Origin of the sequence: Actinomadura livida, from assembly GCF_014648675.1 — a bacterium.
In the GTDB taxonomy this organism is placed as follows: domain Bacteria; phylum Actinomycetota; class Actinomycetes; order Streptosporangiales; family Streptosporangiaceae; genus Spirillospora; species Spirillospora livida.
Map to the genome: position 1 here is coordinate 358,897 of NZ_BMRO01000008.1, position 49,860 is coordinate 408,756.

52 protein-coding genes, 1 tRNA gene and 1 riboswitch are annotated in these 49,860 nt (G+C 71.0%); of the genes, 28 read left to right on the forward strand and 25 right to left on the reverse strand.

The features are described from left to right. Window positions 1-5 precede the first annotated feature (5 nt). The 6 genes from IEZ03_RS21370 to IEZ03_RS21395 form a co-directional block, all read right to left on the reverse strand. Window positions 6-311, reverse strand: coding sequence for a hypothetical protein (locus IEZ03_RS21370; RefSeq protein WP_184880697.1), 306 nt, complete (start codon window positions 309-311; stop codon window positions 6-8). Continuing rightward, entirely contained in the window at window positions 311-592 is a 282-nt protein-coding gene (locus IEZ03_RS21375) for a hypothetical protein (protein ID WP_184880699.1), read from the reverse strand. Before IEZ03_RS21375 ends, IEZ03_RS21370 begins: the two co-directional genes overlap by 1 nt. Next, window positions 592-1,017: a plasmid replication, integration and excision activator gene (locus tag IEZ03_RS21380; protein ID WP_184880701.1), complete on the reverse strand. Its 426-nt coding sequence runs from the start codon at window positions 1,015-1,017 to the stop codon at window positions 592-594. Before IEZ03_RS21380 ends, IEZ03_RS21375 begins: the two co-directional genes overlap by 1 nt. Before the next feature lie 124 nt (window positions 1,018-1,141). Then, complete coding sequence (locus IEZ03_RS21385) at window positions 1,142-1,873, reverse strand: GntR family transcriptional regulator (RefSeq protein WP_184880703.1); 732 nt, start codon at window positions 1,871-1,873, stop codon at window positions 1,142-1,144. 196 nt (window positions 1,874-2,069) lie between these two features. Continuing rightward, entirely contained in the window at window positions 2,070-2,576 is a 507-nt protein-coding gene (locus tag IEZ03_RS21390; protein WP_184880705.1) for an ATP-binding protein, read from the reverse strand. Further along, a complete protein-coding gene (locus IEZ03_RS21395; protein ID WP_184880707.1) occupies window positions 2,573-2,950 on the reverse strand; it encodes a hypothetical protein in 378 nt (125 codons plus the stop codon). Before IEZ03_RS21395 ends, IEZ03_RS21390 begins: the two co-directional genes overlap by 4 nt. Before the next feature lie 592 nt (window positions 2,951-3,542). Between IEZ03_RS21395 and IEZ03_RS21400 the strand changes: the two genes are divergently transcribed. The 3 genes from IEZ03_RS21400 (at window position 3,543) to IEZ03_RS21410 (ending at window position 6,244) form a co-directional block, all read left to right on the forward strand. After that, the gene (locus IEZ03_RS21400) at window positions 3,543-4,856 is read left to right on the forward strand and encodes an NsdA family TPR-like regulatory protein (RefSeq protein ID WP_184880709.1); all 1,314 of its coding nucleotides are present in this window, start codon (window positions 3,543-3,545) and stop codon (window positions 4,854-4,856) included. After that, on the forward strand, window positions 4,853-5,485 hold the full coding sequence (locus tag IEZ03_RS21405; RefSeq protein WP_184880711.1) for a 2'-5' RNA ligase family protein: 633 nt from the start codon (window positions 4,853-4,855) through the stop codon (window positions 5,483-5,485). The genes IEZ03_RS21400 and IEZ03_RS21405 overlap by 4 nt, the downstream gene beginning before the upstream one ends. Before the next feature lie 318 nt (window positions 5,486-5,803). Further along, window positions 5,804-6,244: an STAS domain-containing protein gene (locus IEZ03_RS21410; RefSeq protein WP_184880713.1), complete on the forward strand. Its 441-nt coding sequence runs from the start codon at window positions 5,804-5,806 to the stop codon at window positions 6,242-6,244. A 432-nt stretch (window positions 6,245-6,676) separates the two neighbouring features. On the opposite strand, the gene IEZ03_RS21415 is transcribed toward IEZ03_RS21410, so the two are convergent. Both IEZ03_RS21415 and IEZ03_RS21420 read right to left on the reverse strand, forming a co-directional pair. Next, the gene (locus tag IEZ03_RS21415; protein WP_184880715.1) at window positions 6,677-7,549 is read right to left on the reverse strand and encodes a hypothetical protein; all 873 of its coding nucleotides are present in this window, start codon (window positions 7,547-7,549) and stop codon (window positions 6,677-6,679) included. 161 nt (window positions 7,550-7,710) lie between these two features. After that, a complete protein-coding gene (locus IEZ03_RS21420; RefSeq protein WP_184880717.1) occupies window positions 7,711-8,475 on the reverse strand; it encodes a hypothetical protein in 765 nt (254 codons plus the stop codon). A 587-nt stretch (window positions 8,476-9,062) separates the two neighbouring features. On the opposite strand from IEZ03_RS21420, the gene IEZ03_RS21425 reads away from it, so the two are divergent. Together IEZ03_RS21425 and ispF are read left to right on the forward strand one after the other, a co-directional pair. Beyond that, entirely contained in the window at window positions 9,063-9,545 is a 483-nt protein-coding gene (locus IEZ03_RS21425) for a CarD family transcriptional regulator (RefSeq protein ID WP_067459337.1), read from the forward strand. A 34-nt stretch (window positions 9,546-9,579) separates the two neighbouring features. Beyond that, window positions 9,580-10,056 carry a 2-C-methyl-D-erythritol 2,4-cyclodiphosphate synthase gene (ispF, locus tag IEZ03_RS21430; protein ID WP_229808449.1) on the forward strand — a complete coding sequence of 159 codons (477 nt, stop codon included), beginning with the start codon at window positions 9,580-9,582 and terminating at the stop codon, window positions 10,054-10,056. Between the two features lie 128 nt (window positions 10,057-10,184). Here the strand turns inward: ispF and fahA are convergent, their stop codons facing one another. From fahA to IEZ03_RS21445, 3 genes are read right to left on the reverse strand one after another with little or no spacing between them, the layout of a single operon-like run. Continuing rightward, a complete protein-coding gene (gene fahA / locus IEZ03_RS21435) occupies window positions 10,185-11,402 on the reverse strand; it encodes a fumarylacetoacetase (RefSeq protein ID WP_184880721.1) in 1,218 nt (405 codons plus the stop codon). Next, entirely contained in the window at window positions 11,399-12,274 is an 876-nt protein-coding gene (locus IEZ03_RS21440; RefSeq protein WP_184880723.1) for a hypothetical protein, read from the reverse strand. The genes fahA and IEZ03_RS21440 overlap by 4 nt, the downstream gene beginning before the upstream one ends. Before the next feature lie 58 nt (window positions 12,275-12,332). Beyond that, a complete protein-coding gene (locus IEZ03_RS21445; protein ID WP_184880725.1) occupies window positions 12,333-13,490 on the reverse strand; it encodes a DUF2637 domain-containing protein in 1,158 nt (385 codons plus the stop codon). Between the two features lie 264 nt (window positions 13,491-13,754). Between IEZ03_RS21445 and IEZ03_RS21450 the strand changes: the two genes are divergently transcribed. From IEZ03_RS21450 to rlmB, 6 genes are all read left to right on the forward strand, one after another. Then, the gene (locus IEZ03_RS21450; protein WP_184880727.1) at window positions 13,755-14,495 is read left to right on the forward strand and encodes a DUF6585 family protein; all 741 of its coding nucleotides are present in this window, start codon (window positions 13,755-13,757) and stop codon (window positions 14,493-14,495) included. Between the two features lie 93 nt (window positions 14,496-14,588). Continuing rightward, window positions 14,589-14,963, forward strand: coding sequence for a YciI family protein (locus IEZ03_RS21455; RefSeq protein ID WP_229808450.1), 375 nt, complete (start codon window positions 14,589-14,591; stop codon window positions 14,961-14,963). After that, the gene (locus IEZ03_RS21460; protein ID WP_229808451.1) at window positions 14,960-16,273 is read left to right on the forward strand and encodes an RNA polymerase sigma factor; all 1,314 of its coding nucleotides are present in this window, start codon (window positions 14,960-14,962) and stop codon (window positions 16,271-16,273) included. The genes IEZ03_RS21455 and IEZ03_RS21460 overlap by 4 nt, the downstream gene beginning before the upstream one ends. Then, window positions 16,270-17,106: an alpha/beta fold hydrolase gene (locus IEZ03_RS21465; RefSeq protein WP_184880729.1), complete on the forward strand. Its 837-nt coding sequence runs from the start codon at window positions 16,270-16,272 to the stop codon at window positions 17,104-17,106. The genes IEZ03_RS21460 and IEZ03_RS21465 overlap by 4 nt, the downstream gene beginning before the upstream one ends. Window positions 17,107-17,208: 102 nt before the next feature. Further along, window positions 17,209-18,603 carry a cysteine--tRNA ligase gene (gene cysS, locus IEZ03_RS21470; protein WP_184880731.1) on the forward strand — a complete coding sequence of 465 codons (1,395 nt, stop codon included), beginning with the start codon at window positions 17,209-17,211 and terminating at the stop codon, window positions 18,601-18,603. Between the two features lie 117 nt (window positions 18,604-18,720). Continuing rightward, entirely contained in the window at window positions 18,721-19,653 is a 933-nt protein-coding gene (rlmB, locus tag IEZ03_RS21475) for a 23S rRNA (guanosine(2251)-2'-O)-methyltransferase RlmB (RefSeq protein WP_184880733.1), read from the forward strand. Here the strand turns inward: rlmB and IEZ03_RS21480 are convergent. From IEZ03_RS21480 to IEZ03_RS21490, 3 genes are read right to left on the reverse strand one after another with little or no spacing between them, the layout of a single operon-like run. Further along, on the reverse strand, window positions 19,625-20,797 hold the full coding sequence (locus IEZ03_RS21480; protein WP_184880735.1) for an RNA polymerase sigma factor: 1,173 nt from the start codon (window positions 20,795-20,797) through the stop codon (window positions 19,625-19,627). The two genes, rlmB and IEZ03_RS21480, sit on opposite strands and share 29 nt — an antisense overlap. After that, window positions 20,794-21,144 (reverse strand): YciI family protein, encoded by a 351-nt coding sequence (locus IEZ03_RS21485; RefSeq protein WP_184880737.1) that lies wholly within the window; start codon window positions 21,142-21,144, stop codon window positions 20,794-20,796. The genes IEZ03_RS21480 and IEZ03_RS21485 overlap by 4 nt, the downstream gene beginning before the upstream one ends. After that, window positions 21,141-21,566, reverse strand: coding sequence for a dihydrofolate reductase family protein (locus tag IEZ03_RS21490; RefSeq protein ID WP_229808452.1), 426 nt, complete (start codon window positions 21,564-21,566; stop codon window positions 21,141-21,143). The genes IEZ03_RS21485 and IEZ03_RS21490 overlap by 4 nt, the downstream gene beginning before the upstream one ends. A gap of 257 nt (window positions 21,567-21,823) precedes the next feature. Between IEZ03_RS21490 and IEZ03_RS21495 the strand changes: the two genes are divergently transcribed. Next, window positions 21,824-21,896 (forward strand) — tRNA-Thr (locus tag IEZ03_RS21495). A gap of 134 nt (window positions 21,897-22,030) precedes the next feature. Here IEZ03_RS21495 and IEZ03_RS38875 read toward each other — a convergent pair. From IEZ03_RS38875 to IEZ03_RS21510, 4 genes are all read right to left on the reverse strand, one after another. Beyond that, a complete protein-coding gene (locus IEZ03_RS38875; protein ID WP_373293665.1) occupies window positions 22,031-22,909 on the reverse strand; it encodes an SMI1/KNR4 family protein in 879 nt (292 codons plus the stop codon). Then, window positions 22,867-23,658, reverse strand: a complete 792-nt coding sequence (locus IEZ03_RS21500; protein WP_221480563.1) for a DUF1963 domain-containing protein — start codon at window positions 23,656-23,658, stop codon at window positions 22,867-22,869. Before IEZ03_RS21500 ends, IEZ03_RS38875 begins: the two co-directional genes overlap by 43 nt. 289 nt (window positions 23,659-23,947) lie before the next feature. Beyond that, entirely contained in the window at window positions 23,948-24,469 is a 522-nt protein-coding gene (locus tag IEZ03_RS21505) for an SMI1/KNR4 family protein (RefSeq protein WP_184880741.1), read from the reverse strand. 350 nt (window positions 24,470-24,819) lie between these two features. Further along, a complete protein-coding gene (locus IEZ03_RS21510; RefSeq protein WP_184880742.1) occupies window positions 24,820-25,155 on the reverse strand; it encodes a hypothetical protein in 336 nt (111 codons plus the stop codon). A 157-nt stretch (window positions 25,156-25,312) separates the two neighbouring features. Between IEZ03_RS21510 and IEZ03_RS21515 the strand changes: the two genes are divergently transcribed. Beyond that, a complete protein-coding gene (locus tag IEZ03_RS21515) occupies window positions 25,313-26,554 on the forward strand; it encodes a cytochrome P450 (RefSeq protein WP_246487756.1) in 1,242 nt (413 codons plus the stop codon). A gap of 58 nt (window positions 26,555-26,612) precedes the next feature. Further along, window positions 26,613-26,897: a GlsB/YeaQ/YmgE family stress response membrane protein gene (locus tag IEZ03_RS21520; RefSeq protein ID WP_184880747.1), complete on the forward strand. Its 285-nt coding sequence runs from the start codon at window positions 26,613-26,615 to the stop codon at window positions 26,895-26,897. A 6-nt stretch (window positions 26,898-26,903) separates the two neighbouring features. Here the strand turns inward: IEZ03_RS21520 and IEZ03_RS21525 are convergent, their stop codons facing one another. From IEZ03_RS21525 to IEZ03_RS21535, 3 genes are read right to left on the reverse strand one after another with little or no spacing between them, the layout of a single operon-like run. Further along, a complete protein-coding gene (locus IEZ03_RS21525; RefSeq protein ID WP_184880749.1) occupies window positions 26,904-27,587 on the reverse strand; it encodes a winged helix-turn-helix transcriptional regulator in 684 nt (227 codons plus the stop codon). Window positions 27,588-27,596: 9 nt separating this feature from the next. Then, the gene (locus tag IEZ03_RS21530) at window positions 27,597-28,253 is read right to left on the reverse strand and encodes an alpha/beta fold hydrolase (protein ID WP_184880751.1); all 657 of its coding nucleotides are present in this window, start codon (window positions 28,251-28,253) and stop codon (window positions 27,597-27,599) included. Then, window positions 28,250-29,194 carry an LLM class flavin-dependent oxidoreductase gene (locus IEZ03_RS21535; RefSeq protein ID WP_184880753.1) on the reverse strand — a complete coding sequence of 315 codons (945 nt, stop codon included), beginning with the start codon at window positions 29,192-29,194 and terminating at the stop codon, window positions 28,250-28,252. The genes IEZ03_RS21530 and IEZ03_RS21535 overlap by 4 nt, the downstream gene beginning before the upstream one ends. Before the next feature lie 596 nt (window positions 29,195-29,790). Between IEZ03_RS21535 and IEZ03_RS21540 the strand changes: the two genes are divergently transcribed. From IEZ03_RS21540 to IEZ03_RS21555, 4 genes are all read left to right on the forward strand, one after another. Continuing rightward, complete coding sequence (locus IEZ03_RS21540) at window positions 29,791-30,117, forward strand: DUF485 domain-containing protein (protein ID WP_221480564.1); 327 nt, start codon at window positions 29,791-29,793, stop codon at window positions 30,115-30,117. Further along, window positions 30,114-31,781, forward strand: a complete 1,668-nt coding sequence (locus IEZ03_RS21545; RefSeq protein WP_184880755.1) for a monocarboxylic acid transporter — start codon at window positions 30,114-30,116, stop codon at window positions 31,779-31,781. Before IEZ03_RS21540 ends, IEZ03_RS21545 begins: the two co-directional genes overlap by 4 nt. A 313-nt stretch (window positions 31,782-32,094) precedes the next feature. Beyond that, complete coding sequence (locus IEZ03_RS21550; protein WP_184880757.1) at window positions 32,095-34,431, forward strand: S8 family serine peptidase; 2,337 nt, start codon at window positions 32,095-32,097, stop codon at window positions 34,429-34,431. A gap of 190 nt (window positions 34,432-34,621) precedes the next feature. Next, window positions 34,622-34,912, forward strand: a complete 291-nt coding sequence (locus tag IEZ03_RS21555) for an SHOCT domain-containing protein (protein WP_207945507.1) — start codon at window positions 34,622-34,624, stop codon at window positions 34,910-34,912. Between the two features lie 35 nt (window positions 34,913-34,947). Here the strand turns inward: IEZ03_RS21555 and IEZ03_RS21560 are convergent, their stop codons facing one another. Next, the gene (locus IEZ03_RS21560; protein ID WP_184880760.1) at window positions 34,948-35,592 is read right to left on the reverse strand and encodes a MarR family winged helix-turn-helix transcriptional regulator; all 645 of its coding nucleotides are present in this window, start codon (window positions 35,590-35,592) and stop codon (window positions 34,948-34,950) included. A gap of 332 nt (window positions 35,593-35,924) precedes the next feature. Here IEZ03_RS21560 and IEZ03_RS21565 point away from each other — a divergent pair, with 332 nt between their 5' ends. The 4 genes from IEZ03_RS21565 to IEZ03_RS21580 all read left to right on the forward strand — a co-directional run bounded on the left by IEZ03_RS21565 (window position 35,925) and on the right by IEZ03_RS21580 (window position 40,022). Beyond that, complete coding sequence (locus tag IEZ03_RS21565) at window positions 35,925-36,248, forward strand: DUF3263 domain-containing protein (RefSeq protein WP_207945506.1); 324 nt, start codon at window positions 35,925-35,927, stop codon at window positions 36,246-36,248. A 95-nt stretch (window positions 36,249-36,343) separates the two neighbouring features. Beyond that, window positions 36,344-37,165 carry a trehalose-phosphatase gene (gene otsB / locus IEZ03_RS21570; RefSeq protein WP_229808453.1) on the forward strand — a complete coding sequence of 274 codons (822 nt, stop codon included), beginning with the start codon at window positions 36,344-36,346 and terminating at the stop codon, window positions 37,163-37,165. Window positions 37,166-37,713: 548 nt separating this feature from the next. Beyond that, on the forward strand, window positions 37,714-38,556 hold the full coding sequence (locus IEZ03_RS21575; protein WP_184880765.1) for a hypothetical protein: 843 nt from the start codon (window positions 37,714-37,716) through the stop codon (window positions 38,554-38,556). A gap of 290 nt (window positions 38,557-38,846) precedes the next feature. After that, on the forward strand, window positions 38,847-40,022 hold the full coding sequence (locus IEZ03_RS21580; protein WP_184880767.1) for a hypothetical protein: 1,176 nt from the start codon (window positions 38,847-38,849) through the stop codon (window positions 40,020-40,022). 40 nt (window positions 40,023-40,062) lie between these two features. On the opposite strand, the gene IEZ03_RS21585 is transcribed toward IEZ03_RS21580, so the two are convergent. Both IEZ03_RS21585 and IEZ03_RS21590 read right to left on the reverse strand, forming a co-directional pair. After that, window positions 40,063-40,653, reverse strand: a complete 591-nt coding sequence (locus IEZ03_RS21585; RefSeq protein WP_184880769.1) for a PadR family transcriptional regulator — start codon at window positions 40,651-40,653, stop codon at window positions 40,063-40,065. 70 nt (window positions 40,654-40,723) lie between these two features. Then, window positions 40,724-42,817: a serine/threonine-protein kinase gene (locus tag IEZ03_RS21590; protein WP_229808454.1), complete on the reverse strand. Its 2,094-nt coding sequence runs from the start codon at window positions 42,815-42,817 to the stop codon at window positions 40,724-40,726. 121 nt (window positions 42,818-42,938) lie between these two features. On the opposite strand from IEZ03_RS21590, the gene IEZ03_RS21595 reads away from it, so the two are divergent. Both IEZ03_RS21595 and IEZ03_RS21600 read left to right on the forward strand, forming a co-directional pair. Further along, window positions 42,939-43,490: an RNA polymerase sigma factor gene (locus tag IEZ03_RS21595; protein WP_131986050.1), complete on the forward strand. Its 552-nt coding sequence runs from the start codon at window positions 42,939-42,941 to the stop codon at window positions 43,488-43,490. Between the two features lie 93 nt (window positions 43,491-43,583). Next, window positions 43,584-44,639 (forward strand): sulfotransferase family protein, encoded by a 1,056-nt coding sequence (locus IEZ03_RS21600; RefSeq protein ID WP_184880773.1) that lies wholly within the window; start codon window positions 43,584-43,586, stop codon window positions 44,637-44,639. On the opposite strand, the gene IEZ03_RS21605 is transcribed toward IEZ03_RS21600, so the two are convergent. Further along, window positions 44,622-46,079, reverse strand: a complete 1,458-nt coding sequence (locus IEZ03_RS21605) for an alpha,alpha-trehalose-phosphate synthase (UDP-forming) (RefSeq protein ID WP_184880775.1) — start codon at window positions 46,077-46,079, stop codon at window positions 44,622-44,624. The two genes, IEZ03_RS21600 and IEZ03_RS21605, sit on opposite strands and share 18 nt — an antisense overlap. 110 nt (window positions 46,080-46,189) lie before the next feature. Between IEZ03_RS21605 and IEZ03_RS21610 the strand changes: the two genes are divergently transcribed. From IEZ03_RS21610 to IEZ03_RS21625, 4 genes are all read left to right on the forward strand, one after another. Continuing rightward, on the forward strand, window positions 46,190-47,149 hold the full coding sequence (locus tag IEZ03_RS21610; protein WP_184880777.1) for a cation diffusion facilitator family transporter: 960 nt from the start codon (window positions 46,190-46,192) through the stop codon (window positions 47,147-47,149). A 173-nt stretch (window positions 47,150-47,322) separates the two neighbouring features. After that, window positions 47,323-47,464: riboswitch (SAM riboswitch) on the forward strand. A 15-nt stretch (window positions 47,465-47,479) separates the two neighbouring features. Then, the gene (gene thrC, locus IEZ03_RS21615; protein WP_184880779.1) at window positions 47,480-48,724 is read left to right on the forward strand and encodes a threonine synthase; all 1,245 of its coding nucleotides are present in this window, start codon (window positions 47,480-47,482) and stop codon (window positions 48,722-48,724) included. 10 nt (window positions 48,725-48,734) lie between these two features. Beyond that, complete coding sequence (locus tag IEZ03_RS21620; RefSeq protein WP_132045637.1) at window positions 48,735-49,013, forward strand: MoaD/ThiS family protein; 279 nt, start codon at window positions 48,735-48,737, stop codon at window positions 49,011-49,013. Between the two features lie 328 nt (window positions 49,014-49,341). Then, window positions 49,342-49,860 (forward strand): hypothetical protein (locus tag IEZ03_RS21625; protein WP_189241223.1); only part of this gene is annotated, 519 nt, incomplete at its 3' end.

Consider the following 49,860-nt stretch of genomic DNA (forward strand, 5'->3'; position numbering starts at 1 on the left):
ACTTGTCAGGCCGCCGAGTCGACCGGCGCGCCAGGCACCGAAGCGCCGTTGAGGACGTGGAGCCGTTCCACCTCGGCCGCGTACCGCGCGAACAACTCGGCGAGCTTGTGCGCGACGGCCAGGTCTTCGGCGGTCGGGGCCGTCGGGTTGGTCGGGGTGATGGTCACGTGCGCCTGTGCGTGCGAGATCACGAGCTGGCCACGGTCACGCATGCACAGCAGCGAGACCCGCTCATCCGGACGCAAGGTCACGTCTACCGATGCCGTACCGTCCGGGTCGACATTGACTGTGGTGTAGCTGTAGGCGCCCATCAGGCAGCCACCCCCTTCCCCGCCGACCGGCCCGAGGAGGAAGGACGGCGACCGGAGCGGTACAGCCGCTCGACCTCCACCGCGTACGCCGCCGCCTGCTCAGCCAGCGCCCGCGCGAACTCCACATCCCCGGCGTTGAGTCGCTCGGGAAGGGTGAGGGTGACCAGCACCCGCCCCGCCTTGACCGTGAACAGCGGCGTACGCGCCCGGAACGGTTTGAACTGCACACTCGCCGTCGTGTCGATGGGCAGGGACAGCGCCGACATGCGCCCGCCCGCCATCAGGCAGCGTCCTTGGCCGACGCGGGACGAGCGGCACCCTTACCACCGGGAGCACGGACGGCGCGAGCCCGGAAGGAGTAGGCCACCCGCACACGGGGGTCACCGTTGGGCATCCGGCCGGACTCCTCGATGTACGGCGTCACCGTCAGGCCGTCGAACTCCACCGGCCGGAACGGGCCGAACGCCGGTTCGGGGACCACCGGGCACACCTGCGCGCCGATCTTGACCTTGATCGCAGACGCCTTGTGGTTCGCGTCCGGGTCGGCGTCGTAGACGTCCACGACCCAGACCGGAAGACCGGTCTCCTTGTCGGTCTCCTGTCGCTTGGTCTCGAAGTTGGTCAGCGGTTCCGCCGGACCCGTCGCGTACACCCCGTGGGGGAACACGTCCCCGAAGCTCACTGGAATCCGTCCCTGGATCGCCATGGCGATTGCTCCTGTCGATCGTTCCTTCTGTCGACAACTCGCCTTGTCGAGTTGCCCTATGAAGAGAGTACGTGACAGCGGCCAACTTGCAAGGATCGTAAGACGACTTATCGAGTGATCTGGATCACAACGGGAAGCTGTCTTCCAGAACGTGGAGCGAGCCCGGTAGAACGAGGTCCACGACCAGGACGGCGCGGCCGGACGAGTCCACCACCGAGCCGAGCACCGAGAGCACTGGTTCACCCTCGGCCAAGGAGAGTGACTCTCGCTCTTGATCGGTGGGACGTCGAGCCCTCAGACGCTCATCAACACGGGTCAGCCGTTCCTTGGTGCCCGCCGTCAGCAACTCGCGCACCGGGACGGCCAAAGGTCCCTCTTGGTCCAGGCCCGCCGCCCGTGCGACATCGAGAGGAGCCCACAGCGATACCAACTCACTGGCGATGGACTCATAAAGCCCGACGTATCGCCGCAGGTGGACGGGTGCGGACTCGGCCAGGCCAAGCAGCATGGCCACCGAATTAGGTGCGGGACGACGGTCGACCTCCAGAACCCGGACCGACGCCGATGTCTCCTGCCGATCCAGGACAGCCAGGCCCGGCCGACTGCTGTCTGACGCCCGCGAGGACGGGGGAGCCTTGACGAACGTTCCGCGCCCGTGTTCGCGCTGCAACTCGCCAAGAAGCTGCATTTCATTAAGCGCACGAACCACGGTCGGACGTGAAGCCCCGAACTCCCGACCAAGCATCGCCTCAGACGGAATCGGCTCCCCAACGGGATAAGTCCCGTCCTTGATCCGACGACGGAGCGCCTCCATGATCCGGACATACTTCGGGGCATAAACAGCGTCATCCGACATCAGGACCTACCAACAGCTCGACAATACGAGTAGTACAACCAGGAAACCAGACGTCACCGGCACTGTCACGCCATCACCGGGTCCCGAGCCCCGTCTTGTCGGCCGAGCCGAGTTGGTTGCCGCCCGCCCTGCGTGCGTCGGGGGGACCTACCAGGCCGGGGGTGCCGGTGGGAATGCGCTCGCAGGGCGGGGGCCGCTATGGGGTTGCCGCTGGCGTGGTCGGCCTATCTACGTGCGGCAGGGGACCGACTACCGGGCGGCCAGCATTCCGCGCGGCGGCCATGATGAACGCGTAGTCGATGGCGATGCGCGCCCAAACGATCTTTCCCTCTCGCAGGCTGCACCATCCCCAGCCACCGGACGCGAACGCCTGGACGATGATCAGGCCGCGCCCGCACTCGGTACCATGGCGCGGCATCTGCACCTCGGGGCGCCCGGGATGTCCGTCCCACACGCACAGCTCTATCCCTGCGTCGATCCGGCTCACCCAAGCGCGGATCATGTCGCCTTCACAGAGCGTCGCAGCGTTCCCCGCAAGCTCGGCCATGATCTGACAGGCGTCGGACGCGTAGGCAGTGAGGCCCCACCCGTCGAGGGCCTCCCGCACGAGGGCGCGGGTCAGATACACGCTGGCTGGGCACGCTTTCGTCAGCGTCTGCGAGCGCAGATGCACCGATGCATCTACCAGGGAAGCTGTGGTCATCGGAGGTCGTCCCCTCTACCGGCGAGCATGCCGACTAGCACCGCCGGAGCCGACTCAACCTCATCGACTGGTGCAACCCGCTCATCGGAGTCGGTTCGGACGAACCACCAAACCCCGTCGACTCGCTCACATCCCACGATCACCGACCGCGCACGGTCAGACCTGCTCACCACGAGCAGGACCGGAGGGCCGTCCGCCTGGCTCACCAACCCACACGACAGCGCGTCCTCGCTATGGGTGAGCACCGCGTCCAAGGCCGCCAGATGCAGCCGCCCCGCTCCAACCGCGTGATTGAGCCGAGCGTTCGGCGGATCGTCGGCACCCGACTCCATCGGCCCAGTGATCGCACCGGCCTTTTCCGTCTCACGCGCCATCACAACGTCCCTCCCTTCGTTGTCCGGATACCGCCGGATGAGCCACCACGTTCACGATCACGGCGTCCCACTGTCTGAATCGAGCCCAGCGACACAGGGTCATGGCCGTCCCCTGGTCCCCGGTTCGGAGAAGAAGGCGGGACCGGCAGACGAGGCGACCACTGGGAGGACCCACATCCCCGCAAGCGCAGCCGCACCCCGGTACGGACACGCCATCAGCCGCTACAACGCTTGCCGGCCCCGCGGCTTGTTACGCCACCTCAGCCCGGTTGCCGTTGCGGCACTCAGAGCAACGTTCACGACGACGCTCAGGGCCGCGCCCAGAGCCGTCCCGCGCGAGCAGCAGATCAACCCGCGATGAGATCCAGGACCATCCCCGCCCGTTGCACGAAGTGCAGGGGACGTCCGTCGTCGGTTCGTTCTCCCCGGATCGGAGGATCACCAGCTATGCCTCCCCAAAGCCACATGATCAACTGTGCTCGGATGACGTACGGTGTTGCTTGTCTTGAAGACAACCAGTGATGACGCTCGGTCAGGACCGCCAACCAGCCCCCTTTTCGCCCCCTTTTCCGGCCCCAAGAGGCAAGATCGGATGCCCGACACGACTCCCAACGCGTGGCTAACCGCATGGCGCGAGTCGAATTTCTCCACTCGCAGCGAGATGGCGGAAGCTCTCAACCGCACTCCCACAGCCCTTGAACATGGGCTGCTGTGCGACGAGGAGCGTCTACGTCGCTGGGAGCGCGGCGAAGTGCGTTGGCCGCACCCGCCATATCGCAGGGCCCTCCAGGAGCTCACCGGCCGCACAGCCGAGCAGCTGGGTTTCATCCCGCCCGCGAAGCAGCGCCAACGCTCTCAAGCGCATATCGCGCTCCCTGCCCGTTTGCAGGACGCAGAGCACAAGGTGGACCCAGCAGAGTTGGCCCGTTCAGCGGATATCTCCCGCCTCAACCAGTGGATCACCGCGAGCGACACGACCGACGAGGCGGTTTCACGTCTTGCCCGTTCGACTTCATCGCTCGCCGCTTCTCACACACGGGTCGCCGCCAAGAGACTTCTCCCCGAGGTGATCAAGCTTCATCGCCGTACGCAGAGCCTTTTGGTGGGCGGCAACCATCGTCCGCGGCATACCCGTGAGCTGCTGCGCATCAATGCCGATCTTCTCGCCCACGCAGCCGTGATCTTCGGAGACATCAACTTCGACGAGGCAGCCGAGGAGTATGCCGCAGCCGCTCTCCTGCTCGCCCAGGAGGCGGGGGCCGAGGAGTCGTTCGCTTGGTACGCCCAGGCCAAGACCGCGCGCTGGCAGAACCGATATATCGAGGCAGCCGACCTTGCCCGGCAAGGTTACGAAGCCAGTTCACCGGGTCCGATGAAGACCCAGCTTGCTTGGTACGAGGCGAACGCCGCCGCCCTGCTAGGGGACAAGATCAGGGCGCGCGAGGCCGTGAACCGAGCCGAACAGTCCGCCGATGCGTCCCATGACGCCCCCTCCGATCTCTCGGTGTGGTCGTTCCCGAGGGAGCGCCAAGCCTTGTTCTCCCTCTCGGTGGCCACAAGGACCGGCGACCTTGACGGCGCGCTACGAGCTGCTGAGCTGGCAGACCGCGCATGGACCGCAGGCGCCCCCACCGCTCCCGCCATCTGGGCTCAAATCCGCGTTGGAACCGGAGTCGCTCATCTCCTGAACGGCGACCTGGACGGCACCGCCGAGGAACTGGCGAAAATGCTGACGCTCGACCCCGGTATGCGACTTGCGACCGTCACGCGCTACCTCGCTGACCTGGATCGCCGCCTGACTCAACGCCGGTACCAAGACAGTCCGCTCGCGACCCAGCTCAGACAGCAGATCCACGAATTCAACGCCGCAGCCCTGACCGAGGATGCCGACATGGAGAGCGCATGAGTCCGCTGCCAGCACACATGACCGATCGATGGCGGACCCGCGAGGAGCCCGGACCAGGACAAGGAACCATCTACTGGCACATGCTCATGGGAGACCATCCCGCAGCGGGTGAACTCGCCCAGGCCGCCCAAGAACGACTCGCCGACTTCTCCGGCATGCACATGACCCCCGCCAAGTGGCTCCACATCACAACCCATGTCGCCGGATCTACCGACGAGATCAGCGACGACCGGCAGCAAGAGATGCTCGCCACGGCGAAGAGTCTCCTTGCCAAGCTCCCGCCCGTCGACGTGACGCTCGGCCGGATCCTGTACCACCCCGAAGCGATCGCCGTCGCCGTCGACCCCGTCTGGCCCCTTACCCGCATCCGTGAGGCCGTCCGGGAAACCACACTCAAAGTGACCGGACGAGAGGGCCAGACCGAAGGGGCTGCTCCGTGGACCCCGCACATGACGATCGCCTATAGCGAGGCAGAACAGCCCGCCGGGCCCATCATCAACGCACTCGGCCGAGAGCTTCCAACCCGCCAAGTCACCATCAACACCGTGACCCTCGTTGTCCAACGCGGCGCAGAACGTCTCTGGGACTGGCACCCCGTAGGCCACGTTCGCCTAACCGGTCACCGCTGAGCCAGCCCGACACCGTCCGCACGACGACGCACTACCCGTGATCATTGCCGAATTGTGCTGTCTTAGATCAAGGGGCGGCGGCGCTCAGGCCGCTGCGCGGCCCCGCGCCTGGCCGCCCGGAGCGTGCGGCGTGGGCGCCGGTCACCGGACGGCCGCGCCGGGCCGCGCATTGCGCCGCGCCGGCCAGCCCCGCCCCAACCGGCCACCGTGGGGCCGCGCCGCCGCCAAACCACCCAGGTCACTCGCTACATATGGCCTAGCCTGGCTACGAAGCCAAGCATGCGGGCGAAGTGCTCGCGGGGCAGGAGACTGCGGACGATGGCGGTGGGAGACGCGATGCCCGACAGAATAAGCGTCGCTAACACCCAGCAGGACGGTTGGTCGGTGACCACGGTCGCCGGGGAGCTGGATATCTTCACCGCCCCAGCACTTGAGAGCCAGTTGCTCCCACTGATTGGGACGCAGGCCACAGAGCAATATGCCATTGACCTAGCCGGGGTGGAGTTCTGCGACTCCGCAGGTTTGAACGCCTTCATTCGGGCATGGAAGCGCGCTCTGGCTATGGGATGTCGCTTGATACTGGTCCGGCCGTCCCGTCGCGTCGTTGACCTCCTCCGGATAACCGGCGTTGATCAGGCCATCGAGGTCCTGGACAGCTTGCCGCCTGCGATCACTCTGTCAGGTGAAGCGGCAGTCAACACCCCTAAGACGCCTCCGGCGGGGGCCTCCGACTCCGGGAAGCCCGACCCCGTAGCGTGACCGGTCGTGGGTGGCTGGGGGATGCCTGAGCTTCCCGTCTGCCGCCGTCCCGATCGGAGATCTACCAGACCAGGGCCAGGGGGTGAAGGTCGTTCGTCCAGTGGGGCGCTCCACCTTCACCCCCTGGCCCTGGCCCGGCAGCGCGGGCGCGGGACGACGGCAGACGGGAAGCTCAGGCCGGGTGAGGTGCGGGCTGGGGATTCCGGCCTTCGAGCGAGCCAGGGCACAACGAGGGCACATGAGGGTGCGATCAGTCGCGAGATGATGAGAACTTGCTAGAGGTTCCATAGCAGGTCAATGCCATGATCGCCGATATCGTCCCTGGTCGTCCCCAGCTACGAGAACTACAAGTTCGAACCCTGAGCACATACTGGAACGGCCCGTGCGGCGATCTCGCCGTACGGGCCGTTCTGTGCGTGTTTCGTGTGCGGGTCAGTGACCGCCGGCCGCAGGGGACTCCGTGCCCGTCGGCGACGGGGACTCGGCACCGCTCGGCGACGGCGACGCGCCCGGCTGTGCGGGCTCGGTGCCCGGGGACTGCTGGTTCCCGTTGGTGGCGCCCGGCGAGGCCGGCGCCTGGCCGTTGGGCGTGACCAAGGGGTAGGTGCTGTACTCGTCCTGCTGCAGGATGAGCGGCACCTTGAACTCCACGGCCCCGGCCTTCTCGAACTGCATCCGCACCGTGATGAGGCCCCCGGCGATCAGGTCCGGGTCCCGCAGCCCGTTCAGGACCACCACCGGCTGCCCCTGTCCCGTGGGCGGCGTAGGAGCGCCGATCGTCGGGCCGGCCGTGTTCTGAGAAGTCGGGCTGGCCGTCGGGCTGGCGGTAGAGCCGGGACCAGTGGGCTCCGGCGTCGCGGTCGGCTGCGCGGTCTCCGGAGCCTCGGGGCCGGGGTCGACCGTCGCGTCACCGCGCAGCATGACCAGGCTGCCCGACCCGTCGCGCGCCGCGGGCGGGAGCGTGATGCCGCCGCCCTTGACCATCGCGGAGCCGAACTGCGGCGAGCTGACCGAGGTGAGCCGGTCCTCCCTGCCCGGGACCTGGTTGATCAGCACGCCGTAGAGCGGAAGCGACGCTCCCTGGGGGATCGGCACCTCGGGCTTCGGGCCCAGCACGAACATGTTGCGCAACACGACCTGCGGCGCCGTGTCGTCCAGCGGGACCGACACGTTGACGCCCTCGGTCAGCCGGACCGGGGCGGCGGACTGCGCATCCATGCCGGCGCCGCAGCCGGAGATCACCGGCGCGATGGCGACGGCGCCCGCGACGGCGAGCGCGACCATTCGACGGCTGTTTCGGATCACGGCGTCGGTCTCCTCGCGAAGTGTCATTCAAAGACGTGACGTTGGAAGTTGCGGAGTGGCGCGAGATACGCCAGGGGAAGCGTAGCGAGACCCGCCCGCGGGTCCCGCGCCGGGGTGCCGCGACACGCCCGGAATCACCGGGAAAAGCGCCCGGAACCGTATCAGCCGGACCGCAGCGCCCGGACCTTCTCGGTGAGCTCCGGCCCCGCCTGCGGCCCCTGGACGACGTCGCCGACCACGCCGTCCGGCTGCACGAACACCGCGGTCACCCCCGTGCTCGCCGCACCCGCGGCGGCGGCGTACGCCCCGGCGAGGACGCCATCCGGGTCCTCAAGGACCAGCGGCTTGCCATAGTGGGCGGTGCCGGCGCACGACTTCAGCTCCTTCAGGGACGTCCCCTTCTCGTCGCCGGCGGGGCGCGGATCGGCGACCAGCCAGAAGTTCAGCACGTTTTCGTGCGTCCTCCCCGCCAGTTCCGCGATCACACTCTCGCATTCGTACGCGGGCGGGACGATGCCGATGACCCCCGGGCGCAGGTCGCGCAGCGGCGTCGGCGTGCGCTCCCCGACCACCAGGTCGACGGTGCCGTCCGGCAGGAGGCCGCCTACCTCGCCGGGGCTCGCGGACGGGCGCGGCGCGAGCTGGGCGACCGTCGGGCGCGGCGCGGGCTTCGGCCCGAACGCCGTCATCAGCGCGCCGCTGAGCAGCGCGACCAGCAGCGCCCCCGCGATGATCGGGATGGCCACGCCGAACCGGGTCAGCGGACGGGCGATGCGGCGGACCCGCCGCCTGCGCCTGCGCCGCCGCTCCTCGCGGCGGTAGGCGAGCATCTCGCGCTCGAGCTCGCGGGCGTCGTCGGGCACCACGACGTCAACGCGGGGGAGCCCGTAGTCGTCGGGCTCCGGGTCGTCGCCGTCCGGCCTCACGCCGCACCTCCCATCCGGCTCCGCCGACGCACTCCGCGGCCCAGGGCCGCCATTTTCCCGGACCACCGTCCCACCGAACCGGCGATCCGTCCCACCGGCCCGCCATTTCGACGGTCCGCGGCCGCGGCGAGGCGTGGTCCCTCCGGAAGTCACGGTCCCATCGGGCGGACGCCTTTCGTCCCGACTGGGGACGCCGTCCCGATGGGCCCGTCCCGATGGGCCCGTCCGATGGGCCCGTCCGATGGGCATCGTCCCGTTGGGTTGGTTCCCGCAAGGTGTCGTCCCATTCGCGGCCTTCGGGCGCTTCGTACCCGCGGCGCCGGGCCCGCTCACCTCCGGCGCGGGACGCGGCCCGCCCCGGCAACGCAGATGCTTGCCTCCCGGAGGGCTTGCCGGTAATGGGCGAGGGGGTGAAAGCATGTGGCATCCCGGCTACCCTGGGTAGGGGGAACTGGACGGCGATGCACCATTAAAGGGCTTTGTCAATACCCCAATATGCAGCTTGACCTGCGCATATGCCGGTAAGGCCGGTTCAGCCACCCGGGTTTACGTGGTACCCTGGTTCTAGCGGAAGGGGTACTTGTCACATGACTTTCCAGGTCGGCGACACCGTCGTCTACCCCCACCATGGGGCTGCTCGGATCGAGGCCATCGAGACTCGCACCATCAAAGGTGAGGAAAAGACCTATCTGGTCTTGAAGGTCGACAAGGGCGACCTGACAGTGCAGGTCCCGGTCGAGAACGTCGAGGACGTGGGTGTCCGCGACGTCGTCGGCCAGGAGGGTCTGGAGAAGGTGTTCGAGGTGCTGCGCGCCCCCTACACCGAGGAACCCACCAACTGGTCCCGCCGGTACAAGGCGAACCTTGAGAAGCTCGCCTCCGGCGATGTGAACAAGGTCGCCGAGGTCGTCCGCGACCTGTGGCGGCGCGACAAGGAGCGCGGCCTTTCGGCGGGTGAGAAGCGCATGCTCGCCAAGGCGCGCCAGATTCTGGTCAGCGAGCTCGCGCTCGCGGAGAAGACCAACGAGGACAAGGCGGAGGCCCTGCTCGACGAGGTCCTGGCCAGCTGATCGGCCGGCCGAGTTGAGCGCACGGTTTCCACGGGTGGGCGTCGGTACCGACGTCCACCCGTTCTCGTCCGACCCGCGTCCCCTCTGGGTGGCGGGTCTCGAATGGCCCGGCGAAGGCCACGGCCTGGCCGGGCATTCCGACGGCGACGTCGCCGCGCACGCCGCCTGCGACGCCCTGCTTTCGGCCTGCGACCTGGGCGATCTGGGCGCCGTCTTCGGCACCGCGGACCCGCGCTGGTCCGGTGCCTCCGGCGTCACCCTCCTCCGGGAGGTCGCCCGCCTCGTCCACGAGGCCGGCTTCACCATCGGCAATGTCGCCATCCAGGTCATCGGCAACCGCCCCAAGATCGGCAAACGCCGTGCGGAAGCCCAGAAGGTCCTGACCGAAGCCCTGGGCGGCGCCCCCGTCACCATCACCGCCACCACGACCGACGGCCTGGGCCTGACCGGCCGCGGCGAGGGCCTGGCCGCCATAGCCAACGCCCTGGTAATCCCACCGGACCCCGCGTAGCTCGCTGAAACCCACCGGGTGTCCACCGCCTTCCGTTGACTTGCGGCGTGTTGTTGTCATGGAGCGCTCCATAACAACAACACGCCGCAAGTCAACGAACTCGTTGAGCCGTCCTGCCCGCGCGGGCTTCAGGGGAGGGCCGGGTGGATGGTGCCGGTCACCTCGCCGAAGGTGATGCGGGAGCCGGCTGAGCCGGGGGCCTGGGCTCGGATGGTCACCGTGTCGCCGTCCTCCAGGAAGGTCCGCTTTGTTCCGTCGTCCAGTTCCAGGGGCTCCTGGCCGTTCCAGCTGAGTTCCAGCATGCAGCCGCGCTGCTCCCGGTCGGGGCCGGAGACCGTCCCGGAGGCGAACAGGTCACCGGTGCGGAGCGCGGCGCCGTTCACGGTGGCGTGGGCGAGCTGCTGCGGCGGCGTCCAGTACATCGAGGCGAACCGCGGGTGGGCGGCGACCTGGCCGTTGATCAGGATCTCCAGGTGCAGGTCGAGGCCCCACGGCTCCTCGCACCGCAGATAGGGCAGCGGAACCGGGTCCTGGACGGGCGGTGACACGCGGGCGGCCTCCAGCGCCGCGACGGGCACGACCCACGGCGAGATCGACGTCGCGAACGACTTCCCGAGGAACGGCCCGAGCGGCTGGGACTCCCATGCCTGCAGGTCGCGGGCGCTCCAGTCGTTCACCAGGACGAACCCGAACACGTGGTCGCGGAACGCCTCGGCGGGCACGCGGTGCCCCGCGACGGACGGGACCCCGGCGACGAATCCGACCTCCGCCTCGAAGTCGAGCCGGAGCGACGGCCCGTACGACGGCTGCGGGTCGCCCGGCGTCCTGCGCTGCCCCATCGGCCGGATGATCGGCGACCCGGAGCGGTACACGGTGCCGGAGCGGCCGTGGTAGGCGACCGGCAGGTGCTTCCAGTTGGGCGTCAGCGGATCGCTCTGCGGCCGGAACATCCGGCCCGCGTTCGCGGCGTGGTGCTCGGAGGAGAAGAAGTCGACGTAGTCGGCCACCTCGAAGGGCCGCAGCAGCTCCACCTCCGCGACGGGGATCAGATGCGGCCGCACGTGCGCCCGGTACGACTCGTCGGTGAGCAGCTCGACGAGGCGGGCGCGGTTGGCGTCCCAGGCGGCGCGCCCCGCCACCATGAAGGCGTTCAGCGAGCCCGAGGCGAAGTAGCGGCGGTCCTCCACCAGCCCGGCGGCGGACAGCTCCGCCAGGTCGAGGACGTACTCGCCGATGGCCGCGCCGATGCGGGGGAGCTCCCCCGGCCTGGAGAAGACGCCGTACGGCAGGTTCTCGATGCCGAAGCCGCCGTCCTCGTTGACCTCAACCCACGAATCGGTCGTCATGGAAAGCTATCTTCCCCAATGTCCGGCCTTCTGATCAGGCCCGCGGTCTCCAGATCTCGCCGTGTCCCGCGGACGTCCGGTACGCCGAACGCGACCAGGATGCGGCGGGCCGCTCGCGCCTCGGCCTCGGGCAGTGCCAGCAGGTCCCCGGCGAGGCCCGCGGCGTCGGTGCGCTCAAGCGTCCGCCGGACGGCGGGCTCCGCGCCGCCACCGGCTGCTTGGGCCGTGGCCAGCAGGATGTTCATGAGCCCGTGGTGCGACGCGTCCCGCACGGCGTGCACGGGCCCGGCGCAGGTGAACGGCAGGTCGCGTTCGGCGCAGGCCGCGATGAACGCCGCCAGCGCACCGGCGCCGGGAACGCCGTCCGTGGCCGAGCCGCCCACCCGGTACTTCGCGCCGAGCGCGGCCTCCCGGGGGACGTGCGCGGCGGTGTGGGCGGCGGAGTCGCGGGCCGCGGCGATGCGGTCGAGCGCGTGCAGCCAGCCGGGGGAGCGGCGCACCTCGATGCGCGTCGGCACGTCGGCGGGGAGCCGGGCGATCGTCACGGCGGCGGCCCGGGCCTGGTCGGCGGACCGGGGCAGCGCGATCTCCACCGACGCCGGCCGGACGCGGGGTTCGCCGCGGACGGCGTCCAGCGTCTTCGGGAGTTCCTCGATGCCGGTGTCCGCGACGACGCCCAGGTCGAGGAGGTCTTCAGGGACGAGATGGGTGCGCAGCTCCGCGAAGCGCGAGGCGGGGCACAGGAAGCGGCCTGCGAGCGGATCCGCGGGTCGGCAGGCCGCGCGGTGGGCGGGCAGGGCCCGGTCCATCGGGGCGTGGTGCGGCGGGAAGAGCGCGGCGTCGTCGAGGAGCCGAGCCAGTAAGGCGCCCATGCCGGTTCACTACCCCTGAGGCGCCGCGGCTCACGTGCTTTACGGTGACTCGCCCTATTCAGTCGACGGGCGGGGTGGGCCCGCTGCGGAAACTGCTGGACGGCGGCGGGTTCCAGTCGTCCTCCGGCGCGTCGTCCTCCGGGCGGTCGCCGGCGTCGGGGTCCTCGGCGCGGTCGAGCGGCGGGGTGTCGTGCTCCTCGTCGTCCGCGTCCGCGCCGAAGGGCGCGGGCATCGGGATGTCGGGGCGGGTCGTCGCGGCGAGCGGGCGCTGCTCCTCCGCGCCGGCACGCTCCCGGCTCCGGACCAGCTCCACGTCCGTCGGAAGCAGCGCGGGCGGGGCGGGCGCCGGTTCCGGTGCCGGCTCTGGCACGGGGTCGGGCAGTGGGTCGGGCAGGGTGTCGAGGGCGGGCCGCGGCTCCGGCAGGGCGTCCAGCGGCGGCGCGGGCTCGGACGACAGGCTTCCACCGGACGCGAACTCCTCGTGAGCGGCCGGTTCCCGCTCGGCTGGGTCGTCGTCGATGGGCTCCTGGGGTGCCGTCTCGTGTGAGGCCGCTTCGTGCTCCGGGGCCGCGTCCGGGACGGGCTCGGGTTCCGGGAAGGGGATGAGCTCGGGCTCGGGCTCGGGCTCGAAGATCGGCGGCGGCTCGGCGGCGGCCTCGCCATCGGCTGCCGCCGCCAGCGCCAGCGGTTCCGGGGCGGCCGGTTCGAGGACCTTGACGTGGCCGCGCTGCGTGTCGGGCGGCGCGGCCTCCTCCGTGCTGGGACGGGCGACGCGGATCTGCTTGAACATCGTCAGCCACAGCCAGACGGCGATCACCAGCATGACGTGCGGCGCGACCGCGACGCCCGCCCGGACCGCGTCGTCGGGCAGCGGGCCGAACCCCCAGACCGAGTGCTGGACGGAGAGCGCCGCGCCACCGGCCACGAGGAGCAGCAGCAGCGCCCAGCGCAGCAGCCGCGTCCACCAGCGGGCGTTGCGGGTGATCACGAGGGACAGGATCGTCAGCACGGTGAGGGTGTCCGCCATCGCCGGGTACAGCGGCGCCCAGCGCTCGCCCGCGCGGCCGGCGAGGGCCAGCTCGCGGAGCACGTCGTAGGTCAGCGCGAAGGCGCCGCCCGCCAGCGCGGCGACGATGAGCCCGGCGAGGGCGGTGAGCAGCCGCCGCTGGACGGGGGTGTAGCGGGGCCCGCCGGGCCGCGTCGAATCAGATGGCATGTCTCTCGTTCCGGGAGGGCGCCTGAGGAGTCCTCAGGCGAGATTAGCCAGCCCGGACGGCAACGGCTTCCCAGTTACCGATGATCACTCGGCCCTGCGCGTGATATGTGAGGAGACGTACCTTATGAACGACGTCGGGGGCGGCAGTCGCGACCCGGCGTCGCGCAAGGCGAAACGGACGTCGACAGCGCCAGGGAGGCAACGATGCCGGACGGCTGGACCATGCGCGAGATGTGGTCCCCCGCGGCCCGATAGCACGCGACGATGGCGGATTCCCAGGGCCGGCTCGGCGAACCGGTCCGGACGTTCGACGGCCGCGCCGGCGATCGGCGCACGTGGGCATGGTCGTTATTGCTGAGCCTGACGTCGCTGGCGCTGATCCCGGCGGCCGTCGTCTACCTGCGTGACGGCGTGTGGTGGGCGGGTGCGCCCGCGCTCCTGCTGTCCATGGGGAGCGCGGCCGGCGTCGGCTGGATCGCGGGCCGGGACCGGCCGCGCGCCCGCGACAGGGTTGTGCGCCTCCACACCGGCGGCATCTCGGTCACCGGCCCCGGCGACGCCGGATACGCGTGGGACGAGCTGGTCTCCGTCACCGTGTCCGGAGTGCGAAGCGCCCCGGACGAGCGCACCCGCTGGCGTTTCACGATCGTCGCGGACGACGGGACGGTCTTAAGGCTCACCGACGACCTCCCGGACGTGCGGGCGCTCGGCCTGGCCGTCGCGAAGGAGGTCACGGCCCGGATCGTCCCGCGGCACCTGGCGGCGGTGAAGGCGGGCGAGGCCGTCCGGCTCGCCCCGTTCACCGTGGACCTCGGCGGCGTCGAGAAGGACGGCGAGCGGCTCCCCTGGGCGGCCGTCGGCGACGTCGCGATCGGCAACGGCATGGTGGTCGTGCACGCGTGCGGCGGCCGCGGCGACCTGATGACCGTCGCCTCGCAGATGCCCGACGCGCTGGCGTTCATGGCACTGTGTCAGCAGGTCAGGGAGCTGGCCCGAGATTTCTGAACCTTTTCGCGCGGGGGATGTCGAGAACGCGCCCGCCGCTCCGATCCTTTCTGTGACGCGGCCGTCCGGGCCGCCGCCCGCATCCGAACGGGAGTGACCGACGTGAAGTACATGCTGCTGATCTACAACCGCCCCGGTTTCGTCGAGGAGCTGACCGAGCGCGAGCGCGCCGACCTGTTCGGCGAGGTCGACGCGATCATGAAGGAGCTGACCGAGTCGGGGGAACTGGTCGGCGGCGACGCGCTGGCCGATCCGTCCACCGCCAAGACCGTCCGTGAGAAGGACGGGCGGATCGCCGTCACCGACGGGCCGTTCCTGGAGGCCAAGGAGCACTTCGCCGGGCACATCACCGTCGACTGCGAGTCGGTCGAGCGCGCGGTCGAGATCGCCTCGCGCTGGCCGGACGTCCGGTTCGGCGGCCGGATGGAGGTCAGGGCGCTGATGGAGCAGTCCGGGACGGAGATGTGACGGCGCCCGTGCCGGGGCCGCCGGGCGTCGAGGACCTGCTGCGCGCCCTCGCGCCGCAGGTCCTCGGGACGCTCGTCCGGCGGCACGGGCACGGGGCCTTCGACGCCTGCGAGGACGCCGTCCAGGAGGCCCTGCTCGCCGCCGTCGTCCAGTGGACGGGGGGCACCGGTGACCCGGCGGACGGGGACGGCGTCCCGGAGAACCCGCGCGGGTGGCTGCTGACGGTCGCGACGCGGCGGCTCACCGACCAGTGGCGCAGCGAGCGCGCCCGCCGCGACCGCGAGGCCGCCGTGTTCGCCCGGGACCCGTCCGCGGGGGAGGGGCCCGCGCTCGGCGAGGACCGCCCCGCCGACCACGACGACACGCTGACGCTGCTCTTCCTGTGCTGCCATCCGGCGCTGTCGCCGCCCTCGCAGGTCGCGCTGACGCTGCGGGCGGTCGGCGGGCTCACCACCGCGCAGATCGCCCGCGCGTTCCTCGTGCCCGAGCCGACGATGGCGCAGCGCGTCAGCCGGGCCAAGCAGCGGATCAAGGCCGCGGGGGCGCGGTTCGGCATGCCTCCGCCGGACGAGCGGGACGAGCGGCTGCGCGCGGTCCTGCACGTGCTGTACCTGATCTTCAACGAGGGGTACACGGCGTCCAGCGGGCCCGACCTGCAGCGGGCCGGCCTCGTCGCCGAGGCGATCCGGCTCACCCGGGAGCTGCACCGGCTGCTGCCGGGCGACGGCGAGGTCGCCGGGCTGCTCGCGCTGATGCTGCTGACCGACGCCCGCCGTGCCGCCAGGAGCGGGCCGGACGGCCTGCTGATCCCGCTCACCGAGCAGGACCGGACGCTGTGGAACGCGGACGCGATCGCGGAGGGGACCGCGCTGGTCACCGAGGCGCTCACCTGGTCGCCGCCCGGCCCGTACCAGCTCCAGGCCGCGATCGCCGCCGTCCACGCGGAGGCGCCCCGGCCGGAGGACACCGACTGGCCGCAGGTCCTCGCGCTCTACCGGCTGCTGGCGCACGTGTCCCCGAACCCGATGGTCACGCTGAACGAGGCCGTCGCGCTGGCGATGGTGGACGGCCCGTCCGCCGGCCTCGACCTGCTGCGGACGCTGGACGGCGACGACCGCATGTCCGGGCACCACCGCCTCGCGGCCGTCCGGGCGCACCTGCTGGAGCAGGCGGGGGACGCGGACGGCGCGCTGGAGGCCTACCGGCAGGCCGCCCGCGGCACGACCAGCATCCCCGAGCGGCGCTACCTCGAATCCCGTGCCGCCCGCCTCAGGGCCAACCGACTCGACGACGGAGAAGAACCACGATGAACACGACCGTGCGAACCCTTGACGTCCCCGGCGCGACCCTCCACTACGAGGTGCGCGGCGAGGGGCCCGCCCTGCTGCTGATCTGCGGCGGGATCTACGACGCGGCGGGCTACGCCGGGCTCGCCGAGCAGCTCGCCGACCGGTACACCGTCGTGACCTACGACCGGCGCGGCAACTCGCGCAGCCCGCTCGCCGGACCGCCGGAACCGCAGCGCATCGACGTGCACGCCGACGACGCGTCCCGGCTGCTCGCCGAGGTCGCGGACGGGCCGGCGTTCGTGTTCGGCAACAGCTCCGGGGCGCAGATCGGCCTGGACCTGGCGGCCCGCTACCCGGAGCGGGTGCGGGCGCTGATCGCCCACGAGCCGCCGCTGCTGCGGATGCTCGACGCCGGGTACTGGGAGAAGGCCCTCACGGAGGTGGAGCGCGCCTTCCGCGAAGACGGCGCCGGTGCCGCGATGGGCACGTTCGGCGCGGCCATGGGCATGTCCGGGGGCGAGGACACGGACAGCGAGGCCGGCGGGTCGGAGCCCACCCCCGAGATGCGGGAGATGCTGGCGCGCTTCGAGCGGAACACCGGCTTCTTCGTGGGCTACGAGGTTCCGTACTTCGGACGTTGGATGCCCGATGTGGACGCGCTGCGCGGTTCGTCCGCCCGGATCGTCCTCGCCGCGGGGGAGGGGTCCGTCGGGGAGCCGCCGCACGAGGCCGCCCACGCGCTGGCCGAGCGCCTCGGGACGAAGGCCGACACGTATCCCGGCGACCACGGCGGCTTCGGCCCGGCGGCGGACGCGTTCGCGACCAGGCTCGATGAGGTCTTCTCGACGTCCTGACCGCGGCCGGATTCGCTCGTCCGCGCTCGCGCCGCACCGGAACACGCGACCGGGCGGCGCGAGAGGACACGCGGCCGTGCGCCGATCCAATAACCTGGGCCCGTGAGTCTGCGCCTTTACGACACCGGTACACGCACCGTCCGCACGTTCGAGCCCTTGGAAGAGGGCCGCGTGGGGATGTACGTGTGCGGTGCCACCCCGCAGGCATCACCCCACATCGGGCATCTGCGGTCGGGCGTCATCTACGACGTGCTGCTGCGCTGGCTGCGCGCGTCCGGCTACGAGGTGCTGTTCGCGCGCAACGTCACCGACATCGACGACAAGATCATCGCGGTGTCGGCGGAGCAGGGCGTGCCGTGGTTCGCCGTCGCCGAGGGCAACCAGCGGGTGTTCACGCAGGGCTACGACACGCTCGGCTGCCTGCCGCCGACGATCGAGCCGCGCGCCACCGGGCACATCCCCGAGATGATCGTCCTGATGCGGCGGCTGATCGAGAACGGCCACGCGTACGCGGCGGGCGGCGACGTGTACTTCGACGTCAAGTCGTGGGCCGACGAGTACGGCTCGCTGTCGAACCAGCGGCTGGAGAACATGCGGTCCGCGGGGGACACCCCGAACGAGGCGGCGAAGCGCGACCCGCGCGACTTCGCGCTCTGGAAGGGCGCCAAGCCGGGCGAGCCCGCGTGGGAGACGCCGTGGGGCCCCGGACGCCCCGGCTGGCACCTGGAGTGCTCGGCCATGGCGACCAAGTACCTCGGGCCGACGTTCGACATCCACGGCGGCGGCGTCGACCTGATCTTCCCGCACCACGAGAACGAGATCGCCCAGTCCCGCGCCGCCGGGGACGGCTTCGCCCGCTACTGGCTGCACAACGGGCTCCTCACCGTCGACGGCGAGAAGATGAGCAAGTCGGTCGGCAACGTCGTGCTGCTCTCCGACCTGCTCGGCAAGGCCCGTCCGGTCGAGGTGCGGTACTACCTGGTCTCGGCCCACTACCGGTCGCTGATGGACTACACCGACGCGTCCCTCGCCGAGGCAGTCTCCGCCTACCAGCGGATCGAGGGCTTCGTGACGCGGGCGTCGGAACTCCTCGGCGACGTCGAGCCCGCCGCGGTGCCCGGCGGCTTCGCCGACGCCATGAACGACGACCTCGGCGTCCCGCAGGCGCTGGCCGTGCTGCACGAGACCGTCCGGGAGGGGAACGCCGCGCTCGCGTCCGGCGACCGCGACGCGGTGCGCGCGCACCTCGCGGACGTCCGCGCGATGGCGGACGTCCTCGGCATCGACCCGCTGTCCCCGCAGTGGCGCCGCACCGGCGAGGAAGACCTGCGCCCCGTCGTGGACGCCCTCGTCGCCGTCGCGCTGGAGCAGCGGCAGGCCGCCCGCGCCCGCAAGGACTATGCCGCCGCCGACGCCATCCGCGACGGCCTGGCCAAGGCGGGCATCCTCGTCGAGGACACCCCGCAGGGCCCCCGCTGGGAACTGAAGCGAGACTGACCGACCCGGTTCCGCACGGGGATAAAATCGAATGTTCGCGGGGGTTCGCAGTCCCGCCTGAAATCCGCGCCGCCCACGGGGGCGAGCCGCAACCGTCGCGAGGGGCGTACCGAGAAGATGGCCAAGCGCAAGGGCAAGGGACCCACTCCCAAGGCCGAGGACCGCCACTGGCACGGCAAGCGCCAGAAGGCCCGCGCCGTCAAGAACGCCAAGCGCACCGGCACCCCCACGGTGGGGCCGGGCGGCCGCACGAAGGCCGCCGCCGAGGTGCGCGACCGCGGGCGCCCCGCCGGGGCGCGGCGCGCCAACGGCGAGGTCCCCGAGCTGGTCACCGGCCGCAACCCGGTCGTCGAGGCGCTGCGCGCGGGCGTCCCCGGCACCGCGCTCTACGTCATGTCCGGCAACGACGAGCGCGTCCGCGAGTCGATCCAGCTCGCCGCCGACCGCCGGATCCCGCTCATGGAGACGGGGAAGAACGAGCTCGACCGGCTCACCGACGGCGCCGTACACCAGGGCATCGCGCTCCAGGTCAGGCCCTACCGGTACGCGCACCCCGACGACCTGCTCAAGGGCACCTCGCCGCTGATCGTCGCGGTGGACGGGATCACCGACCCGCGCAACCTCGGCGCGATCGTCCGGTCCGCGGCCGCGTTCGGCGCCACCGGCGTCGTCGTCCCGGAGCGGCGCGCCGCCGGGATCACCGCCGGGGCGTGGAAGTCGTCCGCCGGGACCCTCGCCACCGTCCCCGTCGCGCAGGCCACGAACCTCACCCGGCAGCTCAAGGCGTACCAGAAGGCCGGCTGCTTCGTCGCCGGCCTGGACGCGGGCGGCGGCGTCACCATCACCGACCTCGACCTCGCGACCGGGCCGTTCGTGCTGGTCGTGGGCTCGGAGGGCAAGGGCCTCAGCCGGCTGGTCGCCGAGACGTGCGACATGCTCGCCACGATCCCGATGCCCGGGCAGGCCGAGTCCCTGAACGCGGGGGTCGCCGCCGGCATCGCCCTGTACGAGATCAGCCGCCTCAGGGGAGCCGCGAGCGGCGGCGCTTGAGAAAGGCCAGCTCGGCCTCGTTCTCGACCGTCTCGATCGCCCGGTCGTAGGCCGCGGCGGCGTCCCCGACCCGCCCGAGCCGCCGCAGCAGGTCGGCGCGGATCGCGTGGAACAAGTAGTAACCGGGCAGATCGAGCTCGTCCACGATCGCCAGCGCAGCCCCGGCACCCTCGACCTCGGCCACCGCCACGGCCCGGTTCAGCGCCGCGACCGGTGTCGGGGCCACCACCATCAACTGGTCGTACAGCTTCAGGATCTGGTCCCACCGAGTATCCGCGGCCCGCGCCGCGTCGCTGTGCACCGCGTTGACCGCCGCCTGGATCTGGTACGGCCCGGGCCGGTTCATCCGCAGACAACGCCGGACGAGCGCCTGCCCCTCAGCGACCAGCGCCCGATCCCACAACCCGCGATCCTGGTCGCCCAGCAATACGAGTTCACCATCGACCATCCGGGCCGGCCTGCGCGACTCGATCAGCAGCATCAGCGCCAGCAGGCCGAGCACCTCCGGCTCGTCCGGCATCAGTTCCGCCAGCGCCCGCCCCAGCCGCACGGCCTCCGCCGCCAGCTCGTCCCGGCCGCCGTACCCCTGGTTGAACACCAGGTAGATGACCGCGAGGACCCCGGACAGCCGCTCCGGAAGGTCCTCCTTCTCCGGCACCCGGTACGGGATCCGCGCGTCCCGGATCTTCCCCTTCGCGCGGACCAGCCGCTGCGCCATCGTCTTCTCCGGCACCAGGAACGCCCGCGAGATCTCCGCCGTCGTCAGCCCGCCCAGCAGCCGCAACGTCAGCGCGACCCGCGCCTGCGGCGCCAGCGCCGGATGGCAGCACGTGAAGATCAGCCGGAGCCGCTCGTCCCGCACGACGCCCTCCTCGACCGGCTCGACGTCGCCGACCAGCGCCGCCTGCACCTGCTTGCCGTCCCGCACGGCCTCCCTGCGCAGCCGGTCGATCGCCTTGTTCCGCGCCGTCGTGATGATCCACCCTGCGGGACTGGGCGGCGGCCCGCTCACCGGCCACCGCCGCACCGCCTCCGCGAACGCGTCCTGCACCGCCTCCTCGGCGACGTCGACATCACCGAACACCCGGACCAGGACGGCCACCGCCCGCCCGTGCTCCTCGCGGAAGACCTGCTCGACCGTCAATCAGACCCGCCCTGGAACGGCCGCACCTCCAACGGCAGCCCCGTCGCCTTCGCGTACCTGGCCGCCACCTGCAGCGCCGCGTCCAGGTCCCGCACCTGAATGATCATGAGCCCGCCGATGAACTCCTTGCCCTCCGTCCACGGCCCGTCCATCGCGACGATCTCGTCGCCCCTGCACCGCACCACCGTGCTCGCCTCGGGCCCGTGCAGCGGCCTCCCGAAGACCCACGCCTCCTGCGCCTCCAGGTCCCGCCGGATCACCCCGAGCTCCGCCATGACCTTCTCCAGCGCCTCCGGAGGCGGCTTCTCCCCCACCGGCTGGATCATGTTCAGCGCGTAAAGCATCATGCTTCCCTTCTGCGATAGGTCGCGATCACGACCCCCGTCGTCGTCACCACCGACTCCACGAGCCGCAACCCCGCCGCGACGCCGTCGAACAGCCTGCGGCCCGTCCCCAGCACCACCGGATGGACCATCAGCAGCCACTCGTCGACGAGCCCCCGCCGCATCAGCTCCCGCGCGAGCACCCCGCTCCCGAGCACCGTGAGCCCCTCCTCGATCCCCTCGACGTCCCCGGCGTCCTTCAGGAGAACCGAGTTCTCCCAAGGAGCCTCCCGCAGCGTCGCCGACACCACGTACTTCCGCGCCCGGTTCAGCACGTCCGTGAAAGGGTTGCCGCCCTGATGAGGCCAGTACCCGTAGAAGTCCTCGTACGTACGCCGCCCGAACAGCAGGGCCCCGCCCATGTCCTTCCCCAACACGGACGCCATGACCTCGTCGTTCCCCGGAACGGCCCACCCACCGTGCACGAACCCGCCCCGACCGTCCTCATCGGCACGCCCGGGCGCCTGCATCACCCCGTCAAGCGTCAGATGCTCCACCAAGACAAGCTTCCCCACGGGTACCCCCCAGGCTGACCGGCCGACCCACCGCCGACCTCTCACCCCCTACACGAACGCCGACCCCCCGGATCGACACCCGCCCCCCAGAAACTTCCCGAGTCGACTACGATGCGGGACGAGCCCGCGCCGGCGTAGCTCAATCGGCAGAGCATCTGTCTTGTAAACAGAAGGTTAGGGGTTCAAGTCCCCTCGCCGGCTCCCAGCTCAAAGGCCCCCTCCAACGTCGGAGAGGGCTCTTTGCTGACAACCACAGCAACGAATCACAGACGCCGCGCCCGCTCCTGTACGTGCGCGGCACGCAACGCCGTCAGGTTCACGTGCGTTTGCGGTGATTAGCGCCTGCTACTGGGTTCTAGGGCTGAGTTGGTCTCAGCGTCAGTCGCGCCACGCCATCGCCCGGTCTTCTGGTCTTGGAGTAGCCATGGCTGGCGAAGCGTTCCCTCGACCCAGCGGCGCATCCACTCGGCCATGCTGAAGTGCTGCGGGAACAGGGAATCTTGATGGTGCCCCACGGGTGCGGGGTTCGGGTCGATTGCCCACATCCGGAGGGACGGGTCAGTGATGTCGACGTAGGAAGCGATGCCGCATCCCCAGTTGCAGATCGGTAGTAGCGCTCTGGCCATAGGCCGCCACGCTTCGGGCCAGCTCTGCTGTTGCTCTTCGTAGTCTCGAAGGGTGAGCCTGAGGGGCTCCAGACCGTACGCGGGACCGAAGCCGCCATCGCCAAGTTCGAGGTAGCAGCGGCGCAGCAGAGATGGAAGGGCGTGGCCCAATCGGGCTTCACACTCCTCCACTGCGGCGCCCAGAGCGGGGGTCAGCGGCGGTAGCGGCTCGAATAGACCGGCGGTATGGGCGGCGGTGTACTCGGGTTTACCTCGCAAGTACACCCGTTGAAGTCGGCCGTCAGGTGTGTACGTGAATGCTCCGCCGCCTACGGTATCGACGTCTGGAGGTCCGAATCTCTCGTCGCGGTAGTCACCCGAGTCCACCCGTGTGCGCACGGCTTCGAATACGCGGTCGTCTTCGCTGATCACACGCCAAGGATGTCGTGGGGGTCGGACAGAGTTGAGGGTTAGAGAAGGCGAGCGGCACCGGCTGCCAACGCGGGTGTGAATGGCAGGTCTGGGTGGGCTCGGACGTACCGCTCCGCACCGCCGACAGAGGTCATTTATGAGCATTGCATCAGGGTCAATGTGGGTCGGTGATCGCATCGCGTGCAGGTGAAGACGTACATGCTGCCGGCGTCGCCGATCATGATGTCGGCCGGCCTCTGGTCAGGGACCAGAGGAATCTGTACAGAGTGGCCGTTGACGTTGCCCGGGTGCCAGCCGATGCGTCCCCGGTCTTCCACCGGGGTCCAGGTCTTCCAGGATTGGCCGTCTGATTCCCAGCTGGCGATGGTCAGCATGTGTTCCAACTCGTGGCCGGCCTCACACGTCAGCCATATGGGGTCCTGGATCCACGACACCCATCCGCCTACCTTGGTTCCTGGGGCGGCCGACAGGTGGTAAAAGTAGCTCCAGTCATGTCTGGCCTCGTTCTCCCACTGCTGGATGCGCTGCTGAAGATCCCAAGGTAGGTCCCTGGGATCGGGGAATTCGGCGACCCGTTCGGGAGACAGCACACACGGGTGGGGGATGTATTCGTCCTCACTGTGGGGCGGATCCGCAGGAGGGTGCTCCAAAAGCGGGTCGGTGATCGAGGACGAGTCGCGCCACAGCACCGTGACGGCCGGAGCAGCCCCCACGTAGTCATGGTCCAGCGGACACCACAGCACTTGGCACAGGTCGGTGTCCTGTGGGAAGGGCAGTTCGGGTACATCGCGCGCGAAGATCTGCAGTACCGGCACCAACGGCAATGGGTCGGTTGGCAGGTCGATATCGCTGTAGCTGCCGTGCTGATCGAATTGTGTGCATCGCGGCCACTGCTCGTCTCTGGGCCACAGCAGTGGGCCGCCCATGGAGCTCTCCTTGCGGCCTGGAGTGCCGCGCCGAGGGTGTAGCCGCACGGTGGTTCGGGCCATCTCCGCGAGCTCGGAGAAGGTCTGCCCCATGTCCAGGGGCTTAGGGGGCGTGGTGAGCCGAGAGGCGCCACCGCTGTTCTTGTTCATGATCCTCCGATCGGACTGGCGAGGATCCTATGGACCGGGTCGGACAGCAGGTAGGTCAGCGAGCTTTGAGGTTGGCGTTGCTCTTCTCGGATGTCGATGCAGATGAGGAGTGCGAGTGGGGGGCGAGGGCGGTGTGGGGTTACCAGGGGGTGCAGGTGATTTGGTTGGGGGTGTCGTCGTCCTCGTTGGATAGGTCGGGGAGGTCGTTGAACTTGGGTGGGGAGGACAGCCAGCCGGATAGGAACTCGGTCATTGGGATGTGGCCGATGATTTCGTCACGGCGTTGGCGGCCCCAGACTGCGGTCGGCCAGTGGTTCGGCTCGCCTTCGGTCGCCCAGCCGTACCAGTTTCCGTCGATGTCGTTGCCCCATCCTAGGAAGCCGCCGGGATCTGGCCAGGCTGCGAGTGGGTGGAACTCTGGGAACTCATTTTTCCGGGCACGGTATCGGTCGCCGAAGTCGCACCAGGCTTGGTGGTAGGTCGATTCGTTGCTGTCGCGCGGGTCGCCGATTCCGAGGAAGCTTGCGAACTGGCAGGATCCGTATTTGTTGATGAATGCGACGTAGTCGACGGGGAGGGGCGTCCCCAGGTCGATGAAGACTTGCTGCCAGCTGTCTGCACCACGTCTCGGCTTTGGTGGGGGTGGCGCCTTCTTCAACATTTCGGTTAGGAAGGGTGTTGAAGTCATAGGGGTGGTGTGTCCTTTTGGAGTATTGGCCGTCGGTTGGTTATGGCATCGTTGGCTGGCTGGGGTGGTGCGTCATGTTGCTGCTATGGCGGCTGCGATTATGGCGGTGAGTGCGCAGGTGACTGTGAGGAATGCGGCTGCTAGGCGGTAGGGGTGTTTTTCGGTTTGGGAGATTGTGTTTGGGTATTTGTTGGCGAAGGTCTCGGGTTTTATTGGGGTCTGTAGGTGGGTGTGGGGGACGGCTAGGGCTTTTATCAGGTGGTTCAGGGACTCGGGGGTGTAGGGGGCGGTGGAGATTCTGAATAGGAGGTTTTGGTGGGGGTCTAGGATGAACAGGCTCTCGCCGTGGGCTCTTTGGGGACGATGATGGCCGCCTGCAGCACCTCGGCTATCTGAGTGCGGGGGCGGCGCTTTCGGCTGAACAGGCCCTGTTCGATTAGTTCGTCTGGCGTCAGGGTGATTCGGGTGCGGAGGAGGGCGCCGAGCGCCAGGAGGATCAGGGCGGCGAACGGGACGCCTACGATCAGGGCGAATACCGGTGGGGCGTCGCCGGCCAGGATCGCTGCGACGATGCCCGCCGTGGCCACGATCGCGGCGGCCAGAACGGCCAGGCCCTTTGTGAGCGCCGGGCGCAGTACGAGGACTTGAACATCATGCACGTGAAGATCGTCCCATCCTGGTCAGGTTGTGCTCTCCGAGCGTGGACGTGGCCTTGATCCGGGTGCGGGCGGGTTTACGGTGGGTTTTATGGCGTTGGTGGTGGGTTCGCGGGTTGCTGGGCCGGGGGGCGCGGAGGCTGTCCGGTGGTGGATGCGGATGGCCCGGGATCCGCTCGGGACGTACGGGGCGCTTGGGCGGCGGTACGGGGACGCGGTTCGGGTGCCGTTCGGGGTCGGGCGGGCGCTTTATGTGCTTTCGCGGCCCGAGTACGCCGAGCATGTTCTGGTGGCCAACCAGGCCAACTATGTCAAGGCGTTCACCTACCGGCCGCTGCGGGCGGTTCTCGGGGAAGGGCTGCTGACCAGCGAGGGGGAGACGTGGCGGCGGCATCGGCGGGTGGTGCAGCCGGTGTTCGCGCAGCGGCACGTGGTCGGGTTCGGGCCGCAGATCGTCGAGACGGCCGCGGCGGCCGTCGCGCGGTGGCCGGACGGGGTGCTGCTCGACGCGGCGGGTGAGCTGCGGCGGATGACTTTGGACATCGTCGGGCGGGCCTTGTTCGGCAGTGCGCTCGCGGGGGAGGCCGAGCGGACGGGGCGTTCCCTGGAGCTCCTTCAGCGAGGTGCCGTCGCGGGGACCTTCCTGCCTGGGGCGGCCGCTAAGCGTGGGGTGTACCAGCGTGTGCCTGGGCTGGGTGGTGCGCTCGGGCAACTGGACGGGTTGGTGCAGCGCGTCATCAAGGGGTCGTCCGGTGGGGAGCTTCTGCAGTTGCTCAAGGAGCGCGGTGAGTTCTCCGAGGCCGAACTCCATGACGAGGTCCTGACGCTGTTGCTGGCGGGGCATGAGACTACGGCTGCGTCGCTGGCGTGGACGTTCGTGCTGCTTTCCCGGTATCCGGCCGCGCGTGAGCGGCTGGAGCAGGAGGTGGACGAGGTTCTCGGCGGGAGGGAACCGCGGGCCGAGGACGTCGACCGGTTGCCCTGGACGAAGGCCGTCCTCGAAGAGGCGATGCGGATCTACCCCCCGGCCTGGACGATCGAGCGTGATGCCCTGGAGGAGGATGACATCGCCGGGGTTCGGGTTCCGGCGGGGTCGACCATTGCTGTGCCGCCTTATCTGCTGCATAGGAATGTGGAGGTCTGGCCTAACCCGGAGGGCTTCCAGCCTGAGCGGTTCATGGGCGAGACAGAGCGTTCCCGGTACGCGTATCTGCCGTTCGGGGGTGGACGTCGCATCTGTGTAGGGGCCGGGTTCGCGATGCTGGAGGCCGTCCTGGTGCTCGCGACCGTCAGCCGTACTCATCGGCTCGACCTGGCGCCCGGTATCAAGGTCCCGATGAGGGCGGAGATCACGCTGCGGCCGGCCGGGCCCGTGCCCATGCGGGTGACGCGGAGGGCCTGACACGCGGAAACCGGCCTGGGGCATGTGACGGCGGGTCCTTATTGGGCACACGGAGGGCATGAACATCACAGGCATCATCAGCGCGATCGTCATCGGCGCGATCATCGGTGCGCTGGGACGGCTGCTGCTGCCGGGCCGCCAGCCCATCGGCGTCATCCTGACCGTGCTCGTCGGCATCGCCGCGGCGATCGTCGGGACGGCGATCGCGCAGTCGGTCGGCGTGAGCACGACGAACGGGATCGACTGGATCGAGCTGGTGTTCCAGATCGGCCTGGCCGTGCTCGGCGTCGCGATCGTCGCCGCGCTGAGGGGGCGCGGCAGGAAACGTCACGTCCAACGCTGACCCGGGTCAGGCGCGGTCTTCGGCCGTCCGGGGCCGGGGCTGGGGGAGGCGGAACAGGTCGCCCAGCTTGGCCATGACGTCCCTGTCGCCCGACGCGGTGGCCATGCCGTCGCCGATCAGCTCGGCGAGCGTCGTGCGTCCGGCGGCCAGGGCGAGGAACGCCTGCTCGTCCATCGTGATGACGGCGTCCGGGGGCTGTGCCGGGCCGTGCGACATCTCGATCGTGCCGTCGTCGACGCGGGCCTGGAGCGTTTCGTCGCCGATGCGGAACTCGTAGACGGCGCGCAGCCCGGCCGCCGCCCGGGGGTCGAAGCACGCCTTGAGCCCCAGTACCGCCCAGTTCGGGTGGAAGGTCTCACCCTCGCGGCGTTCACCGAGCGCCCATTTCATCCCCCACCGGGCGAGTTCCAGGATCGCCGGGCCGAGTTCCTCGCCCGCCTCCGTCAGCGCGTAGGCGGGGGTCCGGGCGGGCGCCGGCAACGTGATCTTGCGGGCGAGGCCCTCGCGCTCCAGATGCTTGAGCCGGGCGGAGAGCAGGCCTGTGCCGAGGCCCCGCAGGCTGGCCTGCAGGTCGCCGAAACGCTTGGGGCCGGTCAGCAACTCGCGGATCAGCAGCAGGGTCCAGCGCTCGCCGACGAGGTCGAGGGTGCGCGCGGTCGCGCAGTACTGGTTGTACGTCCGCTGTTCCACCGCATCACTCTAGGGCTCGGCGACATCCAGGAGCAGCCGGGCGACCTGCTCCGGGTGGGTGACCATCAGGTCGTGCGGGCCGTCCGTCCCCAGCGTCCGGTAGCCGAGTTCTTTGCCGAACCGGTCGAACGGATACGTCTGCGGGCGGCAGTAGACGGCCGTTCCCGGTATCCGGTCGACGGCCCCGGTGAGGCGCGTGGCGTCGGTGAAGGTGCGCAGCGGCTGCGGCCGGAGGCGCGGGACGAGCAGTGCCGCCTCGTCGGGGTCGGTGATGCCGAACGCGTCCGGGGGAGGTGCGGGGATGTACGTGCCGTCCGACCAAGCCCGGACCACCTCGACGAAGAAGTCGGGCGCCAGTGTGAACAGGCTGGAGCCGTCCGGGCCCGCCCATCCGTCCACTAGGACGACATGGGCCACCTTGTCGGGGTGTGCATCGGCCGCTTCTCGCACGACGAGTCCTGCGTAGCTGTGTCCGACTAGGACGACTTCTCCTGAGGCGGTGTCCAGGGCAGTGATGACGTCGTCTACGTGTTCGCGTAGGCCGACGTCGCCTTCCCGCAGTTGGGGGACGATGGTTCGCGCACCGGTCCGATGAAGGAACGGCGTCACCTTCTCCCATGCCCAGGGGCCGTGCCAGGCGCCGTGGACGAGCACGAACGTGGTCATGCGGAACGCTCCCGTTGCAGAAGGGGTAGGACGAGGTCGGCGAAGGCGTCCAGGTCGGCATCGTGGTCGTCGGTCGCGAGCCGGATCACCACGTGCCGCGCTCCAGCCTCGATGTAGGAGTTCAGCCATTCCGCGACCTCGCGTGCGGTTCCGGCGAACATGGCCTGGATCGACCTGATGAACTCCAGAGGGGCGTCGTAGTAGCGCTCCACACTCGTTCGCAGACGTTGCTGGGCTCGCTCGGTGTCGTCGTCCAGGCAGACGGTCGCGTACAGGGCGGACGTGACGGGTTGCTCCGCCGCTCCTTGGACGAGGGCACGTTCCTCTGCGTACATCCCAACCGTGGGTGGGTAGGGCAGCCAGCCGTCGGCGAGGCGAGCCACCCGCCGCAGGGCCGGTCCACCGCCCGCCAGCCAGATCGGTGGTCCTCCGGGCCTGGCCGGTGGGGGAGCGAGCGTCACGTCCTCGAAGGTGAAGTGCTCGCCCCGGTGCGAGACCGCGCCCGTGCCCGACCACAGTTTCCGCATCACCTCGACCGACTCCTCCAGGCGGCCGCCGCGGCGCTTGTAGGGCACGCCGATCGCGGTGAACTGGGCCTCGGTCCGCGGGTTCGGGAAGCCGGCGCCCATGCCGGCGATCAGCCGTCCGTCCGACAGCCGGTCGAGGGTGGCGAGTTGGTGGGCCAGCAGGATCGGGTGCCGCAGTGCGGGCAGCAGCACCGCCGTGCCGAGCGCGACCCGCTCGGTGGCGTGCGCCGCGGCCGCCAGGAGGAGCAGCGGGTCGGCGCGCGGCCTGGTCACCGGGCTGTCGCCCGCCCACACCGAGTCGAACCCGAGCGCCTCGGCCCGCCGCGCCTGCTCGACCAGCCGTCCCGGATCATGCCGGTCCAGCACGGCCTGCTCCCTCGTCGGCAGCAGATAGCCGACCCGCGTCTCCGTCATGACCCCTCCTCGCCGGTGTGCCCGACTCTAGCGGAGTACTTCTCGTTTTTGAAGTAGCCAGTTCAGATTCCAGAAGTTCAGCATCATCAGTTCTTGGTGAGAACGACCGGGCCGGTCGAGGAGTTGGTTGGCCGCTATCCACAAGGCGCTGTGACCAGGTGGAGCCGTTCCAGCGGACCACGTACTCGGCCTGTCGCACGGTGGCCCAGACCTCGCCGCCCGCGACCGGTAGCACGCTGGTCAGCCTGGGGTCGTCCCGCGTATAGGGCACCGGCTGCCAGGATTCTCCGTCCCAGTGGGCCACGGCAGGGCGCTGGTCGGGCCCGGCTCTGCCCACGGCCGCGGACGGGGGCGGGCTCGTCACCGCCGTGATCGCCACCGTGGACAGGAGGAGGGCCGCAGCGGCCAGCACGCGTTTCATGGGAGTGACCATGCCACTGAACACTGGCGTCCTTCTGGACCGCATTCGACCGCCCCGGCGTGCGGCCGGGCTGTCGTTCCATATCTCGTCAAACGCGGGTCGCGGACGGGGAAACTTTGCTCTCATGGAGCGATCAATCGATTGCTGAGAGTCATGTCCGGCCAGGGGAGGCCAGATGATGGGGGACTCGGAGGTCACGGGGCGCCAGGGGGGCGAACCCGGACCATATGCGTCCATAGCGGGATATGAGCGGTTCCAACTGCTCCGGGGGCGGGTCCGGCGGGCCGCGCTGGTCGTCGGCACGGTGTTCCTGGGGTGGTACTTCCTCTATGTCGGCCTGTCCGCGTTCGCCCGGGACTTCATGGCGCGGACGGTCGTGGGGCACGTCAACGTCGCGCTGCTGCTCGGCGTCCTGCAGGTGATGTCGACGTTCGCGCTGGCCTGGGCGTACGTGGCGTACGCGCGCCGGCGGCTGGACCCGCTGGCCGGTGAGCTGCGGTGATCGAGCACCACGGGGTGGCGCTGGCGGTCTTCGTCGCGCTCATCGTGCTCACCCTGGGCATCACGGTCTGGGCGCGGGCCAACACCCGGGGCGCCGACGACTTCTACGCGGGCGGGCGGACGTTCTCCGGCCCGCAGAACGGGATCGCGCTGGCGGGCGACTACATGTCGGCGGCGTCGTTCCTCGGCATCGCCGGGATCATCGCGCTGTCCGGATACGACGGGTTCCTGTACTCGATCGGCTTCCTGGTCGCGTGGCTGCTCGCGCTGCTGCTGGTCGAGATGATGCGCAACGCGGGCCGGTTCACGATGGCGGACGTGCTGTCGGTGCGCGTCCGGCGGCAGGCACCGGTCCGCCGGGCGGCCGTCGTCTCGACCGTGACCGTGTCGGTGTTCTACTTGCTCGCGCAGATGGTCGGCGCGGGCGCGCTGGTGTCGCTGCTGCTCGGCATCCACAGCGGCGAGCGGTTCCTCATGATGTCCGCGGGCACCGCGAGAACGGTGACGATCGTGCTGGTCGGCGCGCTCATGATCTTCTACGTGGCCTTCGGCGGGATGAAGGCCACGACCTGGCTGCAGATCATCAAGACGGCCCTGCTGCTCGCCGGTTCGGTCGTGCTGACGGCGCTGGTGCTCGGCCGGTTCGGGTTCGACGTCAGCTCCATGCTCGGCTCCGCCGCCGGGTCGAGCGGGCAGGGCGAGGCGTTCCTGCGGCCGGGCCTGCGGTACGGGCAGGACGTCCCGGGCGACGCGTACCGGACGATCGTCAACAAGCTGGACTTCATCAGCCTGGCCGCCGCGCTGGTGCTCGGCACGGTCGGGCTGCCGCACATCGTCAACCGGTTCTTCGCCGTTCCGGACGGGCGCGCCGCCCGCACGTCGGTCTCCTGGGCGATCGGGCTCGTCGGCGCCTTCTACCTGATGACGCTGGCGCTCGGCTTCGGCGCGGCGGCCCTGGTCGGCCGGGACGCGATCGTCGCGCAGGACCCGTCCGGCAACACCGCGGTGCCGCAGCTCGCGCAGGCGGCCGGCGAGCACGTCGGCGGGCACCTCGGCGGCGACCTCATGCTGGCGTTCATCGGCGCGGTGGCGTTCGCGACGATCCTCGCCGTCGTGTCCGGGCTGGTGCTGGCCTCGTCCACGTCGCTGGCGCACGACTACTTCGGCCAGGTGCTGATGCTCGGGCGCCCGCGCGAGTCGCAGGAGGTGACGGTGGCCCGGTTCGCGGCGTTCCTCGTAGGCGCGCTGGCCATCGCCCTCGCGGTCGTGTGCCGGGACCTGAACGTGGCGTTCCTGGTGGCGCTGGCGTTCGCGATGGCCGCCGCGGCCAACCTCCCCGCGATCGTGCTGTCGCTGTTCTGGCGGCGGTTCACCTCGACCGGAGTGGTCGCCGGCATCTACGGCGGGCTGGTCAGCTCCCTCGTGCTGGTGTTCTTCTCGCCGGTCGTGTCCGGGAAGACCGATCCGGTGACGGGCGAGAGCCTGTCGCTGTTCCCGGCAGGCGTCGACTTCCACTTCTTCCCGCTGGAGAACCCCGGCCTCGTCTCGATCCCGGTCGGGTTCGCGTGCGCGGTCGCCGGATCGCTGCTCGGCCGGGAGCAGCCCGACCGGGAGCGCTACGACGACCTGTCGGTGCGGGCTCTGACGGGGGCGGGCTCCCACTGACCTCCCACTGGCGCGGTGACGGTTCCGTGACGGTCCGGTGACGGTCCGGTGCCCCCGCCCGGACGGCGGCGTGCCGGTGCGGGGGCGGGTGCAGGGGGGCGGCTAGCATTGCGTGCCAACGCCGGTTACCAGCGGGTATGAGCGGCGGCCGTGCCGGGGGCGGCCGCGGTACGGCGCGCGGGTCGCGGACGGAAGACGCACACTGTCCCGGACGTGCCCCGATGCGCCGAGTGCCCGGGCGACGGCCGGTTCGCGTGGCAGAATGTCAACCCGTCGTGGAGCGGCGGTCTGCCGGGGAGGGAGGTGCGGCGGCGTGTCCGGAACCGGTCGACGCCGTCCAGCGCGAGTCCGACCGGCGACCCGGCTCGGCGCCCGGACGACCGCGGTCCTCACCCTCCTCACGCTCGGCGCGGCCGTGGCCGTGCCCGCCCAGGCGATCGCGGGACGGGCCGCGAACCCGGGGCCGCGCGGCGCGGCCACCGGGACGCTCGTCCACGCGCCGACCGACCAGATCCGCGACCGCGAATGGCATCTGGAGGCGCTGCGCGCCCCGCGGGCGTGGCGGTACTCCAAAGGACGCGGCGTCACGGTCGCGGTCCTCGACACCGGCGTCGACAAGAACCACCCCGACCTCACCGGGCAGGTCATCAACGGACCCGACCTCACCGGAGGGGTGCGCGCCCCCGGCAGCCGCTACTGGGGCCTGCACGGGACGTCGATGGCCAGCATCATCGCCGGGCACGGCCACGGCCCGGGGCTGGCGCAGGGGATGATGGGCGTCGCGCCGCAGAGCACCGTCCTGTCCATCCGCGTCACGCTGGAGAACGACGACCCGCTGCGGCGCGACAACGGGCAGCCGAGCGAGACCGGTGACCGCGACGCCGTCGCCCAGGGCATCCGCTACGCCGTCGACCACGGCGCCGAGATCATCAACATGTCCCTCGGCGGCGGGCGGCAGTTCTACAACGGCACCAAGTCCCAGGAGAACGCGATCAAGTACGCCCTCGGCAAGGGCGTCGTGCTGATCGCGTCCGCGGGCAACGACGGCTCGGGCGCCAACCGCAAGAACTTCCCCGCCGCCTACCCCGGGGTGATCGCCGTCGGCGCCCTCGACCGCAGGCTGCGGCTCTGGCGGGACAGCAACCGGCGCTCCCACGCCTCCGTGTGCGCGCCCGGCGTGGACATCGTCAGCGCCGACGCCAGCAACGGCTACGTCGTCGGGACGGGCACCAGCGCGTCGTCGGCCATGGTCGCCGGCGTCGCCGCCCTCGTCCGGTCCCGGTACCCGAGGCTGACCCCCGACGAGGTCCGGCGGGCGCTGGTCCAGGGGTCGCCCGCCCGGCCGGGGCAGCCGACCGGGTCGACCGCCTGTCCCGGCACGGTCGACGCGCTGCGGACGCTCTACGCCGCGCACGCGATCAACAAGACGTCCAGCGGGCCGGTGCAGACGCCGCCGGCCTCGCCGGCGCCCGAGCCGGTGGCGGACAGCCCCGTCGAGGACACCGGCGTCCTGCTCCCGCTCGTGGTCGGCGGTGGCGGAGTGCTGGTCGTCGTCGGGCTCGTGCTCGGCTGGCGCCAGCGGCGCCGCCCTGAGGAATACGGCGCCGAGACGGACGCCGTGCCCGACTACGGGCTGCCGGCCGCCGCGCCGGCGCCGCGCCCGCCCGCTCCCGCTGCGGCGTCGGCCGCGCCGGGACCCGCCGGGGCGGCCGGGGTCGCGCCGGTCAACGCACCCCTCTGGCAGAGCACCGACGTGTACCAGGGGCCGCCGCCTTCGGTCGCCCCGCCCTCGCCCGACGAGTCCCCGGCATGGGCGACGTCCCAGGACGGCCTGCAGTTCAGCGACGTGCCTTCGGACGGTACGCCCGGCGATACCGAACTGCGGGACGGGGCCTCCGAGGACGGCCCGCAGGCCGGCGACGCACCGCTCGAAAGCTCGGCCGGCCCGCTCGGGCGGTGGGGGCGCGCGTCCGAGGACGACGCGCCCGGCGAGCCATGGGGCGGAACCCAGTCGCCCCTGGACACCGCGCCCATGGATCCCTCCTGGGGGACCCCCTCGGCCACGGGAGGCTGGTTCGACCGCGGGGAACCGCCGCAGCCCGAACCGACCCCGCTGGAACCGACCGCGGCCGAACCGGAGCAGCCGCCCGTCCTGCCGCACAAGCTGCGCCCGTTCGACCCGAGCGAGTTCTCGGCGAACGGCCGGAACGGGCAGGCCGGCCACCTCAACGGGCACACGCCGCCGAACGGGCACGACGCCGGGAACGGGCACGACGCCGGGAACGGGCATGCCGGTATGAACGGGCACGTCGGTATGAACGGGCACGTCGGTATGAATGGGCAGGGCGGTGTGAACGGGACCAACGGCGCGAGCCTCAACGGCTCGGGGACCGACGGGCGGCCCGAGGACGACGCGCCCGGCCTCGACGACGACGAGTGGGAGGCGTTCCGGCGCAGCACCCTCGACGGCCCGGAGGCCCCGCCCGCGCCCGCGGACGGATGGGCGACCGGCGCGCTGCCCGAGTCGCCGCCGGCCGAACCCGGGCACCGGCACGAGCCCGCGGACCGGCCCGACGGCGAGCAGCACGGACGGAGTCCGCGGCGCGCCCGCCCCTCCGACGACGAGGACTACCGCCCGCCCTGGTGGTGACGGCCCGCCGCTGAACGGCCTGGTGAGGCCGGCTGCCCGGCTGGCGCGACGCCGTCCGCCCCCGATACTCGGCCGTCCGCCGCGCGCTACTCCGCCGGGCGTAGCGCGGGAGTCTCCGGCCGGACGATGTGGGGTGCCGTACCCGTCGCCGAGCATCGACGTATCCGAACACAGGAAGGGTCGATGAACGATGTTGACGACACTGGTGACGCAGCTGGGCCCGGGCGGCTGGCACGACGGCGGGGACGCCCCCGCGTTCTGGCCGGTCTTCCCGATCGCCTTCGGACTGTTCTGGCTGGCCGTGCTGGGCGCGGCTTTCTACCTGATCCGCCGCCGGATGAACAGCGGCGCCGCGGCGGCCGCGGCGGCGGCCGACCCGATGGCCAAGGCGCGGTCGGTGCTCGCCGAGCGGTTCGCCCGGGGGGAGATCGACGAGGACGAGTACATGCGGCGGGCTTCGACGCTCCGCAACGGGGACTGACCGGGGGTCCGCCAAGGCGGCAGGGGAGGGCCGCGCTATTCGGCGCGGGCCTCCTCGAAGATCTTGTCGATGCCGTCCGAGTAGCGCGGGGCGCGGGCGGCGGCGTCGGTGAAGCGGGTGAGCAGCCGGGCGAACTCGGCCCGCTCGTCCGCGGTCCAGCCGGCCATGAGCTCGTCGAGGTAGGCGCGGCGGAACCGGTCGCCGACCTGCTTGACGCGCCGTCCCGCGTCGGTGAGGCCGAGGTTGGCGCGGCGCGCGTCGACGGGGGACGGGCGCCGCGACACCAGCCCGGCGTCGATGGCGTGCCCGACCAGGCGGCTCGCGGTGGACGGGTCGATCTCCAGGCGCTCCGCGACCGCGCCGACCGTGATCTCGCGGGGCGGGTCGTCCGGCCTCGCCTCGGCGGTGAGGGCGGCGACCGCGTTGACCACCATCAGGTTCGAGATCTGCAGAGGGCGCCCGCCGGTCCCGGCGGGCGTCTGCGCGCGGATCCGCTTCATGAGGTCGGGCTTGGCCCAGGACCGGCGGAGCTGGAGCAGCGCCGCGCCGATGGCGGCGAGGACGGGGTCGGAGCCGGGTTCGTCGTGCGGCCCCGGCGCGCCCGGCGCGTGCCCGGACGTGCCGGGCCCGGCCGCGCCCCGTCCGTCCGGCCGCTTCGTGGCGGGGGTCTCCGTCGCCATTCCAGGTCTCCGTTTCCCGTGCCGGTCCGCTGCCTCCCGGATGCCGCGGCCTCCACTGTAACGAATGTAGTTTGCACATGTTCGGGACCGCCGGGACGCGCGGTTCCCAAGGGACACGCGGCGCTGGAGATCCCCTGGTGAAGGGGGATGTGATGCACTGAACCGCCGGCCGCCGTTCCCCGCGAACCGCCGGAACTTGTCGGCGCGGACGCGTAACATGACACCCGCCCGAACCCGGACGACCCGGGATCAGTAACCACAGAGGGGACCTGATGCGAGCGGCGAACGCCCCCGGTGACCTCCGCGGTGACGTCCCCCCACAGGACACCAGCATGGACGATGGCCCAGCCCCCCAGACCGCGACCGATGATGAGGACGGGACGGACGACGCCGCCTTTCCCGCCGACCAGCTCTCCGAGCGCGACCGCCGGATCCTCGCCTTCGAACGGCAGTGGTGGAAGTACGCGGGAGCCAAGGAGCAGGCCATCCGCGAGCGGTTCGACATGTCGGCGACGCGGTACTACCAGCTCCTCAACATCCTGATCGACCGTCCCGAGGCGCTCGAGTGCGATCCGATGCTCGTCAAGCGCCTGCGCCGGATGCGGACGCAGCGGCAGCGCAGCCGCGCGGCCCGCCGTCTCGGCATCCGCCCCTGACCCCCTGACCCCCTGACCCCGCGGACCCGCTGCCGCGCCCGACTCGCGCCGGGCGGGTTCTGGCGACACCCCCGGTGAGAAGGTTCACTGGTCGGGTGAACTCTCCCCGTTCTGTGACGGCCGCCGGTGCCGACGGCCTCGACGCGATCCGCAAGTCCCCATCGGAGGCCGTGCTCGGCTTCGACTTCGACGGCACCCTCGCGCCGATCGTCGACGATCCGGCGTCGGCGCGGGCGCATCCGGGCGCGGCTCCGGCGCTGGCCCGGCTGGCCCCGCGCGTGGGCGCCCTGGTGATCGTCACCGGGCGGCCGGCGGCGGTCGCGGTCGAGTACGGCGGTTTCGAGGGCATCGACGGCCTGGTCGTCCTGGGGCAGTACGGGCTGGAGCGCTGGGAGTCGGGCGTCCTGACCGTGCCCGAGCCGCCGCCCGGCGTGGCGGAGGCCCGCGCCAAGCTGCCCGGCGTGCTGGAGGCGGCGGGCGCGCCCCCGGAGACGTTCATCGAGGACAAGGGGCAGGCCCTGGCCGTGCACACACGGCGGTGCGCCGAACCGGAGGTCGCGCTTGAGCGTCTGCGCGGCATCCTCGCCGCGCTCGCCGAACGCACCGGGCTGACGGTGGAGCCCGGCCGCCTCGTGCTGGAGCTGCGTCCGCACGGGATGGACAAGGGCATGGCGCTGCGTTCGTTCATCGCCGACCGCGGCACCCGCCCGTCGGCCGTGCTCTTCGCGGGGGACGACCTCGGTGACCTGGCCGCGTTCGAGGCGGTCGAGTCCCTGCGCGCGGAGGGGGTGCCCGGGGTGCTCGTGTGCAGCGGGTCCGCGGAGGTCACCGCCCTGGCCGAGCGGGCGGACCTGGTGGTGGACGGCCCCGCCGGCGTCGTCGGGTTCCTCGGCACGCTGCTCGATTCGGCCCCCTGAAACGGCCGCCGAACCGCGGCTGATCCGGTCCGAATCACCCTCCCCGCCCGATTTCTTGTCCCGAAGTGACAAACAAGCCGCTCGGGGTTGTCGCAACATGCGCGACTCGCGAGGCATGTCCAGTTCACTGGTTCCGGTGGGGCAAAATGTGGCGACTTGCGGTATGTGTGCGGTTCTTCGGGATCGCACGATGAGGAGGGGAGGCGGCAATGGACACCGAACGTGGTCTTCCGCGGCGTCCGGGCGAGTTCAGGTACACGCCTCCCGGGGGAACCCCGACGCCCCGGGCGACCCCGGCGCAGGGCCTGCCGTCCCGTCCTCCTTCTCCTCCGCCGGGCGGCGGGACGCCGCCCTCGGGTGCCCCGATCCCGCCGGACGCCCCGGTGCGTCCGATCGTCCAGCGGGGGCCGGTCGACCCGTACGAGATCCCGTTGGATCCCCCCAGGGCGTCCCCGGAGCCGCAGAATCCTCCGCGTGCCTGGGGCCGTCCGCCCGAGTCGTCGCCGCGGCCCGGGGCCGGATGGCCCGAGTCCGGCAGCCGCAGTTCGATGCCCGAGGCGGAGCCCTGGGGGCCCTGGTCCGCCGTGCCCGAGGCGCAGGACGCGTATCCGGAGCACAGCGGCCCGTACGGGACCGAGCAGGCGGCCCGGGATTCGGGCGGCGTCGAGGTGCGGCTCGGTCCGCGGGCACGTGAGCGGGAGCGGGCGCGCCGGGAGCGCGAGGCGCGCCGGGCGAGGCGGCGGTCGGGCGCCCGCGGCCTGCTGGTCGCGGCCGGTGTCCTGGTCCTGGCCGGGCTGGTCACGATCGGGCTCCTGCTGACGCCCGGATCGGGCGGCGACGGCGGATCGCAGGCCGGCGGCTCCGGGGCGAAACTGGCGGACGTCGAGCCGCCCCCGGCCGGGAAGCCCCTGGAGGTCGGCACGGCCGACGGGTTCGAGTACCGGGTCGCCGCGGTGAGCAACGGGCTGAACGAGGACGCGGTGACCGCGTCCCAGACCGCGCTGCCGTCCGGCACGTCGTTCCCCTACATCGACTACCTCCTCACCAACACGACCGACGACGAGGCGCTGCTCCTCTACCCCGGCGACATCTTCGTCAAGCGCGAGCTCGTCACGCCCGACGCGCGGGATCGGTGCGAACCGCAGGGCGGCGCTCCCGACGACATGTGCACGGCACCGGCCAAGAGCGAGGTCGTGCGCCGCCTGATCGGCGGGGAACTGGTCGACGGTGCCGGCGGCGACAAGTACATGCCGCCCGGCTCGACGTACCTGGTGCGCATCACGGTCCAGGTTCCGGTGGACAGCGACCTCACCTCCTCGGACGTCGCGCTGTACGTGGCGGAGCAGATCTTCGTGGGCACGGAGCCCGCCAAGCTCGTTCCCTTCCCCTGACCGACCCCCTTCCCTGACCGATGTAGGACGCCGGACACGGCCCGAGGCGGGCCGTGTCCGGCTCCGCTTCACCGGCCCTTGATCGCTCGATCTGACAAGCGCGGGTGACGACTTTCCGCTGTTGATCTCCCGGGTTGTCGTGCGGGTGACAAGAGCGGTCAGCGTATTTGTCGGATCTCGCGAGACTCTGGGGGCAGCTGTGGACTGTTAGTCCAATTGCGCCAAAATATGATGAAGTGCGGTAAGTGTGGTTCACGGGGGAGCCGCGCGAGACTTGGGGAGGCTTGACGGTGAACATGGAACCGGTACTCCCGCGCCGTCCCGGCGAGGTCGGGAACACGCCCGCCCACGGGATCCCGGCGGCCAAGGCCACGCCGGTCGAGGGGACGCCGATCCATCCGCCGCCGTCCCTGCGGCCGGGCGCGCGACCGGGCCCCGGCGCGCGGACGGCACCGGGTGCGCCGATTCCGCCGGGCGCCCCGACGAACCCCATCGTGCACGCGGCTCCCGGCAGCGGTGAGCCGCCGCGGGTCTGGGGCCGCCCGCCCGCGTCGCCTCCGTCGCCTCTGCCCGCATCGCCTCGTGCCGGGTCGCCGCCGCCGCGCGTCCAGGTTCCGGCCTCGGAGGCGCGGCCCGAGACGGAGCCGCGCGGCGCCGCGGCCTGGGCCGGTACGTCCGAGGCGCAGGACGCGTACCTGGAGCCGGAGGACGAGATCCCGTCCACGCCCGGGCCGATGGGCGTCCGGGAGACCAGCGGAGTGCAGGTCCGGCTGGGGCCGCGGGAACGGGAACTCGAGCGCCGGGCGCGGCAGCGGGCCGCCGGGCGCCGCAGCGGCCTCGTGGCGGCGGGCGTGCTCGTCCTGGCCGGCCTGGTCACGGCCGGGGTCGTCCTGACGGGCGGATCCGGGGAGGGCGACACGAGCACGGTCGCGAGCGACGCGGGACCGGCCGGCGCCGACCTCCCGCCGGCGGGCAAGCCCATCGAGGTCGGCACCGCCGACGGCGCGAAGTACCGGCTCGCCACGGTGGACAGCGGGGTGAACGAAGGCGCCGTGACCACGTTCCATTCCACGCCGCCGTCCGGTACGTCGTTCCCCTACATCGAGTACCTGCTCACCAACCCGACGAAGGACAACGTCCTCCTCGACTTCCCGGGCGACGTGTTCGTCAAGCGCGCGCTCGTCACGCCCGAGGCGCGGGGTCGCTGCATGCCGCAGGCGGGCGTGCCCGAGGACATGTGCACCCCGCCGACCAAGAGCGAGGTCGTGCGGCGGCTGGCCGGCGGCGGGCTGGTGTCCGGCGACGGCGGTGACAAGTACATGCCGCCCGGCTCGACGTACCTGGTGCGCGCGACGGTGGACGTCCCCGTCGAAAGCGGCATCGGACGCGCCGACATGGGGCTGTACGTGTGGAAGCAGCTCTACCTGGCCGACCAGCTCGCCAAACCGGCGCCCTTCCCCAGCTGATCTCCCGCGACCCAGGGCCGGCGCCTTCGCGGGAGCCGGTTCACTCGGCCTCGGGGTCGTCGGCGAGGATCCCGTAGAGGCGGCGGCGGGCGTCGTTGACGACGTCCAGCGCACGGGCCTTCTGCGTCTCGCTGCCGACCGTCATGACCTGCTGGAGCGCGCCCATCAGCTGGCCGATCGCCTCACGGCCGCGCATGACGTTCTCGCCCGCTTCCGCGGTGACCTCGTCCCAGGGGGCGGTGGCCTGCGCCGACGCGACCTCGCGGCCGGCGTCGGTGAGGGAGAACAGCCGCTTGCCGCCCTGCTCCTGGCTGCTGACCAGCCCCTCGTCCTCCAGCATCTGGAGGGTCGGGTAGACCGAGCCGGGGCTCGGCCGCCAGACGCCGCCGGTCCGGCCGTCCAGCTCCTGGATCATCTCGTAGCCGTGCATGGCCCGCTCGGCGAGCAGGGCGAGCAGCGCCGCCCGGACGTTGCCGCGCCGGGTCCGGCGGCCGCGGGCACCGCGTCCGCGGTGTCCGCCGGGCCCGAACATCGGGCCGCCCGGACCCCACGGGCCGAACTGGTCCCCGCGGCGCCCGCGCTCCCGGGGCCCGCGGGGGCCCCCGTGGTGTCGCATCGTGGTGTCGCGCATCGCGGGCTCCTCAGAACGGTGATCAATTGCGATGCATCAACGATATATCGCTCAGCCGGGGCGGTGCGGGTCAGGGGCCGGTGACCTTGAGGTTGTCCAGGATGTCCTTGGTGGCGTTGCGGTTGTCGGTCTCCTTGACCCGGATCCACAGCCCGAACTTGCCGCCCTTGTCGGTCAGCCCCACCTCGGTCACGGACGGCGTACCGCTCTTGCAGTCGGTGAAGCGCGTGATCGTCCCGCTGAGGGCCTTGTCGGGGGTCGTGTAGTTCTCCGGCTCGGCCTTGGTGCACTGCGGGTGGACGGCCGCGGACGGCGGGGGCAGCTGCCCGGCGCGCACGTCCGTCGTCACGCCGATGAACACGCCGGGGCCCTGGCCGTCGCCGAGGAACGCGGCCTTGTCCGGCGTCGCGCGCAGCACCGGACGCGGCTGGGCGTCCTCGAGCCGGACGGTGTTCGGCTCCCACGTCTGCTCGGGCTGCCTGGGCCACGCCTTCGGCACCGCGGTCCTGATCTTGCCCGCGTCGTCGGAGACCGCGGCGAAGTCCTCGGGGAGCTTGGGGTCGCCGTCCTTCTTTTCGCCCTCGTCGCCCGAGAACAGCATGCCGAGGACCAGGCCGCCGATGAGCGCGACCACGAGCACGGCGACCGTGATGAGCAGCGGCGTCACGAACCTCTTCTTCGCGGCACCGCCGCCGCCCGGCCGCCCCGGGCCGCCGCCGCGGAGCCTGCTCAGCAGGCCGCCCTGCTTGGCGCCCGGCCCTTGGCCCTGCCCCTGGACCGGTCCCGGGGGAGCCTGGAAACCGGTCGGAGGCGGCTGCCCCGGCTGCCCCGGCTGGCCCGGTCCTGCCTGGCCGTAGGGGGGCGGGCCGCCGGGGCCCGGACCCATCGGCTGCCCGCCCATCGGCGGCTGCGGCGGGCCGCCCGGCGGGCCGCCGCCGTTCTGCGGCGCCCCGGCCGGGAAGACGGCGGTCCTGTTGTCGCCGCCCTCGCCGCCCGGCGGCTGCGGCGGGCCCGGCACCTGCGACTGCAGCGCGACCGTGCGGTCGTTGTCGTTGTTGTTGTCGGGGGAGGTCGGGTTCTCCACCTGCCCGAACGGGGCGCCCCGGCCGCTCGGGTCGTCCACGATCGTCTGCCCGCCGCCGCCCGCCGGCCCCTGCGGCCGCGGCGGGACGGCCATCTCCGACGTGCCGATGTCGTCCTCCGCCGGCTGGTCGAGCCGCGTCCGCATCTCCCGCGGCCCGCCGCCCGGCGCCTGACCCTGGGCGGCGGGCGCCTGCGCGGGGGCCTGCCCCTGGACGGGCGTCACCGCCGGGCCGGGGGCCTGGGCGCCCGCCGGGGGACGGGCCTGGGTGCCGTCCCGGTAGAAGTCCTGGACGGTCGCGTCCGCGTTGATCTGCGGGACGGGCGGCGCGAACGACGGCGCGGGCGCGCCCGGCAGCGACGTGGGGCGGAGCGTGGACAGCGCCTCGGCGAACGCCTCGGCGGTCGGCCACCGCTTCTCCCGCTCGACCTCCAGGGCCCGCAGGATCACCTGGTCGAACGCGGGGGACAGCCCCTCGCGCAGCTCGCTCGGCGGCGACTTCACCGGCGCCGGGCCGGGCGCCCGCCCGGTGAGCATGTGGTACGTCAGGGCGCCGAGCCCGTACACGTCGGCGCGGACGTCCAGCCCGCCGCCGAACCGCGCCTGCTCCGGCGACATGTATCCGGGCGTGCCGACCGGCAGCGTGAACGCGCCGGACGCGTGCGCGAGGGCCTTCGCCAGCCCGAGATCGGCGATCAGCACCCGCTCGCCGCCGTCCGGGGCGGACTGGAACAGCACGTTGGTCGGCTTGAGGTCGCGGTGGATCACGCCCAGCGTGTTGATCACCTCGACCCCGTGCGCGATCTCCTCGGCGAGCGCGACCGCCTCATTGACCGGAAGTGGCCGCTCGCGCATGCGGTCGGCGAGCGTTCCGCGGTCCGCGTACGACATCACGAAGTAGGGACGCCCGTCCGGGAGCTCCCCGATGTCGTGCACGCGGACCAGCCGCGCGGAGTCGGCGCGGCGCAGGATCCGGGCCTCCTCCAGGAAGCGGTTGCGCACGTCCAGATCGTCGATCAGGCTGCCGGACAGGACCTTTATCGCTACCTGGGAGTCGAGGGCCTCGTCTTGCCCCAGCCACACAGAGGCGAACGCCCCCGAACCCAGGACGCGATCGATCCGGTAACGGCCAACTGACGGTGGGAAAGACACACCCGTATCATCCCAACAACGGGGTGAGTGTGCGAACGAGCATTGAGGCGGCATGGCATTCGACGAGAGGACCGAGGAGCTGGCGGTCAAGGCCGCTCAGGGCGATCAGGGCGCCCTCAACGAGCTTCTCCGCAAGATCGAGCCGGACGTCCTCCGGCACAGCTCTCGCTTCCTGCCGTGCCGGCAGGACGCCGAGGAGGCCTGCCAGGACGCCCTGCTGCAGGTGGCGAGGAACATCCACCGCTTCGAGGGCCGGTCGAGGTTCAGCACCTGGCTGCACGTCGTCGTCGCCAACTCCGCCCGCTCCACCTACCGGTCGCTGAAGCGGCGCTCGGTAGAGCAGGCCGGGGAGCTTCCGCAGCAGCGCCCGGATCCGCGCCGGACCAGCGTGATCGCCGGTTCCCGGGTCGACATCCTGGACGCCATGGAGGACCTGGAGGCCCGCAAGCCCGACCTCATCCAGGCCCTCGTCCTGCGGGACGTCTCCCAGCTCGAGTACGCGGAGATCGCCGAGCAGCTCAACCTGCCGCTCGGCACGGTGAAGTCCCGCATCCACGAGGCGCGGAAGCAGTTCCGCCAGACCCTGGGCGACTCGTACACCTGACGGGCACGCCGACCGTCAAGCGTCGGTAATCACCGGGTAACGGCCTGTCGATGAGGCGTGTACGATGCGTGACGTCTGGGACACCATTCCTGCATGTCATCAGGCCCGGACCCCCGCCATGACCGCCCGATCTTCGTCCTCGGGTGTCCCCGCTCGGGGACGACGCTGCTCCAGCTGATGCTGCACTCGCACGCCCGCATCGCGATCCCGGCGGAGACGAAGTTCCTCCTCCCCGCCTATGCGCGGCGGTGCGAGTTCGGTGACCTCGAAGACAGGGAGAACAGGCGCGCGCTGGCGGAGTGGATCACGACCGACCGGTCCACGAAGTTCCACGCGCTCGGCCTGGACGCCGGCGAGGTCGTCGAGGAGGTAGCCGCCGGGCCGCCCACGATCGGCTCGGCGATCGGCATCGTGTTCCGCGCCTACGCCCGCCGGCACGGCAAGCCGCGCTGGGGCGACAAGCGCCCGAGCTACTTCAGGCACGTCGGCACGCTGCTGCGGATGTTCCCCGACGCCCAGTTCGTCCATCTCGTCCGGGACGGCCGCGACTGCGTCGCCTCGCTGCTGGAGATGCCCTGGTTCGACAAGGACGTCCACCACGCCGTCTCCGCGTGGCGGGAGGCCATCGACCGCGGGCGCCGGCTGGCCGAGCGGCTCGGCCCCGACTCCTACTACGAGCTGCAGTACGAGCGGCTCGTCGCCGATCCCGTCGACGAGCTGACCCGGCTCTGCGCGTTCCTCGGCGAGGACTTCGACCCCGCGATGACGCGGCCGGAGGGCCTGGCGAAGCGGACCGTCTCCCCGCGGAAGAAATGGCACGGCCGGACGCACGACGCCGTGACGACGAGCCGCATCGGGGCGTGGGCGGAGCGCCTCGACCCCTGGCAGATCAGCCTGGCGGAGGCCGCGTTCGGCGAGCGGCTCGCCGAGTACGGCTACGAGCCGAGCGGGCTGCCGCGGCCGCCCGCGTCCCAGCTCGCCCGGTTCACCAGGATCAGCGCCCACCGCCGTCTCGCGCAGCGCAAGGCGGCGCTGCGCGAACGCTGGAACCAGCACCACGAGCCGAACCCCGTCCGGTGCCTCCTGGCGCCCGAGACCGCCTCCCCGGCGGACCGGACGGAGTCGGCGGAGTCAGTCCAGGGCGGCTAGCTGGTCGGCGAACCAGCGCTGCGGAGGGAGGGCCGTCGCGGCGGCGGTGAGCCGCGCGCAGCGTTCCGCGCGCTGGGCCGGGGGCATCAGCAGGGCCTTGTGCAGGCTCTCGGCGGTCTGCGACACGTCGTACGGGTTGACCATCAGCGCGTCCTCGGACAGCTCCGCCGCCGCGCCCGCCTCCCGCGACAACACAAGCGCGCAGCCCCGCTCCGACAGGACGGGCCCCTCCTTCGCGACGAGGTTCATCCCGTCCCGGATCGGGTTCACGAGAAGCACGTCGGCCAGGCCGTAGGCGGCGAGCGACCGTGGATAGTCGTCGTTGACCTGCAGGATCAGCGGATCCCAGTCGGGCGTCCCGAACTCCTCGGTGATCTGCCGCGCGGTCCGCTGGACGGCCGCCGTGTACTCCCGGTACTCGGGCAGGTCGTAGCGGGACGGGTACGCGAACGCCAGGTGGACCACGCGTCCGCGCCACTCGGGATGGTTGGCGAGCAGCTCCCGGTAGGCGGCGAGCCCGCGCACGATGTTCTTGGACAGTTCCGTCCGGTCGATCCGGACGATGAGCTGACGGTCACCCACCTGTTCACGCAGCGCGCGCGCCCGCTCCACGACGTCCGGTTCAGCGGCGCGTCGGCGCAACGCGTCCGCGTCGATGCCGAGACCGTGTACGCCCACCTGCGTGACGTGCCCGTCACACGTGACGGTACGGGCGGCACGGTCGACTCGTGCGCCGGGCAGCATCTCGCAGCAGTCGAGGAACGCGGAGGCCCACCGCTCGGTGAGGAACCCAGCGTGGTCGGCGCCGAGGATCCCCAGGAGGATCCGCGTTCCGATGTCGTCAGGGAGCAGCGCGTAATACTCCGGCGGCGCCCAGGGCGTGTGCGAAAAATGGACGATCCGCAGATCGGGACGCCGTTCGCGGAGCATCCGCGGCGCCAGCGACAGGTGGTAGTCCTGGATCGCGGCCTTCGCGCCGGGCGCGGCGTCTCGCGCCAGGGCATCGGCGAACGCCGCGTTGTACGCCTCGTAGGACTGCCAGTCACGGCGTGCGCGAGCGTCGAAATGCGGGCTGTGCGGGGTGTCGTACAGAAGGTGGTGGACGAACCACAACGTCGAATTGGCCACGGCGTTGTACGCGCGGTGGAACGTCGCCTCGGGAATGTCGAGCATCCGCACCGCCGCGCCACCGGTCTCGTGACCGGCGAGGTCGATGCGTCCGTCCGGGGAACGGCGGGCCGCCGTCCGGTCGGCCTCGTTCAGGCTCGCGCACACCCACAGCACGTCCGGGCCCTCGGCCGATGGCTCGCGCGGGGCGCCCGCGACGCCGGCGAGGCCCGAGACCAGCCCGCCGCCCCCGCGCCGCATGGTGAGCGCACCGTCCTCCGACAACGAGAACGACACCGGACCGCGGTTCGATGCCACCAGCACTTGGCTCATACCGGAAGGGTCTCAGTTGGGGCCGGGGAGCTTCAAAGTGACCCGCGTGGTTCACAACACAGTCGAAAACTGCTTTGAATAGTGCAAAGCGGTGCGGGTACCCGGCGGAAATGAGCAATGCCGAGACGAGGAAGACGGTGCTCGTCGCCGGCTTCGCCAACCTCATTCTCGCGCTGGCCAAGCTCGTCGCCGGCGCCCTGGCAGGGTCCAGCGCGATGCTCGCGGAAGGCGCCCACTCGATCGGAGACACCCTCAACCAGGGCTTTCTCCTCGCCTCCCTGCGGCGCAGCGAACGCCCCCCGGACCGCCGCCACCCGTTCGGGTACGGGAACGAGCGCTATGTCTGGTCGCTGCTCGCCGCGTTCGGGATCTTCGTCGCCGGGGCCGGGTTCTCGATCTCCTACGGCATCCTGACCATGCTCGGCCACGGCGGCAGCGGGACGAGCGTCTGGGTGGCCTACGCCGTCCTCGTCCTCGCCGCCGTCCTGGAGGGGACGTCCTGGCTGCGCGCCGTGTACCAGGCGCGCATGGAGACCCGCCGGAACCGCCGCGGCCTCCTCGAACACGTCCGCCGGTCGCCCGACGTGACGTTCAAGGCGGCGCTGTTCGAGGACAGCGCCGCGATGATCGGCCTCCTCTTCGCCGCCGGCGGGCTGATCCTCCGCGAGATCACCGGATCGGACTTCTGGGACGGCCTCGGCTCCGTCCTCATCGGCGTGCTGCTCGCCGGGCTCGCCTTCGCCATCGGGCGGGAGAGCACCGTCCTGCTGATCGGGCGCGCCGCCGACCCCGCCGCGCAGCGCGTGATCCGCGCCGAGATCCTCGGGTCCCCCGGCGTGACGGGCGTGGCGGAGCTGCTGACCATGCACTTCGGCCCCGAGCAGCTCCTCGTCGCCGCCAAGGTCAACTTCTCCGACGACATCAGCGCCGACGAGGCCGAGGACGTCGCCGGCGAGATCGACCGGCGGCTCAGGGAGCGGCTCCCGGTCGTCCGCCACGTCTTCCTCGACCCCACCCAGCGCACCGCCCGGCCGGCGGAGACGAGCGTGATCAAGGACGCCTCCGGGTAACGTCTCAATCGGTGGACTCGCCTGTCTGGCATCCGGTCGAGTCATGTAAAGTCACGCATACGAGCCCAAACGGCGCTCGGACGACAACTGAATATTGCTTATCCAGAGGGGTGCAGGGAGCACAGTGGCCGACGGGCCGGTCTTCCAGCCCAACCCCTCACACAACTGAATATTGCTCATCCAGAGGGGTGGAGGGACCGGCCCTGCGAAGCCCCGGCAACCACTCGGCTGAAGCGCGCTCGCGATCCTGCGGGGCCGGCCGGGAGATGGTGCCAACTCCGGCCTGCGACCAAGGTGGCGCAGGGAAGATGGGGAGAAAGGCCTCGCTTCATGGCACTTACGCCTGCCACTGACCTCGGACCCGCTACCGGTCTCGTCTGCCGCGAATGCGGCAACACCCGCGACCTCGGGCCCTTCTACGCCTGCGAAGAGTGTTTCGGCCCCCTGGAGATCGCCTACGACTTCGGGGGAGTCACCCGCGCGGACATCGAGTCCGGGCCGCGCAACATCTGGCGCTACCGGGGACTGCTGCCCGTCCCGTCCACGGTGGCGGACACCCCCAACACCGAGCCCGGCCTGACGCGCCTCGTCCGCGCCGACAACCTCGCCGAGAGCCTCGGCCTGCAGAGCCTGTGGGTGAAGGACGACAGCGGCAACCCGACCCACTCGTTCAAGGACCGCGTCGTCGCCGTCGCGCTCGCCGCCGCCCGGGAGCTGGGCTTCAAGGTGCTGGCCTGCCCCTCCACCGGCAACCTGGCGAACGCCGTCGCCGCCGCGGCGGCCCGCGCCGGGATCCGCAGCGCCGTGTTCGTCCCTTCCGACCTGGAATCCCAAAAGATCATTACCACCGCCGTGTACGGCGGGACGTTCGTCACGGTCGACGGCAACTACGACGACGTCAACCGGCTCGCGTCGGAGATCGCCGGGGAGCAGGACGACTGGGCGTTCGTGAACGTGAACGTCCGGCCCTACTACGCCGAGGGCTCCAAGACCCTCGGTTACGAGATCGCCGAGCAGCTCGGCTGGCGGCTGCCGGACCAGATAGTCGTACCCGTCGCGTCCGGCTCCCAGCTCACGAAGATCGACAAGGCTTTCCAAGAGTTGATCAAGCTGGGTCTGGTCGAGGACAAGCCGTACCGGGTCTTCGGCGCCCAGGCCGCCGGCTGCGATCCCGTCGCCGCCGCGTTCAAGGCCGGGCACGACGTCGTCCGCCCGGTGAAGCCCGCCACGATCGCCAAGTCCCTGGCGATCGGCAATCCCGCCGACGGGCCGTACGTGCTGGACGCCGTCCGCCGCACGAACGGCGCCGTCGAGGACGTCACCGACGAGGAGGTCGTCGAGGGCATCCGCCTGCTGGCCCGCACCGAGGGCGTCTTCGGCGAGACCGCGGGGGGCGTCACCGTCGCGACCCTCCGCAAGCTCATCGGCAGCGGCGCCCTCGACCCGTCCGCCGAAACCGTGATCATCAACTCCGGGGACGGGCTGAAGACCCTGGACGCGGTCGCCCCCGTCGTCTCCCCGTCCGCGAACATCGCCCCGTCCCTGGAAGCCTTCCGCGCCGCCGGCCTGGCCTGAGAGGAGCACCATGAGCACCGTGTCCGTCCGTATCCCGACCATCCTGCGGACCTACACCGGCGGCGAGGCCGAGGTGAAGGCCGAAGGCGCCACGCTGCGCGCCGTCGTCGCCGACCTGGAGTCCAGCTACTCCGGCATCTCCGCCCGCATCCTGGACGACGCCGGCAAGATCCGCCGCTTCGTGAACGTCTACGTCGGCGACGAGGACGTGCGCTTCAGCGAGGGCCTGGACACCCCCACTCCCGAGGGCGCCCAGATCTCCATCATCCCGGCTGTGGCCGGCGGCTGAGAAGGCTCGGCGAGGCCCTGGCGCACACCCTGCGCCAGGGCCTTTTCTCATGTGCGGACGCCCCGCGCGCGGCCATTTCGTGCTCGCCACCCTCGGAGCAATCGGGCATTCATGACATAAACGCGAAGACGCAAGAATCGTCCAAGGTCGGGAAATATATATCCGTCGCCTGTGGTGGGGACTCGAATCCCTTACGCGAATCTGTGATTTACTGCCTTCAGTTTGGAGGGGCCTGTCAACGCGCTTTAGTTTGTTGTCGGTTCTTTCCTGGAAGAGTGATGCGTGGGCGCTCAGAAGGGCGCGCAGAGTTCACACAGGAAGGAACGGCATGAAGCGCATTGCGCGTGCTGTGACGATTACCGGTATCACGATGGGGGCGGCCGTCCTCGCGGCTCCTTCCGCGATGGCCGACATCCACATCTACGCCGTGGACAAGGCGAACATCGGGCACAACGGTCCTACCTATGTCGGCGAAAGCGGACCGGGCAACCTGAACTTCAGCAGTGTCACGGGGTCGCCCAAGGCCTCTCCGAAGGTCGGGAACGAGTCGGTCAAGGTCGACGACATCAACACGAACCTCAAGGGCGGCAAGGGCAACACCGTCCTCAACGAGGTCGAGGGTTCCGAGCAGGACGAGGGCGAGGCCGAGGGCGCCGGTGCCGAGCAGGCCGGCGCCGAGCAGGCGTCCGCCAGCACGCTGGAGGCGCAGGAGGCTGCTCCGCAGCAGGAGGCCGCCCAGGCGGAGGCCGCGCAGCAGGAGGCCGCCCCGCAGGAGGCTGCTCAGCAGGAGGCCGCGCAGCAGGAGGCCGCTCCGCAGGAGGAGGCTGCTCAGCAGGAGGCCGCGCAG

Bases quoted from the DNA above. Each gene is read 5' to 3' on its own strand.
- IEZ03_RS21505 (WP_184880741.1), bottom strand. From the start codon at position 24,469: ATGTTGAAGAAGGCGCCACCCCCACCAAAGCCGAGACGTGGTGCAGAC.
- IEZ03_RS21395 (WP_184880707.1), bottom strand. From the start codon at position 2,950: ATGGCGCGTGAGACGGAAAAGGCCGGTGCGATCACTGGGCCGATGGAG.
- IEZ03_RS21515 (WP_246487756.1), top strand. From the start codon at position 25,313: ATGGCCCGGGATCCGCTCGGGACGTACGGGGCGCTTGGGCGGCGGTAC.
- IEZ03_RS21605 (WP_184880775.1), bottom strand. From the start codon at position 46,079: ATGAGCCAAGTGCTGGTGGCATCGAACCGCGGTCCGGTGTCGTTCTCG.
- IEZ03_RS21600 (WP_184880773.1), top strand. From the start codon at position 43,584: ATGTCATCAGGCCCGGACCCCCGCCATGACCGCCCGATCTTCGTCCTC.
- IEZ03_RS21490 (WP_229808452.1), bottom strand. From the start codon at position 21,566: ATGGCGTCCGTGTTGGGGAAGGACATGGGCGGGGCCCTGCTGTTCGGG.
- IEZ03_RS21620 (WP_132045637.1), top strand. From the start codon at position 48,735: ATGAGCACCGTGTCCGTCCGTATCCCGACCATCCTGCGGACCTACACC.
- IEZ03_RS21445 (WP_184880725.1), bottom strand. From the start codon at position 13,490: ATGCCATCTGATTCGACGCGGCCCGGCGGGCCCCGCTACACCCCCGTC.
- rlmB (WP_184880733.1), top strand. From the start codon at position 18,721: ATGGCCAAGCGCAAGGGCAAGGGACCCACTCCCAAGGCCGAGGACCGC.
- IEZ03_RS21410 (WP_184880713.1), top strand. From the start codon at position 5,804: ATGGCGGTGGGAGACGCGATGCCCGACAGAATAAGCGTCGCTAACACC.
- fahA (WP_184880721.1), bottom strand. From the start codon at position 11,402: ATGACGACCGATTCGTGGGTTGAGGTCAACGAGGACGGCGGCTTCGGC.
- IEZ03_RS21380 (WP_184880701.1), bottom strand. From the start codon at position 1,017: ATGGCGATCCAGGGACGGATTCCAGTGAGCTTCGGGGACGTGTTCCCC.
- IEZ03_RS21385 (WP_184880703.1), bottom strand. From the start codon at position 1,873: ATGTCGGATGACGCTGTTTATGCCCCGAAGTATGTCCGGATCATGGAG.
- IEZ03_RS21390 (WP_184880705.1), bottom strand. From the start codon at position 2,576: ATGACCACAGCTTCCCTGGTAGATGCATCGGTGCATCTGCGCTCGCAG.
- thrC (WP_184880779.1), top strand. From the start codon at position 47,480: ATGGCACTTACGCCTGCCACTGACCTCGGACCCGCTACCGGTCTCGTC.
- IEZ03_RS21425 (WP_067459337.1), top strand. From the start codon at position 9,063: ATGACTTTCCAGGTCGGCGACACCGTCGTCTACCCCCACCATGGGGCT.
- IEZ03_RS21535 (WP_184880753.1), bottom strand. From the start codon at position 29,194: ATGACGGAGACGCGGGTCGGCTATCTGCTGCCGACGAGGGAGCAGGCC.
- IEZ03_RS21520 (WP_184880747.1), top strand. From the start codon at position 26,613: ATGAACATCACAGGCATCATCAGCGCGATCGTCATCGGCGCGATCATC.
- IEZ03_RS21370 (WP_184880697.1), bottom strand. From the start codon at position 311: ATGGGCGCCTACAGCTACACCACAGTCAATGTCGACCCGGACGGTACG.
- IEZ03_RS21405 (WP_184880711.1), top strand. From the start codon at position 4,853: ATGAGTCCGCTGCCAGCACACATGACCGATCGATGGCGGACCCGCGAG.
- IEZ03_RS38875 (WP_373293665.1), bottom strand. From the start codon at position 22,909: ATGCGATCACCGACCCACATTGACCCTGATGCAATGCTCATAAATGAC.
- IEZ03_RS21585 (WP_184880769.1), bottom strand. From the start codon at position 40,653: ATGCGCGACACCACGATGCGACACCACGGGGGCCCCCGCGGGCCCCGG.
- IEZ03_RS21440 (WP_184880723.1), bottom strand. From the start codon at position 12,274: ATGGGCGCCTTACTGGCTCGGCTCCTCGACGACGCCGCGCTCTTCCCG.
- IEZ03_RS21530 (WP_184880751.1), bottom strand. From the start codon at position 28,253: ATGACCACGTTCGTGCTCGTCCACGGCGCCTGGCACGGCCCCTGGGCA.
- IEZ03_RS21375 (WP_184880699.1), bottom strand. From the start codon at position 592: ATGGCGGGCGGGCGCATGTCGGCGCTGTCCCTGCCCATCGACACGACG.
- IEZ03_RS21560 (WP_184880760.1), bottom strand. From the start codon at position 35,592: ATGGCGACGGAGACCCCCGCCACGAAGCGGCCGGACGGACGGGGCGCG.
- IEZ03_RS21540 (WP_221480564.1), top strand. From the start codon at position 29,791: ATGATGGGGGACTCGGAGGTCACGGGGCGCCAGGGGGGCGAACCCGGA.
- IEZ03_RS21575 (WP_184880765.1), top strand. From the start codon at position 37,714: ATGCCCGAGGCGGAGCCCTGGGGGCCCTGGTCCGCCGTGCCCGAGGCG.
- IEZ03_RS21465 (WP_184880729.1), top strand. From the start codon at position 16,270: ATGAACACGACCGTGCGAACCCTTGACGTCCCCGGCGCGACCCTCCAC.
- IEZ03_RS21595 (WP_131986050.1), top strand. From the start codon at position 42,939: ATGGCATTCGACGAGAGGACCGAGGAGCTGGCGGTCAAGGCCGCTCAG.
- IEZ03_RS21450 (WP_184880727.1), top strand. From the start codon at position 13,755: ATGGCGGATTCCCAGGGCCGGCTCGGCGAACCGGTCCGGACGTTCGAC.
- IEZ03_RS21565 (WP_207945506.1), top strand. From the start codon at position 35,925: ATGGACGATGGCCCAGCCCCCCAGACCGCGACCGATGATGAGGACGGG.
- IEZ03_RS21400 (WP_184880709.1), top strand. From the start codon at position 3,543: ATGCCCGACACGACTCCCAACGCGTGGCTAACCGCATGGCGCGAGTCG.
- IEZ03_RS21610 (WP_184880777.1), top strand. From the start codon at position 46,190: ATGAGCAATGCCGAGACGAGGAAGACGGTGCTCGTCGCCGGCTTCGCC.
- IEZ03_RS21555 (WP_207945507.1), top strand. From the start codon at position 34,622: ATGTTGACGACACTGGTGACGCAGCTGGGCCCGGGCGGCTGGCACGAC.
- IEZ03_RS21500 (WP_221480563.1), bottom strand. From the start codon at position 23,658: ATGGGCGGCCCACTGCTGTGGCCCAGAGACGAGCAGTGGCCGCGATGC.
- IEZ03_RS21485 (WP_184880737.1), bottom strand. From the start codon at position 21,144: ATGATGCTTTACGCGCTGAACATGATCCAGCCGGTGGGGGAGAAGCCG.